At 48.4% G+C, this 43,617-nt stretch carries 42 protein-coding genes, 2 pseudogenes and 1 CRISPR repeat array; of the genes and pseudogenes, 4 read left to right on the forward strand and 40 right to left on the reverse strand.

Features of this window, described 5'->3' with window-relative positions; genetic code table 11:
• Window positions 1-108: 108 nt before the first annotated feature.
• The 35 genes and pseudogenes from cas1c to ACTHRH_RS21540 all read right to left on the reverse strand — a co-directional run bounded on the left by cas1c (window position 109) and on the right by ACTHRH_RS21540 (window position 34,152).
• Window positions 109-1,140 carry a type I-C CRISPR-associated endonuclease Cas1c gene (gene cas1c / locus ACTHRH_RS21370; protein WP_144938960.1) on the reverse strand — a complete coding sequence of 344 codons (1,032 nt, stop codon included), beginning with the start codon at window positions 1,138-1,140 and terminating at the stop codon, window positions 109-111.
• Window positions 1,137-1,382 carry a CRISPR-associated protein Cas4 gene (locus tag ACTHRH_RS21375; protein ID WP_440417621.1) on the reverse strand — a complete coding sequence of 82 codons (246 nt, stop codon included), beginning with the start codon at window positions 1,380-1,382 and terminating at the stop codon, window positions 1,137-1,139. Before ACTHRH_RS21375 ends, cas1c begins: the two co-directional genes overlap by 4 nt.
• 199 nt (window positions 1,383-1,581) lie before the next feature.
• A pseudogene (cas4, locus tag ACTHRH_RS21380) lies at window positions 1,582-1,984 on the reverse strand (CRISPR-associated protein Cas4); the annotation flags it as partial.
• Window positions 1,971-2,819, reverse strand: coding sequence for a type I-C CRISPR-associated protein Cas7/Csd2 (gene cas7c / locus ACTHRH_RS21385; protein ID WP_144938956.1), 849 nt, complete (start codon window positions 2,817-2,819; stop codon window positions 1,971-1,973). The pseudogene cas4 and the gene cas7c, both read right to left, overlap by 14 nt.
• Entirely contained in the window at window positions 2,820-4,736 is a 1,917-nt protein-coding gene (cas8c, locus tag ACTHRH_RS21390) for a type I-C CRISPR-associated protein Cas8c/Csd1 (RefSeq protein WP_440417588.1), read from the reverse strand.
• 4 nt (window positions 4,737-4,740) lie between these two features.
• A complete protein-coding gene (gene cas5c, locus ACTHRH_RS21395) occupies window positions 4,741-5,460 on the reverse strand; it encodes a type I-C CRISPR-associated protein Cas5c (RefSeq protein WP_440417590.1) in 720 nt (239 codons plus the stop codon).
• Window positions 5,461-5,538: 78 nt separating this feature from the next.
• A complete protein-coding gene (gene cas3, locus ACTHRH_RS21400) occupies window positions 5,539-7,977 on the reverse strand; it encodes a CRISPR-associated helicase Cas3' (RefSeq protein ID WP_440417592.1) in 2,439 nt (812 codons plus the stop codon).
• A 440-nt stretch (window positions 7,978-8,417) separates the two neighbouring features.
• Window positions 8,418-8,793: a CRISPR direct-repeat array (repeat unit 32 nt; unit sequence ATTTCAATCCACGCACTCGTGTAGAGTGCGAC).
• A gap of 767 nt (window positions 8,794-9,560) precedes the next feature.
• A complete protein-coding gene (locus ACTHRH_RS21405; RefSeq protein WP_260982133.1) occupies window positions 9,561-10,010 on the reverse strand; it encodes an NUDIX domain-containing protein in 450 nt (149 codons plus the stop codon).
• A gap of 140 nt (window positions 10,011-10,150) precedes the next feature.
• Window positions 10,151-10,867 carry an MgtC/SapB family protein gene (locus ACTHRH_RS21410; RefSeq protein WP_144938949.1) on the reverse strand — a complete coding sequence of 239 codons (717 nt, stop codon included), beginning with the start codon at window positions 10,865-10,867 and terminating at the stop codon, window positions 10,151-10,153.
• Between the two features lie 810 nt (window positions 10,868-11,677).
• Window positions 11,678-12,145 (reverse strand): GNAT family N-acetyltransferase, encoded by a 468-nt coding sequence (locus ACTHRH_RS21415; RefSeq protein ID WP_440417594.1) that lies wholly within the window; start codon window positions 12,143-12,145, stop codon window positions 11,678-11,680.
• Window positions 12,146-12,154: 9 nt separating this feature from the next.
• Complete coding sequence (gene gatB, locus ACTHRH_RS21420) at window positions 12,155-13,600, reverse strand: Asp-tRNA(Asn)/Glu-tRNA(Gln) amidotransferase subunit GatB (protein ID WP_144938945.1); 1,446 nt, start codon at window positions 13,598-13,600, stop codon at window positions 12,155-12,157.
• A 15-nt stretch (window positions 13,601-13,615) separates the two neighbouring features.
• Entirely contained in the window at window positions 13,616-15,064 is a 1,449-nt protein-coding gene (gene gatA / locus ACTHRH_RS21425; protein WP_379289993.1) for an Asp-tRNA(Asn)/Glu-tRNA(Gln) amidotransferase subunit GatA, read from the reverse strand.
• Window positions 15,065-15,321: 257 nt separating this feature from the next.
• A complete protein-coding gene (gene gatC / locus ACTHRH_RS21430; protein ID WP_144938941.1) occupies window positions 15,322-15,609 on the reverse strand; it encodes an Asp-tRNA(Asn)/Glu-tRNA(Gln) amidotransferase subunit GatC in 288 nt (95 codons plus the stop codon).
• 251 nt (window positions 15,610-15,860) lie between these two features.
• Entirely contained in the window at window positions 15,861-16,238 is a 378-nt protein-coding gene (locus tag ACTHRH_RS21435) for an ATPase (protein WP_440417596.1), read from the reverse strand.
• 352 nt (window positions 16,239-16,590) lie between these two features.
• On the reverse strand, window positions 16,591-16,809 hold the full coding sequence (locus ACTHRH_RS21440) for a hypothetical protein (RefSeq protein ID WP_144938937.1): 219 nt from the start codon (window positions 16,807-16,809) through the stop codon (window positions 16,591-16,593).
• A complete protein-coding gene (locus ACTHRH_RS21445; RefSeq protein WP_144938935.1) occupies window positions 16,806-17,177 on the reverse strand; it encodes a YxlC family protein in 372 nt (123 codons plus the stop codon). Before ACTHRH_RS21445 ends, ACTHRH_RS21440 begins: the two co-directional genes overlap by 4 nt.
• On the reverse strand, window positions 17,167-17,697 hold the full coding sequence (gene sigY, locus ACTHRH_RS21450; RefSeq protein ID WP_144938933.1) for an RNA polymerase sigma factor SigY: 531 nt from the start codon (window positions 17,695-17,697) through the stop codon (window positions 17,167-17,169). The genes ACTHRH_RS21445 and sigY overlap by 11 nt, the downstream gene beginning before the upstream one ends.
• A gap of 466 nt (window positions 17,698-18,163) precedes the next feature.
• A complete protein-coding gene (locus tag ACTHRH_RS21455) occupies window positions 18,164-19,357 on the reverse strand; it encodes a M24 family metallopeptidase (protein ID WP_144938931.1) in 1,194 nt (397 codons plus the stop codon).
• A gap of 304 nt (window positions 19,358-19,661) precedes the next feature.
• On the reverse strand, window positions 19,662-20,144 hold the full coding sequence (locus tag ACTHRH_RS21460) for a hypothetical protein (protein WP_144938929.1): 483 nt from the start codon (window positions 20,142-20,144) through the stop codon (window positions 19,662-19,664).
• 209 nt (window positions 20,145-20,353) lie between these two features.
• Window positions 20,354-20,779, reverse strand: a complete 426-nt coding sequence (locus ACTHRH_RS21465; protein ID WP_144938927.1) for a hypothetical protein — start codon at window positions 20,777-20,779, stop codon at window positions 20,354-20,356.
• 19 nt (window positions 20,780-20,798) lie between these two features.
• The gene (locus ACTHRH_RS21470) at window positions 20,799-20,945 is read right to left on the reverse strand and encodes a hypothetical protein (RefSeq protein ID WP_186328402.1); all 147 of its coding nucleotides are present in this window, start codon (window positions 20,943-20,945) and stop codon (window positions 20,799-20,801) included.
• A 108-nt stretch (window positions 20,946-21,053) separates the two neighbouring features.
• Entirely contained in the window at window positions 21,054-21,206 is a 153-nt protein-coding gene (locus ACTHRH_RS21475; protein WP_186328401.1) for a hypothetical protein, read from the reverse strand.
• Window positions 21,207-21,240: 34 nt separating this feature from the next.
• Window positions 21,241-22,137, reverse strand: coding sequence for a hypothetical protein (locus tag ACTHRH_RS21480; protein WP_144938925.1), 897 nt, complete (start codon window positions 22,135-22,137; stop codon window positions 21,241-21,243).
• 13 nt (window positions 22,138-22,150) lie between these two features.
• Window positions 22,151-23,086, reverse strand: a complete 936-nt coding sequence (locus ACTHRH_RS21485) for a type II secretion system F family protein (protein ID WP_144938923.1) — start codon at window positions 23,084-23,086, stop codon at window positions 22,151-22,153.
• A 4-nt stretch (window positions 23,087-23,090) separates the two neighbouring features.
• Entirely contained in the window at window positions 23,091-24,473 is a 1,383-nt protein-coding gene (locus ACTHRH_RS21490; protein ID WP_397347676.1) for an ATPase, T2SS/T4P/T4SS family, read from the reverse strand.
• A gap of 12 nt (window positions 24,474-24,485) precedes the next feature.
• Window positions 24,486-25,400 (reverse strand): AAA family ATPase, encoded by a 915-nt coding sequence (locus ACTHRH_RS21495; protein WP_144938919.1) that lies wholly within the window; start codon window positions 25,398-25,400, stop codon window positions 24,486-24,488.
• A gap of 49 nt (window positions 25,401-25,449) precedes the next feature.
• Window positions 25,450-26,151 (reverse strand): SAF domain-containing protein, encoded by a 702-nt coding sequence (locus ACTHRH_RS21500; protein ID WP_379289954.1) that lies wholly within the window; start codon window positions 26,149-26,151, stop codon window positions 25,450-25,452.
• A gap of 221 nt (window positions 26,152-26,372) precedes the next feature.
• On the reverse strand, window positions 26,373-26,981 hold the full coding sequence (locus ACTHRH_RS21505; protein ID WP_144938915.1) for a TetR family transcriptional regulator: 609 nt from the start codon (window positions 26,979-26,981) through the stop codon (window positions 26,373-26,375).
• A gap of 79 nt (window positions 26,982-27,060) precedes the next feature.
• On the reverse strand, window positions 27,061-28,218 hold the full coding sequence (locus ACTHRH_RS21510; RefSeq protein WP_144938913.1) for a YhgE/Pip domain-containing protein: 1,158 nt from the start codon (window positions 28,216-28,218) through the stop codon (window positions 27,061-27,063).
• A 217-nt stretch (window positions 28,219-28,435) separates the two neighbouring features.
• Window positions 28,436-29,056, reverse strand: a complete 621-nt coding sequence (locus ACTHRH_RS21515) for an MBL fold metallo-hydrolase (protein WP_144938911.1) — start codon at window positions 29,054-29,056, stop codon at window positions 28,436-28,438.
• A 56-nt stretch (window positions 29,057-29,112) separates the two neighbouring features.
• Window positions 29,113-29,676 carry a thioredoxin family protein gene (locus ACTHRH_RS21520; protein WP_440417602.1) on the reverse strand — a complete coding sequence of 188 codons (564 nt, stop codon included), beginning with the start codon at window positions 29,674-29,676 and terminating at the stop codon, window positions 29,113-29,115.
• Window positions 29,677-29,780: 104 nt separating this feature from the next.
• Window positions 29,781-30,257, reverse strand: coding sequence for a nuclease-related domain-containing protein (locus ACTHRH_RS21525; protein WP_440417623.1), 477 nt, complete (start codon window positions 30,255-30,257; stop codon window positions 29,781-29,783).
• Window positions 30,258-30,308: 51 nt separating this feature from the next.
• Window positions 30,309-30,914: pseudogene (locus ACTHRH_RS21530) on the reverse strand (DedA family protein); the annotation flags it as partial.
• 254 nt (window positions 30,915-31,168) lie between these two features.
• Window positions 31,169-32,119 carry an aldolase catalytic domain-containing protein gene (locus tag ACTHRH_RS21535; RefSeq protein WP_144938902.1) on the reverse strand — a complete coding sequence of 317 codons (951 nt, stop codon included), beginning with the start codon at window positions 32,117-32,119 and terminating at the stop codon, window positions 31,169-31,171.
• A gap of 1,022 nt (window positions 32,120-33,141) precedes the next feature.
• Window positions 33,142-34,152: an IS1595 family transposase gene (locus ACTHRH_RS21540; protein WP_440417604.1), complete on the reverse strand. Its 1,011-nt coding sequence runs from the start codon at window positions 34,150-34,152 to the stop codon at window positions 33,142-33,144.
• Between the two features lie 717 nt (window positions 34,153-34,869).
• Between ACTHRH_RS21540 and ACTHRH_RS21545 the strand changes: the two genes are divergently transcribed.
• On the forward strand, window positions 34,870-35,322 hold the full coding sequence (locus tag ACTHRH_RS21545; RefSeq protein WP_144938896.1) for a hypothetical protein: 453 nt from the start codon (window positions 34,870-34,872) through the stop codon (window positions 35,320-35,322).
• Between the two features lie 199 nt (window positions 35,323-35,521).
• Complete coding sequence (locus tag ACTHRH_RS21550; RefSeq protein ID WP_144938894.1) at window positions 35,522-35,833, forward strand: dehydrogenase; 312 nt, start codon at window positions 35,522-35,524, stop codon at window positions 35,831-35,833.
• 88 nt (window positions 35,834-35,921) lie between these two features.
• On the opposite strand, the gene map is transcribed toward ACTHRH_RS21550, so the two are convergent.
• The 5 genes from map to ACTHRH_RS21575 all read right to left on the reverse strand — a co-directional run bounded on the left by map (window position 35,922) and on the right by ACTHRH_RS21575 (window position 40,728).
• The gene (gene map, locus ACTHRH_RS21555; protein WP_144938891.1) at window positions 35,922-36,674 is read right to left on the reverse strand and encodes a type I methionyl aminopeptidase; all 753 of its coding nucleotides are present in this window, start codon (window positions 36,672-36,674) and stop codon (window positions 35,922-35,924) included.
• A gap of 88 nt (window positions 36,675-36,762) precedes the next feature.
• The gene (locus ACTHRH_RS21560) at window positions 36,763-37,077 is read right to left on the reverse strand and encodes a hypothetical protein (protein ID WP_144938888.1); all 315 of its coding nucleotides are present in this window, start codon (window positions 37,075-37,077) and stop codon (window positions 36,763-36,765) included.
• A gap of 379 nt (window positions 37,078-37,456) precedes the next feature.
• Window positions 37,457-38,608, reverse strand: a complete 1,152-nt coding sequence (locus ACTHRH_RS21565; RefSeq protein ID WP_379285694.1) for an ABC transporter permease — start codon at window positions 38,606-38,608, stop codon at window positions 37,457-37,459.
• A complete protein-coding gene (locus ACTHRH_RS21570) occupies window positions 38,601-39,764 on the reverse strand; it encodes an ABC transporter permease (protein ID WP_186328399.1) in 1,164 nt (387 codons plus the stop codon). The genes ACTHRH_RS21565 and ACTHRH_RS21570 overlap by 8 nt, the downstream gene beginning before the upstream one ends.
• Before the next feature lie 28 nt (window positions 39,765-39,792).
• Window positions 39,793-40,728, reverse strand: a complete 936-nt coding sequence (locus tag ACTHRH_RS21575; RefSeq protein ID WP_144938879.1) for an ABC transporter ATP-binding protein — start codon at window positions 40,726-40,728, stop codon at window positions 39,793-39,795.
• A gap of 204 nt (window positions 40,729-40,932) precedes the next feature.
• On the opposite strand from ACTHRH_RS21575, the gene ACTHRH_RS21580 reads away from it, so the two are divergent.
• Together ACTHRH_RS21580 and ACTHRH_RS21585 are read left to right on the forward strand one after the other, a co-directional pair.
• Entirely contained in the window at window positions 40,933-42,090 is a 1,158-nt protein-coding gene (locus tag ACTHRH_RS21580) for a sensor histidine kinase (RefSeq protein ID WP_144938876.1), read from the forward strand.
• A gap of 20 nt (window positions 42,091-42,110) precedes the next feature.
• Complete coding sequence (locus tag ACTHRH_RS21585) at window positions 42,111-42,788, forward strand: response regulator (protein WP_440417608.1); 678 nt, start codon at window positions 42,111-42,113, stop codon at window positions 42,786-42,788.
• The last annotated feature ends 829 nt before the right edge of the window (window positions 42,789-43,617 follow it).

Consider the following 43,617-nt stretch of genomic DNA (forward strand, 5'->3'; position numbering starts at 1 on the left):
GAAACTGGTCAGATTGACCGTCAATAGCAGGACAACTTACACCGTCAATCTCAGGGCATTATGCGTTAGCATTAACAACCTACTTCCATATGGTTTCATTCAGCGAACTTATTTCCATAAGAAAGGAGGATACTCATCCAAATCTCCTCTAATATATCTTGCTAGCAGCAAGGCTTGGACATGAGGGACAAGTCCCCATGCCAGCTTCTGATTTAAGTAAGGGTGCTGAATGTTCTCCTGCTTTCTCTCTTGCCACGCAGCCAAGACGGTTCTTCTCGTTTCATCGTCCATGATGACCGCACCGTTTTCTTTCCGATAAAATCCTTTATGGGTTATCCTTTTCTTATTTATTAATGACAGGACAAAACGATCCGCATAGACACTCCTTAACTCCTCCATGATGTCTAAAGCGAGCGAGGCTCTTCCCGGACGATCCCGGTGCAGAAACCCTACGTATGGATCCAACCCGACATTTTCTAAGGCGGATTTCAAATCATTCGCAAGCAAGGTATATGCAAAAGATAACAAAGCATTCACATTATCCAGCGGCGGTCGTTTATTTCTGCCTTGAAAGACGAAATGCTCGGTTTGCTGAAGAATAAGATCGTTAAATACGGAGTAATAATTCGCTGCCGCATTCCCTTCCAACCCTCTTAACCGTTCCAAATCCTCAACTTCCCGGACCAATAGCATAGCTTCCGATAACACACTGGAAACCGACTTCAGTTTAGGCACATTGACTCGCAAGGGATGATCTCTTGTCGCGCGCTCTAAAATCCATTTACTGTTGTATATTTTTCCAAGAATGAAGTTTCTGGCAGCAATAGCGCTTCTCTTTTCATCATCCGATATGCGGTATTGTTCCTTTCTTAAGACGACATTTCCTCTTGTTTCTCCAGTCATTCTCGCCAGGAAATTTCCATTTCTCGTCATGAAAGTAAATGCAATATTTCTTTTGGCACAGGCCCCCATCAGTGCGGGGCTTGCCCCGGTATAGCCAAAAGTGCATATCGCCTCTAAATTATGCAGCGGGACTCGCCTTAGCTTTTCTCCTTCTACGGTTACTACAACATTTTCTCCGTCTAGTGAAAGGTAGGCATCCGGCAGGGTTACGAACAAAGTGTTTAATAACTTTTTCATTCCCTTAACCTCCCTTCAATATAGCTGGCAACGGATCTCTTGTGCATGAGTTCAGGAACACAAATATGCTGAAGCGAACAATTTCGGCAGTGCGGACCCGTCTTTACTTTCGGTGTATGATTTTTGAGAAAATATTGACGCATTTTAGCAAAATGGCTTTCCACTTCTTGACGATATTCGGCTGTAAGGGGTACTTCAACCCTGTGTTTAATTTCATTGTAGAAAAGAAACCCTATCTCAATCTCATTGCTTCCTCGCTACTCTGGGTGGGGTAAATAGACAGCGATTTTATATGGAGAGGCGGGCATGATAAGCTGGTTAGCAACGCGAATTCCTTACCCTTCGCGGCTTTCGCGAGTACTCATGCCCGCAGAGGCTCCATGTCAAATCGCTCTATTATGCCTCTCAAACGTAGTTTTTCCCATGTAGTATAGCGAAGAGCCATATTTTCCAGACAAATCGCTTGGGCGGTCAATTGTAAGATATCCGAATGATCTTTCTTCGGTTTCCCTCGTTTATACTCAACGGGAAAGGGGAGGAAGAGTCCTTCCTCGCCCGCTAAAGAAATGCCCTTGGGATCCCGAACGAATTCAACAACATCGCAAACTCCGGTTACACCTAGCCTTTTGGAATGTACGGGGAGTCCCCTGACGACCAGCTTGTCTCCTCTTTTTTCACGGATCATCGGTTGATCTGCCCGCTGATGCATATGCTGACCTTCAATAGTTAGTACATTTTCTTCCCATTGTTGTTCTATATGAATAAGTGCCCACTGTCTTCGGCAAAAGATAAAATGCTGGATGCCAGAGAGCAGCAAATAATCTTCTTCGTTATAAACCTTCATAGACTTCTACTTCGAGACCTTCCAGCTTATTTGGAATTAAAGTGTCGCTATATCCTTCCTTGAGCACATCACCTAAAGTACGATGTACCTTGGCAGACGAATATTGGCCTAGCTTGGAGTTATGCTCCCACCAGTACACTTTGTTCACTTCCATACTTCCGTCAGGACGAGCAGAAGAAGTATCATTGGCGAACAAAGTAATCAGCGCTTGCTTAATTTTCTCAGCATCCTCATATGTAAATCCTGTTTTTTCCGCCAATTGCGGGTTTATGCTGCCGTAGAAAACATAGACCCCATAATCCACCCTGTGCTTCAACCCCATCGTATCGGAGGTTTTCTTATCGGGATCTTTCGTGTTCGTTGTGGAATTAACGCTCTTCGTAATTTGCATCGTGGATATATCGATCGGTTCGAGGCTTACTGCCGTATGGATCGATACCGGGCCTCTGATGCCAATAGACACCTCCGAGCCACTGAAGGCGAATACTTGTCCGAAACTGCGAACATCCATCCATGACTCACAGGCGATTTTGGAGTACAAAATATTATCCTTCGTCTTCCCCTTGGCATATTTCTGTAATTCTTCGTTACCATCCACACGATCTTTAATACTGCGATAACCGTCATCCCGTCTCTCATCTGATTGCACGAGAATCGATTCCCCCATATCTTGCAGGCGATTGCGAATTTTCCGCTTAATGCATACATCCGAAATTTCGCCATGACCATCATAATTTTGACGAGGGCGGTTCCCGTTAAGCGGGTCTCCGTTCGGGTTAGCATTACGAACCGTCAACACTACAGCAAAATCAATTTTTCGATCCAGAACACTCATTTATATCTCTCCTTTTTCTTCAGCTTGTTCTTTTTCAGCTTCTTTTTCTTTTTTACTTTTATATAGATCATGTCTCTGACTGTAAAAACCTAGCAAATATAAGCCACTCAACGGTTTATCTGTAAAATCCTCCGGCTTCAGCATGGAACCTACCTCATCCAGCAATGAATTAAAATACTTCAGCTTGGCTCCCAATTTCGCTTGATGCGGTTGAAGATTAGACTGGATGATCGTCCAAGTTCTTTGCGGACGCTGGGCGAATGCATTCATATAGCGAATGGCATTGGTTGCTCTTTTTTCATCGGGATCAAGCGAGCTTCTCTCCAGTACATCCGCTATCGCCAGCAGTCTGCCAAATAAATAGTCCCGATTGTCGTTCGTTACATCTAATCCCACTTCAAAGCCCTCCTTCTCGTATGTTTTTCTTACGAGTGCGCAAGTGATACTCAGCGTTTTTTCCCATTCCCAACCTTCCATTGCAACTGGGTTGGAAGCTCTATTGATGGCGCTCCGTACGATGTCCAGCGGAATAGCTCGTTCATCCACAATGGAAGGCAGCATTCTTTCCATTAATCCCTTGACAATCTTGTCACTGGCCTTGGATCCGTAAGCGGCAAATGCGATATCTCTTGTCGCCGGCGCCCCTTTAAATTGCAGAATTTGGTTGTTCTCGTCTTTTTTGTAACGATGCAGCCAATAGCACGATTTATGCCAGGCTTCAATACGGTCAAGAAACAATTCTTTATTCATCTCTCGATAATAAACGATCGCCATCCGTCCCGGTGTGGCTGCTTCGAGAATCATTATATTCACTTCGGGCTGATATTCCAGATCATGCTTGTACCCCGCAATCGCCAGACTTACTTGATTGGCATAAGCTTGATGGGCCCGGTCCCCAACCGTCGCTTGTTCGACTTCATCGTAAATCCCATGAAGAGATGTCGTATCCGCATACGGATCCGGAACCTCATGATTGTCGGTCCCCCATACGAGGAATACTTTGCCGTCGATCGTATACCCTTGCTTCTCTACAAGCCATTTAAGTGCATTATGGGCTTTCTGAGAAACTTCATAGCTGATCGAGGCTGCATCTTTGCTTTGTTTAAAACGGCCGCGAAACGTGAATCCGCTCGTATCATTCGCGGAAATCAATTTCGCCATATCTGCCGCATGTCTGATCCGCGATGCATGTCTTTCTGTAGACGAACGTTCTTCTCCGGAAATGTAGCATAAATCCTTTACTTGCAAGGTACTCTCGTAATATCGAATGAACGATTCATAAACGCTTTTGTCTCGCCATAGTCTTGACTCTGGTTCTCCGATGACATTTACGGCAAAACGGACAAAGGCATCGCTTTGATTCGATGTCACCAGCCTATAGATGTCGGGTCTGAACCCATACTGCTCCTCCAGCTCCTTGCTCCACTTTTCGATAAAACGCCCCTTCTCATCCACATACAAAATTTTAGCCTCTACCAGGTCTTTAACCAGTTGTCCTTTGCAAAGATAGGTATACACGCTCTTAACTTTCGGATGGGCATACTCTGAATCGCACCAGGCTTTCAGCTGTTTCAGATAGTCTTCGTGGGGATTGGTCTTCTTGGCGGTACCACCATATTGCAAATAATCCCCGGCAACATACATCAATTTATCGTGCAGCGGATGGGGTACAGGTGAACTCGTTCGACTGCCCGAAGCCTCCGTACAAGGTATAACGGTGCTTGCCTCGTTCTTGTCGACCACCTTCGCAGATACGAAATTTCCATCCTGATCCAATGAAACTTCAATCTGAGCTTGTTGGGTGGTATGGGATACGGGAATAAGGGCAAATTCTTGATCGTTATGCTTCTTCTGAAATTCCCCGATCACTTCCATGTTATTTTCATAGGTTCGATATAATTGCCGCAGCCAAGTCATTTAATCACCCCTTCTCCGCAAACATCTCTTGATACAATTCATCAACAGACTGTAGATTGGATGAATCAAATGCTTTCGGCGACATTTCGCCAATCGGACGGACTAGCGAACATTCCTCAGGACGAATAAAATTAATCACGCCCTGCTTCATCACCGGCTGCCACAATCGCGTTTCCAGCACATGGTTACCCGTTTCATCAGGATAATTTAAGCCGTGCACCATCACGCCAAAGTTAATTTCTCCCTTGTAATTATCGTAGAAACCTTCCCCCTCGCCATAAACACAAGGCTCAACATAGCCCTGACATTCCCGAGCCCCCAGGAAAATATCCCTTCTCCCGCCAGCAGCGACAGCCCTCTTGGCAATATTATGATGCTTGTGCTCGTTACGATCATATTCCAGATCTTCACGATGAAGGTTAAACTCGAAATGAGCCCTTACCTGATAGCGAACATCGCGTAAATAAGTGTAGTAGGCGAGCGTATTTCCCCCACTATATTCAATGGGACGAATTCCCTTCGATTCGGTCTGAATCGGATTCATGACCCGCACTTCATCCACAAACCAGATAATCGTGGGTTTCCAATAAATGGATTCAACAATCCCTTTCAAGCTCTGGTAGGTCGGAATTTGATACGTCATTTTCTCCCCGCCAATCTTGGTCAGGGGATCGGTAAACAGCGCATATTTTCCGTAAACTTCAAATTCAATCTGATTCCGCAAAGGAGCACCTCCTGTAAAAGAAAAACTATTACCTAAACCATCCGTAATCGTAGGACCATCTATTTAAATAGAAGGGATTCATATGATTTCAGGCGACCAAACTCCTTCTCCCTTTAAATCAAGCCCCATCTCGTCTGTATATGCCACTTCCTTCAGAGCATAAACATTACCATGCAGCAAAACATCGATATTCTGAGCTTGATCCAATTGCTTGAGTTCATGGGTATAAAGGTTAATGACATATTGTTGGGCTCTCCTTAGTAAAGAAGTAAGCTGCCCGCTATCCAATTCACCATTTAAATCGGCTATGATCTCTTTCGCCTCATCATTGTATGGGACAAGTACCGAAGTGGTAGGTTGATCAATCACCTGAAAATATTTCTCCACAGTAGCGAAAGATTGTTTACTGACGAGCCGCACATTCATCCCGGATTTACGCTGCAGCCCAGAGGAATAATCTTTATTTAAATCCAGCAAGTCAAACGCATTCTGCCTAATATTAGGGATCCAATAATCCAACTCACCTTCAATATCATGATAATAGTACTCAAAGTACTTCTTCATTGCTTCAGGAGATAACAAGTCGTTACCGAATACTTCCGGCCTGCGGGCAAACTCTTCCAAAATACGCGCTGTTTTCTCAGCACCTATTCGAATTTCCTTAAGCTTGGACAACTCTTCGTCCGAAGATTTGATCACATAAACGTTACGAATTTTATCCTTGCCATGCCGATTGCATCTTCCGGCCGCCTGTGCAATCGAATCCAAACCCGCCAACGAACGCATGACGCATTGAAAGCTAATATCGACACCCGCTTCAATCAGTTGTGTGCTTATGCAGATGACTCTTTGGCCATCCGTCTCCAGTTGTTTTTTGACATTTTCCAGCACTTTCTTCCGGTGCGCCGGGCACATGCTCGTGCTTAGATGGAATAGCTTGTAGGAATGCTGTTTCCGTTCGGCTTTATCATTTAATTCTTCGTAGAGCTTGCGCACAGCCGTTTTCGTATTTAGAATGACTAGCAAACTATCTACCTTTTCCATTTCAGTCAGAATAAATTTCTTTAATTCGCTCGCGTTATAGCCTTCTGTAGTCGTTTTGTCAACAATATTAACTCTCTTGAAGCTTTCGCTAACGCGCTTCAGGTCTTGTACCATTTCTGAATTTGTTGGAATTTTCAATTTATTCTCCACATAGTCCAGCGCTGGCTGTGTCGCCGTGCATAACACAATGCTTGATCGCCCGAAGCTGCTGAGGAAATTGAGCGCTTCATTAAATAAAGATATACATTTAACAGGAACCGATTGGACTTCGTCAAAAATCAGAACCGAGTTAGCCAGATTGTGTAACCGCCGTACATTTCTGGTCCCTCTGGAGTAAAACACATTCAAAAATTGCACCATCGTTGTGAAAATAATTTGACTTTCCCAATTATCTTTGGCCAGTTTGAGCTTCTTTTTCTTCAGGTCGTATGCTTCATCCCCGCTCCCATCCTCGTGCTCTTCAATGACGTTCGAATGATGCTCAATAATGTTTAGATCATTCTTCAAAATTTTTCTGATCTGCTCAGCGTTCTGCTCAATTATGGTTGTGTAGGGGACGATGTAAATGATTCGATCCTTCCCATATTCGATAGCATGCTTGAGAGCATAACGTAAACTGGCTAATGTCTTGCCGCCCCCGGTTGGAATAGACAGGGTATAAATTCCAGATGGTTTGGATGCGAACTGCTCACATTGATCCGACATCTCACTTCTGAGCCTATGGATGGGGTGTTCCGAATCTTTCCCTTCACGAAAAGAAACGATGGTTTCCATTAAAGCGGTATAGCACTCCCTAAAAAAAGAAGCGCTATCCAAAGAACGCTCTGCCTGCTCTTCATTTTCCTCAAATGTTCGGGTATTGGTTCGATCCGCATCGATCAGGCAGCTAAAAATGTACTTTTGGATAAAAGAGAAGGTAATAGGCTTCAGCTTGTGCTGCTGCCTGTATTTAATGATTGTTTCCGCTTCACGCACAGCCTGGTTAAAATAGCTTTCCAATTCGGCCGGTCCCATCTGTTGCTGGAAAAAAGTCGCTATAGCATGCTCAAATTCCGGAATCTCCTTCTGTTTCACGCGTTCTAAATAAGGCGATGACAAATCAGGGGATATAAAATCTCGTAAGCCGCCATGGTGCGAAAGAATGCACATGCTGATCCACTCTGCTGTCAGTTGTTCAAGAGCGGATCTTGCCCCTGCATGAAATTGTTGATATATAAGTTTCCCGCCTGCAGTAGAATGATCAACGCTCCCCCTCTGTGGCGGATGATTCGGATTCGCTACTGCTTCCTGAATGTAATCTTTAAAGGCTTCGCTATTCTTGCCCAAATCATGTAACAAACCTGCCAACCCTGCTAAATGCTTGACTCCTATCTTTCCGCCAAACCTTTCGCTGAGCTTCGACACCTCTTCTAAATGCGTCTGCACCGTTTGAATAGCCCCGTCACTTTCGCGAATATGCGCAATATAGCCCATGACTCTCCTCCTAATGCTCGCTATCATAAACGTTACAAGTCATGCTTCTATGCGGGGAGCGATTTTATAAATATGGACTTGTGTTTATTAAGAAAGTTAAAAAGGGTTAGCAAATTGCAATGAATGACAACTTAGTTGACCCCACTCCTTTCATTGCTGATCCTAATAATGCAATTATGAATATAAAGAAAGAAAAACCAACCCCTCCATTTCATAGGATTAATTTCCTATATTTATCATTCGACATAGCCAGACAAACTCCTCCATTATACCCACTTTCATTTGTTACAAAATTGTAAACTGTTTCCAATGCAACTTAAAACAAAAAAAGGAGCCCTGCTATTTGCAGTCTCCTATGATTGATTCGAATGGCGAGCAGTCGATACACTCTGTAGAGTGGGACGAGATCGAAGCATTCAAAAAGTTTGTGCCCTCAAAAAATTTCAATCCACGCACTCGTGTAGAGTGCGACGAAAATTCTTGAGGAGTAATCTTCCTATCCTTAAATTTCAATCCACGCACTCGTGTAGAGTGCGACGCAACTGCGTCCGCTTAGATTACGTACGCCAACCGTAAATTTCAATCCACGCACTCGTGTAGAGTGCGACAAACGGCGTTGATTAGATATACAACGTAATGATAGCATTTCAATCCACGCACTCGTGTAGAGTGCGACTTACTTCACGTCTTTAAACTTCGTACCCTTATACTACACATTTCAATCCACGCACTCGTACAGAGTGCGACTAAAACGGTTATAGAGCGCCTGCCACTCGTTGACGTCATTTCAATCCACGCACTCGTACAGAGTGCGACAGGGTGCTGCCAAATCCAGCATACCATAAGGGCTCAAACAGTTAAAAGTGCGAACCTCTATTTTGTAAGGATCATACTGCCGACAAAACCTGCAAAAATGCCAAAAACCCGCGTCGTTACGCCGGTGCGAGTTTCCCGGGGTTTTCATGTGAGCTATAGGTTCGCACTTTGTTCAAACTAGACCTGATTACGCATTATTCACTAATATTTTGTAAATATTTCCAAGTAAAGTAACCTATTGAAAATAAGGCCTTCAAACTTTTCTTTCCAAAACCAGATCGCACTCCTGCTTTACCTTCTAAAGTTACGACGTCAATTAAAGGAGCAAGGCCATCAAGGACCTGCAAAAGTGCAGGTCTTCAGAACGATTTTAGCCAAAAACAGCAAAAGACGTGCAATTGTGCAGGTAAATTCAGCCATTTTAATTAATTTTCAGCGTTTTGCGGAAAATCACCTGCACTTTTGCTCGTCATTCCCGAGATTTACCGGAATTACGCAAAAAGACCTGCACTTTTGCTTGTCTTTGGCGCTTCGTCGGTTGCGCATTAGAACAATTCCCGCGAAGACATCCACTTTCGCTTGTCTTTGCAGCAGCGTCGGTAGAACACGCCTGACGCTCCCATATTAACATGCACTATTGCTCGTCTTCGGGACAAATCCAGTACAGCGCATCGGTCGCTCCCTATAAGCATGCACTTTTGCTTGTTTTGAAGCAACACCGCTGCCACTACATCGTGCTCGAATTTGGAGAAGCTATTTCCGGCTTACTAATATCGCCGGACTTCTAACCAAGAGGGCGAAAAAGCCTCGAACATCGTAAAGCCCCTGAGGAACCTGTCCACTTGTTTCAGAAGCTCGCCCTCCAATGGCCGCCAACCAACCTCCTGCAGAAATGGCATATCCCAGCCCTCATACTCGGGATCGTATCCGAGGGAAAGCTCGCCTTGTGCAACCTCTGCCAGGAAAGTAATCGTGGAAGCGTAGCCCTGCCATATATGGGGGAAGACTTCGACACCAAGACACTGCAAAGGGCGGACGGATAAGCCCGTCTCTTCCTTGAGCTCACGCACTACCGCTTGTTCCGGGCTTTCCCCGGCTTCTATTCCTCCCCCGGGAAAGCACCAGTAGTACTGAGAAATATAATGGTCGTAATGGCGAGCCATCAGTATTTTGCCCCGGTCGATAATGATTGCCTGAGCCCGTTGTTTTCTTATCAATGGCCGATCCCCCAGTCTAAACCAACTTCATCCCTGCCGCACTGCGGAGTCCACGCTAACCTTTTCTATCCACGGCAGCAATTTAACTCCACAAAGCTACCAGCAAGGAAGGCTTGGAGACGCGAATCCGAATGAGCCTTCTAAGCGGATTCCACGCTGACCTTTTCTATTCCCGGCAGGAGCTTCATTTCTTCGGTAATGGTGATCAGCAAGGAAGGCTTGGAGACGCGAATAAGGATGGACAGCGTCAGCCGCTCATGTTTTTCCGCATTCTCTTCCGATTCCCAATCGTTTTCTTCCATCGAAATCTGACGGATCGTGATTCCTTTTCTCTCCAAATTGGACGAGATATGGGTCAGAGTTCCGTGCTTCTGGTTCGTCACTAGTTTCAGCCAATAGGTTCGCCGGTTCTCGAAATATTTCTTCTCTACAATATTCAGTGTCCACAGGCTAATCAGGACTACCGCCGTAGAAAGAAACGCCGCGTAGTAGAAGCCTGCCCCTACCGATAATCCGATAGCCGCGGCTACCCACAGTGAAGCTGCAGTCGTCAGCCCCGTTATGGAAAAACCGTTGCGGATAATGGTTCCCGCTCCGAGAAAACCGATCCCGGGAATAACCTGTGCGGCCAGACGCGCCGGATCCAAACGAACATTCCCTTCGTCCACAAAAGCGGAAAAACCGTACATGGAGAGGAGCATGAGCAAAGCCGATCCGACACAGACAAGAATATGAGTCCTTAAGCCCGCCGGGTGATTGTTCTTCTCGCGCTCCAGACCAATTAACCCTCCCAGGAGAAGGGCGAGAACGAGGCGGATGGTTAAATCCAGCGGTTCAATATGCCACGGGTCCACAATACCCCCCCTTTCTTCAAAATCACTTGCAATCCGCTTATATTTGTAATGATTCAGCCTTAAGTCGCTAAATTAGCATATGACCATTTAACTGCAACCATACAATCTTCTATCTTTATTGTCAAACCTATGAAGGCAATGTTGATTTAGTGTCTTGATCGGGTCGGGTAAATGATTCGCTCCCGGGCCCCCACAATGAAGACGGATAACGCTCCTTTTCAGCAAAAACAGCCGTTGCCCCTTTTGAGAAGATAGTCTTATAGTAATAAACGGCTCAAAACCATATTCTGTTCCTGAAAGATCCGTCGCCTCCATGATGACTAGATGGAATTTATGCAGTTAGTTCATGCTTTGATCACCAGATAACCGGAACTAGATGGAAAACCTGCAGTTAGAAATGGGGATTGGGAGGAAAAGATTAGATTTGGTCTGAACTAGCTGTATGTTTTCCCGTTAGATTGCAATAAATCGTCTAATTCAGCGTATCTAACTTCATAAAATCCAGTTAGCCCCCCATGCCTCTGACTGCGGCACCGGCGGATGATGAAAATAGCCGGATTTTCAAGGTAGTTTTTCCGGAGTCTACTCGCAGAGAGAGGAAATCAGTCACTGTTAGGTTGAGCTAGGCTGAGCCAATAAAAAAAGCTTCTATTGAAGCCTTCTCAGAGAAGTCGTCGAATCCATCTTTAGCAGAAGCTTTTTATGCCAATAGGAATCTTTGTTTACATTGTATTAACGTAAAGAACTTGAAGATCCCTATGTGGTAAAACAGCCGGTATTCACCGGCTGTTTGACAAAGCTTATCAAATGGATTTATCGGGGTACGGTCTTCACCAAGCGCAGCAGGACAAGACCGGGAGCAACCTCCCGGCGGCTTTCCTCCACATACCCGTGCTTGGTGTAAAGACGGATGGCCGGTTCATTCCTGGCCGCCGCCGTAACGAAGAAGCTTGTACACTCCTGCTCCTGCTGTTCAATAAATCGCAGCAAGGCAGAGCCTATCCCTTGACGGAAGCGGTCGGAACGGACCATCAGACGGCAGATCATCACCGTTTGGCCCTCTCTCTCGTAGGCTATGGCCCCGGACAATTCCCCATCCGTTCCTTCCGGGAAATAGCCATAGAACCTCTCCTTGGATTCCATTAAAGACGCTATGGTATCCTTCAACGGCGGAATATCATCGTATTCGATCCTCTTCGCTTCGACTAGATAAGAATCCATCTGAAGCCGAAGTACACGAAGAGCTTCTTCATTATTGGTCAATCGAATCCGTTCGATCATCTCTTAATGTTATTGCTGCAGACGTTCCATGATCAGCTTGTTGACCACTCCCGGGTTAGCCTTGCCCTTGGTTTCCTTCATAACTTGACCTACGAGGAAGCCGACGGCCCGGTCCTTGCCGGCCTTGAAGTCAGCCACGGACTGAGGATTGCTGTCGACCACTTTATCCACGATCGCCTTGATGGCCCCTTCGTCGCTGATCTGAACGAGCCCTTTCTCCTCGACGATCTGCCCGGGCTCCTTGCCGGTCTCGATCATTTCCTTGAAGACGGTCTTGGCAATCTTGCTGCTGATCGTTCCTTTCTCGATCAAGCCTATCATCTCGCCCAAGCCTTTGCCGGTAATCTTAACATCGGACAGTTCCAGATTGTTGGCGTTCAAATACCCGAGCAGTTCACCCATCATCCAGTTGGAAACGGCTTTGGCATCCTTCGTATACCCAAGGCTTTCTTCGAAGAAGTCAGCCAGCTCCTTGGACGAGGTCAGAACCTCGGCATCATAGCTAGGCAGTCCATATTCGCTCGTATATCTGGCCTTCCGCGCATCGGGAAGCTCCGGAATCGAATTGCGGACTCGGGTTTTCCATTCGTCATCAATATGCAGCATAACCAGGTCCGGATCCGGGAAATAGCGGTAATCATGTGCCTCTTCCTTGCTCCGCATGGAGATGGTTTTCCCCTGCGCCTCGTCCCATCTGCGCGTCTCCTGAACCACTTTCTCTCCCCGGTCGAGCACTTCCGCTTGGCGGATTTCCTCGTATTCGAGTCCTCTCTGAACCCCGCGGAAAGAGTTCATATTCTTAAGCTCGGCTTTCGTTCCGAACTTCTCCTGACCGTATGGACGGATGCTGATGTTGGCGTCGCAGCGAAGCGAGCCCTCTTCCATCTTGACATCGGACACTTCACAATATTGCATGATCGCCTTAAGCTTCTCCAGATAAGCTCTGGCTTCTTCCGGCGTACGAATATCCGGTTCGGAAACAATTTCGATCAGAGGCGTCCCTACACGGTTGAAATCAACCAGGGAGGCATAGCCTCCGTCTACGTGCTGCAGCTTGCCCGCGTCCTCCTCGAGATGCAGGCGGTTGATGCCGATCCGCTTCGTCTCCCCGTTCACCTCAATCTCGATCCAGCCATGCTCCCCAATCGGTTTATCATACTGGGAGATTTGGTAAGCCTTCGGCGAATCGGGATAGAAATAGTTTTTACGGTCGAATTTCGTATCGGTCGCCACCTGGCAGTTCAAGGCCATGGCCGCTTTCATCGCGTATTCCACCGCTTGCTTATTCAATACCGGCAGCACACCGGGATGCCCGAGACAAATCGGACATGTCTGGGAATTGGGCGGAGCTCCGAACGATGTCGAGCAGCCGCAAAATATTTTCGATTTCGTATGAAGCTCAACGTGAACTTCCAGCCCGATCACGGTTTCGTATTTTTTTGCTGTGGTAGTCATCAGTTTCGCTCCTTCCTACAATTGCGGACGCAGCTTATGGAATTCGGTGTTCTGCTCGAACGCGTGAGCGACACGCAGCACCGTAGACTCGTCCAATGCTTTGCCGATAATTTGCAGTCCTACCGGCATACCGTCCACCAGACCGCAAGGAACGCTTATCGCGGGAATTCCTGCCAGGTTGACCGGCACTGTTAAAATATCGTTCAAATACATCGTCAGCGGATCATCGACCTGGCTGCCTATTTTGAAAGCAGGCGTAGGAACGGTAGGTCCGACAATGACGTCATATTTGGCAAACACGTTGTCAAAATCCTGCTTGATCAGCGTCCGCACCTTCTGCGCTTTGACATAGTAAGCATCATAATAACCGGAGCTTAATGCATAGGTTCCGATCACGATTCTCCGTTTGACCTCCGGTCCGAAGCCCTCGCTGCGCGAGAGATGGTAGAGATCCAGCAGATTCTCCGCATTTTCCGATCTCTTGCCGTAACGTACTCCGTCAAACCGGGCCAGGTTCGAAGATGCCTCCGAAGAAGAAATCAAATAATAAGCCGCCACCGCATATTCGGTATGAGGCAGGGAAACCTCTTCCCATACGGCCCCTTGGGCTTCCAGCACTTTAAGAGCGGCCAATACGGCTTCTCTTACCTCCGGAGCCACTCCTTCTCCGATATATTCTTTAGGCACACCGATTTTAAGCCCTTTGACATCCCCGGTAAGTGCGCTGGAATAATCCGGAATAGAGACGTTCGCAGAGGTGGAATCCATCGGGTCATGCCCGGCAATCGCCTGCAGAACATAAGCTGCGTCTTCCACGTTCTTCGTCATCGGACCAATCTGGTCAAGCGAAGAAGCGAATGCGACGAGACCAAACCGGGACACCAGCCCATAGGTCGGCTTCAGCCCTACAATTCCGCAGAAAGAAGCCGGTTGGCGAATCGAACCTCCCGTATCCGATCCCAGGGAGAAATAAACCTCTCTGGCCGCTACGGCCGCAGCCGATCCACCGCTGGAACCGCCAGGAACATATTCCGTATTCCAGGGGTTATAAGTCGGATGGAAAGCGGAGTTCTCGTTGGAGCCTCCCATAGCGAATTCATCGAGATTCAATTTACCCATCAGAACAGCCTGCGCTTGCTTCAGCTTCTGCACTGCCGTCGCATCATAAATCGCCTTATAATTGGAGAGGAACTTGCTCGCACATGTAGTGAGGGACCCTTCCGTAAGCATATTATCCTTGATTCCCGCAGGAAGTCCGAACAGCAGCCCCTGCTCCCCTCCCGAAGCTAACTGCTCGTCCAGCTCGCGGGCAACCCGCTTCGCATTATCCTCATCCACCTGCAAAAAGGCTTGAATCTTCCCGTCTACTTCTCCAATACGGCGAAGCGACTGTTCAACCAGCTCGGTCACGCTAAATTCCTTGCCGGCCAGTCCTTTATGTATTTCTTTTAAAGAGCGATCCATCAAAGACAACTCCGTGTCCTCCTTTCAAAATTGGGCAATGACTGGAGGTGCGGTGATATACCCGAGCACTTCGCGCCGAATTAGGACAATCGACACGCTCTTATCCTCCGATTTCACCAATCATTCTCAGGTTGAAATCCGGGATAACAGCCTATGCTTCCGAAAGCCGGATTTCTCACGAAAGCTTGTAGACCACTGCCGCTTTCCAGTTTGTATATTTGTACTTGCGTTCATTAATTTCGCCTGACTTCAAGCGGCTATTCCAGAATGGCAGGAACTTTAAACTGTCCTTCTTCTTCATCCGGCGCATTAAGGAACACTTTATCGAGCGGAAGGGACGGGCGAACCTCATCTTCCCGCATAACGTTGGACATCGGAACGACATGGCTGGTCGGCTCGACTCCATCGGTATCAATCGAGTTCAATTGCTCCGCATATTTCAAAATGGCGTTAAGCTGACCGGTAAAGGTCTGCTTCTCCTCCTCCGTCAGATCGAGGCGGGCCAGTTTGGCAACATGCTCAACATCCTGCATGGATATACTCATCTGTACGACATCCTTTCTAGGTACAATCATTCTTTTTATTATATCTCAGTTGTTTTTCTAACTCAATCATCAGCTTGTCCGTCGTTCCAAGGGAAGGGGAGAGCGGCACGGCAAAAAAAGGCATCCTTCCAAAGAGCGGTTAACGTCTTCTTCAGAAACATGCCTTTCTACAAGAAAGATCGGGCATTCCCGTTAATATACGCAGCTCTTGCCGTCCCGGAAAAATGTCGTGTCCGATGCGGCCGACGAGATTAAATCCAGGCCCTCAGGTTGATTTGCTTGATAAAATCCTCCCGGGACAATACTTCCTTATCGCTCTCCGTCTCCAGATCCAGATCCTCTCCGTTCAGGACCCGGCGGAACAGTTCCTCGTTCTTCGTAGCCAAAGCGAAGTCGATCAGAGCTTCTCTCTCTATCCGATCCGCCTCCTGCTGAATCAGAACTTCCTCCAGTTCAATATCCGCAGCCGGAACGAAATAATGTTTGTTCACTTTCGGAACCCGTATGACATAATCGAAGATATTATCCGCATTACGGTCATAAGCGATTATATATCCATATTCTCCTATCGGCAAATTCTGCTCGAGTTGATCGTCCACTATACATATTCTTTGACCCAATCGAAGCATTTGTTCTCCCCCCTTGCCCCTAGCGGCCGTGTCTGAAAGCGTGGCCTGTTTCCATAAATAATAGATTATGGACTCTATCCTACTAAAAAAAGATTACGGTGTCCAATGGAAATTCGCGTATCCTGTTCCCCACCTCATCCTTTTCTTCTTATTATAATCTATTATTCGGCAAATTAGACCGTGTTCGTATAGAGAAACCCGAACATCGACATATTTTCTGCAGGGGCAGCCGATTTCCTTCGCAAAAAACAGCATATGCACCATATATCATGACGGAGCCGAATAAGCCTATAACACCATTGGCCACATGGGATCAGAACTCCCGACATGAAGCGACGGCGCGCCGATCTTTTTACCGCTTATCTTCCTTTCTTCTGCGGAAAATTTTAACCACAAGAAACAGATATAGTATACCGGGTAAAGGAATGGTCGTCAGCCCCCATATCCCCCAGAACCATGGGTAGCATTCCCTCTTCCTTGCATCCAGAAAGAGCCATGTGCTCTGTACCAGCAGAAGCGGGATAAGGAGAAGAAAGATATAGGGGGACACTTCCGTAAATTGCGGCTTCATGCGCCCACCTTCCTTCTTCGTTGGATCCACCATAGTGCAGCCGGGACTAACACACAGGCGAATATTTGAAAGACCATGTAAACGGAAGGGATGTTCAGCATAGATGCGACGGTCAGGCTCAGAACAATAGCGGCGATGGTAAAGAACAACAGCAGATCACGAACCAGCTTCTTTCTCAACTGCTTGCGATGCTGCAGGATCTGTTCCTCAAACCAATGAAGGTTGGGGGAAAATACCGGGACCGACTGTTCAAGCTTATCCAGACCCTCCCGCAATTCCTTGACCATCTCGCTATCTATTTCATTAACCTCATTCTCAAGAGCCTTCTCGGAGCCGGACAAGCGGCTGTCTGTCGGTTTACTCTTCATCTGCGTTCAACTCCTTCCTCAGCGTTTTTAAACCATGGAACACCCGGGATTTCACGGTTCCCGCAGGAATGGACATCATTCGGGCAATTTCATCGTAGGCATAGCCGTAATAATGCTTAAGAATAATCGGAATCCGATATTCATAAGGCAAACTATGGACGGCATCCAGCACTTCCGGCCAATCCTCCCCTTGCCGGGCCATATGCCACTTGATTTTGCGCAGGGCCGCTTCCTGATCCAGCCACAGCTTCTCCCGCTTCTTCCGGCGCAGCATGTCAATATATAGCCGGGTAGCTATAGTCATAAGCCAGGAAGAGAAGCTGGATTGCCCATTGTACAGCTTAATTTTCTCCATTGCTTTCATCATCGTATCCTGCGCTATATCCTCAGCTATATGAGGCTCCATGGTCACTTTGATTAAATAGCGTACCACCATGGAATAATGGCTCTGGAGGAGAATAGCGAGCGCATGGCTGTCTCCCGCCTGAGCTTTCCGTATCTGCTCCCGCTCCTCAGACAATCCTTACCCTCCATTCGGCTTCTTCTGCGATCAATCTGGTTTTCTTACTGTTATTGTGGTTATTTTTACACATTTTCATCTTGCGAAGCTTCGAGTGCCCGTCGAGAAACCTGTGACAAAGCTTCGCTTCTTTTTTGCCGCATTCAGCTATGATGGAAAGTTCGGCCCATACGGCAGGTATAGCTGTCCATTCCCTTCATTCTCCAAAACCGCTGATTTTCGACCCATGGGCCAAATCATCCGGTTCATCCAATAGTACGAACAGCTAGAAGCCAAAGTTCATTCCGAACGAAAAAAAATCTGCCGGAGCGTTTCGCACTGCACGAGACTCCCAGTGCGCGGTGTTTGACGACCCATGACGGTGGTCAACTATATGTTGCTGAGAAGCGGTCGCATTCGGAAACCCTATTGATCAAAAAAGAAAAACCAACCAGGCGGTTCCTGATCGGTTAGTAAATGGAGCGCATCATCTTCCGCCCAAGCGGATAAGCCCTTCGCGCGAAACAGACAGCTTCTCGAATCCGTCATCGGTAATCAGATAAGTATTCTCTATCCCGACGACTCCGCGCTCGGGGAACGTGAACTTGGGCTCGATCGCTATCACCATTCCGGGCTCCAGCGGGAGACGGAATCCTCGCGCCAGCACCGGCAGTTCATCTACCTCCAAGCCGATCCCGTGCCCGAGAAATTTCACCTGATCCTGTCTGAAGCCCATATAGTGCTCGCTCAAGCCGGCCTGCTCGGCGAGCTCCAGGGATTGAATATACAATTGCTCGCAGGAGGTGCCGGGGACCAGCTTCTCCTCCGTGCGTCGTAAAATATGCTCCGCCACCCGGTAAGCTCTGTCCAGCTCTTCTTCCAATTCGCCGATGACCATCGTTCTCGTCTGGTCAAAGACGTAACCGTCTATGCAGCAGCCAATGTCCACGAGGATAGGCTCATTCGGTCCTATCGTTTTGTTCCCCGAGCTCTGCGGGCTTGCAGGGCCCAGACCTTCTCCTCCCGCCGGTCCGTCAAAATATGTCGGAATGGCCATGGCTCTGCCCGAGCCCACCATTCCCGTAATAATCTCCTGATTATAGCCTCGCATTCTCATAAGCCCCATATGACCGTGCTCACGCATCGTCGCCTCGATCACCGTCATTAGCTCGACATCCCTCATTCCGATCCTAGCAGACGCGGCCGCCTTCTCGAAGGCAAGATCGGTCACGACAGCCGCTCTCCGGATCGCCTCGATTTCCTCCGGCCCCTTGATCATGCGGATTTCCCGCACCAGCATCGTTCCGTCCTTCCATTCCACCATAGGGATAGCCGCTTGAAGCCTATGAAATAATTGGACGGGAAGCACATCGAATTCGGTCGCGATTACAGCTTTTCCTTCATTCGAGAACAATGAGGGATAGCGGGCCTTTAACCGCTCTCCCAAGCTGCGCAGAGACCCGAGCTCCTCGACCTCGACACCGGATTCCGACTGCGCACGGGTCAAGCTCCTGCGGACATAAAACACGGGATTTCCTTCTGACGGTATAAACAAGAACCCGGTCTGCATCGTTCCGGTAAAGTAGTAGATATCCACATTCTGCGTCACCAAAAAACCGTCGATCTGCTGAGCTCTCATCCTACTCATAAGCTTCTCGCGACGGGTCATAAACACATCCATTCACAGTCCCCCTGTTCGGTTTCATGCATAATCTTCGTCCATTTCTTTCAATGGTTTCATTATACACAGAACCAGGAGGTCAAGCATCCTCTGAGGATAACCGGAAACAGCGCACTTATGACTGTTTTTCTTGAAGAAACGCCCCATCGTTCCCCCTGATCAACCCGCGATTACAAATATATGATGTCAGAACAACAGGGTGCGACGTTGAAAACTACTTCAGCTTGTCCGGTCCGATCAATTTCACAATCCTCGCACTCGTATAACGATAGAATGTCCTGTCCCGGATTTTGGCCAGTATTTTTTAGAACGTCAGTTCGGAGGAGCTTTTGATTTCCCACGTAATCGGCCCTAACACTTGGAACGTACGGGGAAACTCCAGCCGGATAATCATTACGACTCCGGGACGGTGGAACAAGACCGAGTAATCGTATAACGGATTGGAATATAGATAAGGAAATGTCTTATCCTCATTAATGACTTCAAAGGCCAGAAGCTCCACCGGCTGGCGCAGGAACGTTCCCGGAAGCGGGCGGTTGGCGGAATCCAAACGCAGGTTGGCCTGCAAATAACGGTCGGCGGTTTCCCTGGCCCGAACAGGATCGATGGAGATAATCCCCTGCGCCAGCTTGGCGTTATTGACTTGCTGGGCTGCAGCATGAGTTGCATAGTTCAGGGCATGCTTGGCGTTAAACAGAGTATGCATAGCCAACTCCTCATCGGTCTGAAGAGCTTGCATCGTCATATAGAAACCTATTAACAAAAAGAACAACAGGAGCTTATTCATCCATCACCCCGCCCCTTCCAGCTTCTTCGTTCTATCGCGCGGCACCGGGCCGGGAATAACAAGTGATAACGGTTCTCGGTTCTTCATGGATAGGAGTCCGGCGTTCTAAGAGAGATCAATCCGCCGGTAAGAAGGCTCGTTGGAGCCTTTAAACAGCTTTTCCGGTTGACAAGACATTCGGATCCGCTTCTAGCCCCTTGCTGCAAGGGTCAGGGAACATACTCGCTCATCTTCATTCCTACCGCCGCCATTAATGATCCGTCGTCAGGGGGGATCACACCGACCAGCCGGTCAATCGCAAATAACCCTCCATAGGGATATGTAATCATCAATCGAATTCCTTCGCCGCGGGGCACGGGCTCGGCCGCACGGGTTCCTCCCCTTCCATGGGTCGTCGTCACGATATAGTTCAGATCCGCGCCGACGAAGCCTCTCTCCTCCAGCCTGAGCCTGGATTGTCCAATCATTCGCGCATCAATGTAGCCATAGGCTCCGCTTGCTCCCACCTCCAGCAAGTAATCGACTTCCTTCTGCAGAACGGCTTGTCTCGTAATAATCACATGCTTATATACCGGAGCGAACATAAACCAGCACAGCATCGATACGAACAGGATAAAAACCAGGATTTGCTTCATCTATTACCACCTTGGTTCCTTACGGATTTATGCTCTCAATAACGGAATTGATCCGCGAGCCGCCGGAGCGGACCATCTCCTCTGTTCCGTCCTTTCCTCCTACCGTTGAATTGAAAATAAGAATGACTGCCAGCAGCAGCAGCAAAGTAATCAGTAACGATCTCATGATCGAATGGCGACGAACCTCCATGCCGTAAGGTCAGGGAGAAGCCGCCTCTCCTTTCCGCGGAATGAATTTGCCCCTCCTCAGGCATAGGCAGAGTTTATCTCCCGTTTAGGGGTGAATCAATGATTTGATTTCGGTGTTGATCGAAGTTCCTTTATCTTCAATCATCTTCTTCGTTCCTGTAGTATCATTGGTTATCACGTTAGTAAAAATGACAACGACGACAATCAGCAGCATAACGGTCATTAATATATTTCTCATTCAAATCATCCTTTCCATTCGATATCGGAATTGTTCATTGCAAGGTTTGAAACAGCTTCTGTCCTTCCTGCACCCATGGATAAATAAACAGGCGGAACGTGTTCAGGATCGGAATGCCGGCCAGGACGAACAGCACGTAAGAAGTCGTTTCCTTCTTGCTTTCCTTGTACAAATCGATTCGTTCCTTGTAATCCGCGATTCTTTGCCGAAGAAGCTCATAATAGGCATCGTTCTCATTAAGCCGCAAGGAACGGATGGTCTCGGAGAAGCTGTGCGCCTCCTCGGTTCCAAGCCTATTCTTGAATTGAATCACGGCCTGTTCCGCATCGTGGTACCATTCGTTGATCAGCAGTTGAAATTCTTTGCGGATCGTGCGGGTATACGGCAGGCATCGCGTCAGCTTGCCGTGCAGATTCATTCTGGACCCGGTATAGTAAAGCAACTGATTGCTGACCGCATAGATTTCTTTAACGATCCGATGCGCTCTCTGCTTCTGAATGGCTTCCAGCAGCACACGGTCGAAGTATATAAGGAACAGCAGAACGATAGAGCCGGCCATAACATAGGTCCCGGGAATATACAAGGTGAGGTAAGGCCTGCGAAGAGAGAACCATCCTGCCAGGCCGGTGACAACAAGTAAGGCCTGCAATATTTTTTTCCATAGCTCATACCAGAACACCGAAACCGGAATCCCACAGCCCAGCAGCAGTTGTTTCCGCTCTTCAGCCATCGATCCTTCCAATGCAACGCGAAACCATTTCAGCAATAACGGCGGCGGATGCTCCCCGCGGAAGAACGGCTTCGCCCGCAGCCTTCTCCTCCTTCCCGCAATGAAAGAAACCAGCAGGAAATAAAACGCCATGAAACTAAGGGCAAACAACAGCCCGTTCAATAACCAGTTCATCCACTGCAACTCCGGGACAGCCTTCATCCCTCTCCTCCTTTCACATTCGTTTCATAGAAAGGTATACTCCCATCAGAAATCCTGCGAAGATAAGCAGTAAGGCATCTAACAGCATATTGCGGCCGGCGGCGTCTACGAAATAATAGTAATAGGCATTCTCATAGTTGATCCGGAAATTCACCAACAGAAAGACGGCCAGGAAGAACAGGGGCGAGAAGCTGGCAATCCGGATTTCGAGCAGCCGGTTGCGGGCGATCTGATCGGCCAATTTGGCCTTCCGCATATCGTCGATCAATTCTTTCAGATTTAGAGTTACGTCATTCCCCTCGACAATAGCAATTCTAAGAATGCTTGCCATATAATCCGCCCACAGATGTCCCAGAGACATCTTGAATATACGCAGCGCGTCGTCAACCTCCCGGCTCATCGACAAATTGCGGTGCAGTTGTTCAAACACAGGCTTCAACGGATAACGAATCCGATTTTCTCTCAAGGCCCGATGAAGAACATTGCGGATATTAGGATGCGGGTCCAACAAATAGGTTTGATAGACAATTTCCACAGCCGGCAGAAAATCCATCCGCGATCTCAACTGATTCGTAATCAAGCGCATCCGCAGCAATAAGTAAGGGAAGGAAGACGCGATAAGACAAAGCGCAAGGATTCCCTTAACCGAAGGGAAGAAAAGCACCGCCGTAATAAACCCGGACAAGAACAGCACTAAAGAAGTCGTAAGCAGCATGGGCAAAGTAAACCGGGAGCCCGTAGATTCCAGCAAATCAGACAGGTGCCGGTAAAGAAAGCCGCTTCGCTGCAGAAGATCAGTCAATCGGCTGCCGAAGGCGGCATTGCGAACATGATGAAGCCGGATTCTCGCCATTTTGCGGTTTGCGGCAACGAGCATAACTCCCCGAATCCCTGTGTAGATTAAGATAAACAATAGCAGCAGGAAAGCTGCTTTGGCGGCAATCAGCATCCGTTCACCCCCCTATGGCCCGCAGCCCTTCATGGCCTGCCGGATCGTATTTCCCTATTCTGCGCCAGGCTCTTTCGGAGAAGCGGAGGGGATATCGCCAGCCCTTCCGCCCATAATCATAGACGGCCAGATCGCGAACCTTCACCTCCCCTTCGACGAATTCAAATTCACCTATCCTGACAATTTTTCGCTTACCGTCCACCATCGCCATCTCAATGCCAATTTGAGTAACATAGTTTGTGATCCTTTTGGCCAGGCGCAGCGGGTCCATTCCCCGGGAATCCAGCATACACATGTCGGTAATCGCCTCCGGCACATCCTCCAGTTCATTAACGTGCACGGAAGTCATACTTCCCTGGTGCCCCCTCGTACACGCCCGAACGTATATATTGGCGTCCTCATCCCGGATTTCGGCATGTATAATTCTCTGGGGCGATTGGCGGAGCGCCAGCTTGAAGGCTTGCTGTCCGTTATGCTTACGGTCATCCTCATCGATTTCGTATTCCACAATGTTTTTGTTAGGGAAGTCGCGCTTCAGCATCAGCTCGTATCTGGATTCGATCGTAATGATTCTCTCATCCTCGGGCAGTTCCGCAATCAGGGCTTTCATCAAGTGAGTCTTACCGGAATTGGTCGGGCCGATAATGACAAGATTAAAATAAGAACGGATAACACACCGCAGCAATTCCATAATTTCCCCACTCATCGTCCCGTAACGGCCCTGACAAAGCTCCTCAAGCCGAAAGCGCTGAACGGTATAAAATCGGATCGTCAAAGTAGGAACCGATGTATAGCCAAACCCCGTCATCGTTACTCGCGAACCGTCCCTGAGCATCACTTCCGCCCATCTTTTGCGCGGATTTAATGAGTCATTATTAAATAACACCAGATTCTGCTGGATTCTCTCCAGTTCTTTAACAGAGTTCAACCGGTACGGCGACGGCCTCACCTTGCCGTTACGGATTTCAAAAATGTTCCTGCCCACGACCTGAATTTCCTCGAGCCCTTCCTTCTCCTTCAGGATAAGCTCCAGTTCCCCCAAGCCGATGACTTCGGCAAATATCGCCTCGGCTATTGTACTGTGCTTCCGGTTAGGAGGCGGCATGTCATGGATTCTTCGCTTGGCCAGCTGGTCCCGGATAATGGCGAAAATTTTCAAGCGGTCCTCCTCATAGCCCAAAACCGCACGATTGAGCATTTCACCATACTGCAGCTGTTCCTCTTCGGTTCTTCCCTTGGCCGCTACCAATTCGCTGCGGATTTCCTCCGTCCAGCGGTAGAACTCCTGAAGCTGCCTGTCCCCCCTCGCACCAAGCCCTTCATTGGAAGACGGGTGATCTTCCCGGAGCTTATTCGCATAGGCAAGGACGGAAAATTTCTTCTCCACAGCCATTCCTCCTTAAGAGATGGCCCGCGGAATCCAGCGGCCAAGCCAGCGCTTCTTGCGGGACAGATCCGTAGCTTCCATATTCCACTGCTCCAAAAATTTGCGGGGAATCCGCGCTATCGCTTGATAAAATGGATGATCGCCCGCCAGCAATTCCATCAGCTTGCCCTGATTCAATCTTTCAACCGTTTCTTCGCGCCTCGGCACCTGTGAGATAATCTCGAGGCCGGTTTCCCTCTGAATATCTTTCATTCGGATGCCGCCGGCTGCGGAGGCTTTCTCCACCTGATTGACTACCAGATGGAAGGTTTCCGGATGAAGTCCGAACATCGGTGCCATCGTCAGCATCCAGCGCTGCAAGTCCTCCTGAAAGTGAGTGAGATCCGGTGTGGTTACGATGATTCTTGCATCCGCTTCTAGCAATGCCACGACCGTTGCAGCGTTATCCCAATAAGCATTTACCTCAACAATGCACAGGTCGAATGCCGACCGGGCCGCAATCAACAGATGCTCGATATCTTCCGGCTGATAGAATTCCGCCTGCTCCCGCAAGGAGCTTCCGAAGAGCACCGACAGTCCCGGCACTCCGGGAGCCTGCACGCAGTGGCGGAGCAGCCTCTGGCGGGTCAGGCTCTGCGATTTCAGATCGGCCCGCAGATGATCCAGCGACGATGATACCTCATTCATTCCTATATAACGGTGCAGCTTGGAGCTCTTTAAATTCAGGCATAGGTAGCCCACCGACAAATGTGCGCATCGCGCGGCGCAGACAGCAGAACCATAAGAAAGAAGGGTGGTTCCGATGTTCGGCGTCGTTCCCAAATAAACTATCAATTTATTATCTCCGGAAGCCGTTCCCGTTCGGACGGAATGGGCTTGACTTGCGCAGATTTCCGGTTCCTTGTCTACCGTCATATGGGTATCCATTTTTCTGTTATCCTCCTTCTGTCTCACGCCCGGCTTCAGGCCGGCCTCCTTATCGTTCTTCAATGTCCGACATATTACTGAAAGCGATAACCAGCTTTCCGTCTTGATTACGGCAAGCGTCATCCATTCTCAGCCACTGCTCCTCGGTCAAATTCAAATTGATCTGTTCGATGTTGCCGTTGGCCTCGCGACGCGAAGCGTACATCTTCTCCTCATCGCCATTCAGCTTCGATAGGAAATGGGTATTGTTCGGATCATCGACCTCTATGTTGGCCGCCGACTTGACGGAAGCAACTACAATCTCCTCCTCAAACATGATGCGTGGGCCAGCTTTGCCGGACAGATAAATCCGTACCCGGTCCCCGGCACGAATCCCGTTGGAGATCGACAATATGTATTCCTTAGGCACCTGGAAAGTGTACTGGCCTTCTCTTGGAAGCAGCTGAAACCGATCGAGCTTCCAATGAAGGATCGGTTCGTTCGTTCCCAGAGGTACGACCGCCTCCCTGCCTATCACCTCTTCCGCCCTGGACGCCATCTGTTCGTCATAAGAACCGATGAATATGGGCTTCATCTCGATCATATCGGACGTTATCAATGTTCCTGCCTTAATGAAGCTCTTGGGAACGACAACGTTTGTCGTCTGCTGCAGCTCCACCTGACGAACCTGAAGCAAGTAAACACCATAAACCAGCAGACAGGACAATATCCCTGCAACCAGGCTAATGAGCAAATTCCGCCTTCTGCTCAATCCATCCATCACCTCCTTCGCAGATGGGCGCCCCGCTTCGCCGAAAGACAACTGTCTAGCAACCAACGCGGAACAATAAAACAAAAAAACGCAAACTCGCGGATCTTATCCGTAAGCTTGCGTTCTTCGCAAAGTCATATATTCATTTGTAACATAATATACCAGAGCCTATTGGAATTTTCAACCGATTGTTGACATATTTTTTCTTTATTTTACAAAAATCAACCCTGCTTCTCCAATAGATCGGCTGCTCCCAACCCTCTGAAAATATATTCGGTCGTATCTCTGACCAGTTCCTCGAAGCTTGGCGGACCTTCCTGGAGAAGCGGAGAAAAATAGTCTATTTGCTTGTGAAGCAGAAGCACCCCCAGAGTGAACATAAAGGTTTGATCCAGCGAGCGAAAATGGAAGATTCCCTGCTCCCTCCCTTTTTCAAGGAGATCTCGGAATGCAGACCACAAAGGTAAAAAGTGCTTGCGAATCATATCTATTCTCGGAGAGGCCGTCAAAATTTCCTGCTGCAAAATCGTAATCAGATCGCGGTCGCTCATTCTAAAACGGATGATTTCCTGTATAAGCAATCGAAGGGCTTCCGCAGGAAGATCTTTGAAGGCTTCAATCTCAGCTATACGATGCTGCGGAAGAAATTCGTTGAACATGGCATTGAGCATATTTTCTTTTCCTCCGAAGTGATAGGAAACCAACGCAACGTTAGCGCCCGCCTCATCGCATATTTGTCTTACACTCGTCCCGTCGTATCCTTGGCGGGCAAACAGCTTTTTGGCGGCCAGCAATATTCTTTGCTTAGCATCAGGCTCAGGAGTTGTCATTTGCTTCTCCTTTAACAGTTTTCTTCTATTATGAACTGTACCCGGGACTTGTTGCAAGAGGGTGCACAAGGCCCTCAGGCTAAACAACGGCTCGGCTTATGCCCGGAAGCTCCTCCTTCTCCCGGCGGATTGCGACAGACAACACTCCAACCGCTGCGCTTATAACCATAATAACGCACAGCATGCGAATGGCCGATCCGGTTCCTTCTCCTCCGAACAACAAATTCATAACTCCTTCTACGGCATAAGTGGCCGGAAGCAGTTGGCCTATGCCGCGATACGTATCGGACAATAGAACGGCAGGAACGAGCGCCCCCGATGTGACCAATTGAACGGACAGGCCTATAATATTGAACAGCATGCCGCCCATACCAAAAAGCAAAACAAAAGCCATTGTAAACAAGATAAATGTGAACAGGAAGAGAGACTGGAAGGCCCAGACGGTCCAGAAGCTGCTGTTAAAGGTCTCTCCCAACAGCATCACCATGGAGGTGCCCACAAGAGATACCGTAAGAGCCGTACAAATACTGATTAGAAGCAGGGCGGAATACTTCGCCCACTTGCTAAATCCTGCCCCTAACGCCTGCATCGATTGAAACAAATTCATGGAAAACAGCATCGAACCGACGAAGGAGGCCAGCACCATCATTAACGGCACCATCGAATCGGACATCCTCTCAACCGGATGTAAGCTTTGGATTTCCTTGGCCACCCGCGCGCTCACCCCGGCACTGACCGCCTGTGCCTGCCCCTCCGGCATGCCGGCTTGAACGAGAACCGCTTCCACTCCCGCAGTAGTCACTTGCTGATTAATCGTTGAAGTTATTTCCGAGGCTATGTTCTGCATAATGCTTTTGACCATAGTGGGATTGGATTCGTTGATAATGAATTTAAGTGAAACAGGTTCTCCTCCGGGCAGTCTCAGCCGTTCATGGAAACCGGCCGGAATCGCGACCACCATCTGTGCTTCCCGCTCCTTCAGCATAGTTTCGGCATCCGTAGTTGTATCGGCAGCTTTGGTTTGGAAAGGCAGCGTCCGAACGAGAGTCTCGGCGAGGGCGGCGCCCGCCTCCTGATCTTCGTTAACGATGACAACGTTCAACTGATCGAAATGATCGTTCACTTCCCTGTATCCCGTCATCCATACGACACTGAAAACAAGCTGGAACAGGATCGCTACTGCAATGCCGGTGATCGATGTTTTCTGTTTCAGAAATGCTTTGATGATCTTATACATAATCCTTCACCTCTGACTTAATTAAATGTTTATTTAAAATAAATGTTTGTTTAAATATACTTATAAATAACATAATTTGTCAACCCCCAATCCCCTTAATTCAAAATGGAATAAAAAAGAGGATGTGACGAAAGCGGGTGGCTTCCGAAACATCCTCGTTGCTTGCAAATGGCGTCTTCCGACTTTTGTTGCCTCAATCCCTTACTGCACCATGAGGCTACAGGTAAGGGTTATTTTCTCTTTCATAGCCAATGGTCGTCTTCGGCCCGTGCCCCGGATAAACCTGAATCGAATCATCCAGTTCAAACAGCTTGCCGTGAATGGAATCCATCAAATCATTCCAATTGCCTCCCGGCAAATCCGTTCTTCCCACGGACAAACGGAATAGAACATCTCCGCCGAACAGATGGCTGCCCACGAGAAAACTTACGCTGCCCGGAGAATGCCCCGGAGTATGCAGCACCTGAAAGGTAGAGCCCAGAAGCTCCAGAGTCTGTCCTTCATCCAGCGCATATTCTGCCGGGTCGGTCTGAATCGGTCCGCCGATTTCCGGCCAGCGAGCCGAGCCGTTCTTGTTCGGATTGGTCAGCCAGTCCGCCTCCGCATCGTGCAAATAAACGGGACACTGCTTCAGCTTGCGGATTTCATCCACCCCGCCGATATGGTCGAAATGGGCATGAGTCAACAGGATGGCTTCCACTTCCAAATCACCCAGCTTGCGAATCAGCGCCTGGGGGTTCATCCCCGGATCGATTACGACCGCTTTGGTCCGTTCAGGATTGGTCAGCAGATAGGCATTCGTCTGCAACGGTCCCAGCGTTACCACTTCTATGTTCATCCAGTCTCGCTCCTGTTCTAGTTCTTGCTGCAGAATAATTCCTTTATTTCTCCTCTTCAAAATGACGCAAGCAGCTCGCGCAGTTCCTTCACAATGACGTCATGATAACCGGTTCCTTCCCCGTACTGCTTAAGCATTTCCTGCCGGGCTACCTGGATTTTGTCATTGTAATCCGGGGCTTCGCGGTCCGGGTTGTTTTGCTTAAATTCAATCATAATCGCCTGCACGTGTTTAGGACGCGGTCCCCATTGTCCGAGCACATTCCCGCTGCCATCCGCAAAGATAACGATCGGCACTGCACGGCCGCCCATCGTCAGAAATTCATCCATCGTATCCAAATGCTGTTCCATTATGAGTACATCCACAGGAACACCGCTGTTCTCCAAAGCCCGGAATACGACTGGAATGTTGCGAACAACATCGCCGCACCAATCGGCCATAAGGATCAGACAGCGAAGGTCACGGTCGCGAAGCGATTCGAAAAACTTCCGGTCGTCCTCGCTCTTCCAGCTAAATTGGTTGTACCACTCCATAAATTTGTCCTTGTTTTTCTCCATGCCGTCCATAAACTGCTGAGGTGTAATCCCCTTGCCGATTTTAGCTGCAACACTTTTAGCCATATGCCTACCCCTCCACTTGAATAGTTTACCTGTTGTACCCATTGTATCAGAATGTACAGCAGGGTGCATAGACCGAGGGCACGGCTTCCGGAAGTCTGCCCCTTTTAACCTGTATTCCTTCTGCTCCCGGCTTCCATTAGACTCGCTATCTCCTTTACTTCAGCCACGGATAGCAGCTTTTTTGGTTTATAGCTTTGAATAAATTCCGTCAGCTGATCCGCTCTTACGGCGGTAAAAGCAGGCATTCTCCCCTCTAAACGGCAATCCGGATGAACGAAGCACAACAGGCCGACAACATCGGCTTCCAACCGTTTAGAGCGAAGCTTCTGCTTCACCACATATTCGTTGCGGTACAGAAGACCTGTGGCATCCTCATAGCCTTTCTCCTCCCCACGCTGGATTCCCTCGGTCGTGAGCCGGATTATCCCCGCGGAACCTTCTGTCCGGATATGAAATACTCCGTTCGGCCCGATGGCCAAATGCTCGATCACCTGCGAACTGCCACCGGCTGTCACCCGTTGGGAATGTAACACGATATAGCTGCTGCCGAGCTCTAGAAGTCGTTTCTCGTTCTTGTCCATTTCCTGCTCTCCGGACACGGATGTTTCTGCCGTATTCCCTTGTTCATTAACGGAGAGCTGCTTCCTCCTACGGACTATTTTAATGACAATATAAAGCAGTGTCAGAGCGACGGACACCCAGATGAACGGTTGTACGTAGGGGCCGGCAATATCGCCGATTTGCTCGAAGCTCTTGCCCAATTGCCCCAGCTTGAACCCAAGAAAAACGAAGAGAATGCTCCAAGGAATAACCGCCATTGCAGTATAAAGCGTAAAACGGCCTAACGGCATCTTCGCCATGCCCGCCGGAATAGAAATCGCATGCCGTACTACCGGAATGAAGCGGGCTGTAAAGATAACTCCGGTTCCGTAGCGGTTAAACCAGGCCTCGGCCATATCTATATGTTTGTCATGAATTAGCAAATACTTGCCGTATTTCTCCAGAAAAGGCCTGCCGCCGTACCGCCCGATCCAATATACAAAAATCTGGGCGATGGTTCCCCCGATCGTGCCGAAAATGACGGCTTCCGTAAAGCTAACGTTCCCCCGATATACGAGCAGACCACCATAAGCCAACACAATCTCGCTTGGGATAACCTCGATCATCAGCCCGAGCATAATCCCCCAATAGCCCATAGAAGTCATTATTTTTAACAGCTCATTAATCAATTCAGTCATGGTCATCCCACTTTCCCGCTGAGATTTGTTTATCGCTTGAAGTGTTGTCCACTTTTATTGTATACATACTTTTCTATTCAACGAAAAAGAACGAAACGGCCGCTGCATCCTCAAAATCACGCAGAAAAATCCCCGTCAAAAGCGAATGAATAGTGTTACGGAGAAGAAGTGCATCGGAAAATATTTCGACTCCAACAGCAAAAAGCCCCCTCGTCCTTTAAACAAGGGGGCTGCATTAGTCTCTTCGAATATACTTATTTGACACCTGCCGGTTCGGGAGAAGTCAACGTATCATAAAATTCCACAAAGCAGTCTTTCCGTTCGCTGTCTCGAAGGGCCATGGCTACTCGAGGATGCTCATTGAGCGTCCCGGAAATCATGTACGGAATGATGTATCCCCATTCCCATTTCTGTCTCATGGCAAGCATATGTTTTTCAATAATATCCAAAACCGGGCGCAAACGATAGTTCGGGTTCTTCAAATGGCTTACCAACAGCTCGGTAGGGCAATTTCCTGCCGCTCTGCCCATGCCGTATACGGAGGAATCGAGATAGACCACTCCTTTATTTTTGGCTGCCAGTGTATTCGAGAAAGCAAGCTGCATGTTGTTGTGCGTATGGACGCCTAGCTGCTTGCCGGGAAGCATCTGCCCGAATTTATCGGCGAGATGCTCTATATCCTTGTAATCCATACTTCCGTACGAGTCTACAATATACACGATATCTACCGGGCTCTGTGCAATTTCCGCAAAGGCTTCAACCAAATCATGCTCGAGCACATGGGACAAAGCCATAATATTCAAGCTGGTTTCGTAGCCTTTCTCATGGAATTGGCGCACCAGTTCCAGAGCTTTATCTACATCCTTGATATAGCAAGCCACCCGGATTAGATCGAGCATACTTTGTTCACGCGGTAAAATGTCATTCTCGTCCACACGTCCGATATCGACCAGAGCGGACAGCTTTGTGCGTTTCTTCTCAGGAATGACTTCTTTCAGAAAGTTTTCATCCAGAAAACGCCAAGGTCCGGAGTCCGCCCCTTTAAGCAGCTTGGGCGAGTTTTTATAGCCGATCTCCATATATTCAACCCCGGCTTCATTAAGCCCATTATATAAATCGCGGACAAACTCCACGCTGAAATCCCAATTATTGACCAGACCGCCATCCCGAATAGTACAATCCAAAATTTTGCATTGATCTCTCATTTCTGTTCCATCCCCCATTATCGCTATTCTCTATAACCAGGAAGCGGTTAGACTACCCGCAACCCGACCCTCCGTGAACAATTCTTCCTCGAAACTTCTCGATACAGAAGATATCTAGCCATTGCTTAAATGATTCAACATAACTTAAGATGATTCAACTTTGCTTAGATGCCATAACCGTTGCCTCGATATTCAGTTATTGCTTCTCCACTTTCAAGCTTTTTGGCTTTTATGCTTTTATCCGTTAAAAATAGATGAATCTGTTATAACATGACGATGATTGTTTTGTCAACGGAAATTGCACGATCGATTATGAATAAACGTGGTTACATACCCTTTTGCTTATAACCTGTTTGAATTGCATATTGTGTATTGACCTCTCCTCTTGCTGTTTAAATACTATCTCGCATTGGTCGTGAATTTGATATAAATTCCCTTTCTACGGGCTTTTGACTATTATCCCATTGGCTCAGAATAACTAGAGGACGTGTACAAAAATACAATCTGTAAGCTGTATAGCCCCACTTGAAAGCAAACGCAGGGACATTCGAAATAATCGATACCAATTATCCCTTTTTCAAACATAGTGAAAAAAGTGCTGCACCATACGACATAACGAAAAACAGCACACTATATGCCATGTAACCACAAAACTTGCATACATGTGTACCATAGAAAGCAGCGAAACTAACAATGATGTTCCAGTAGAGATAACGAAGTCTCCCGCTCCGAACATGCACATAAAGAAGCCAGCCCATTATGCTCGCAATGAATAACAAAGTAATATACGTCATCATAATAGATAGAGTAATTGCCTACTATGTTCCAAAAGAAATAACGAGGTCTCCATCCTGGACCATGCGGCATACCGAACTGCACATCATGCTCGCAAGTACGTGCACCAAAATAGATAGAGTAATTGCCTATGTTTCGCAAGAATGACGAGGTCTCCCATCCTGGACCATGCGGCATACCGAACCAGATTATATCACGCTCGCAATCCCCTTCTCCCTTTTCAATTCTCATGGCCGAGATAAGCTCATTTCCATCGATAGCCTTATACAAGCACGGGCGAGATGTTCAAAAATAGGTACGTTCTGCAATTGTAAATTCAGACGAAAACAGAATTCATCCAGGTAATGCTGTAAATACTTCGGTCCGATCCCGTTAAATACTCGATTGGTCCACGCTCTCGCTTTGCGCAAATAATTCCGCAGGGAAGGAACGCGTTGATAATGGTAGCGCCTCGTCTCGATATCCACATCGAGCGCATCCGGGCTGACATGCTCCTTGATGAAGTGCTCGCCCGCAGACCGATAGATTCTGCCGTCCTCCATATCTTCCGGACGAACGGTTTTGATTTTGACCTGCTGAGGTACAGCTCCTTTGTCCAAGGAAGCAACGACGAATACAGGCCTCTGTTCGGGATAGAGCCCTAAGACCGACGCAGCACTGCGGAAAGGGCGATGAAAAGCTGTGCCTCCCTTCACCACACCGGTAAGCGGCTGCTTATGATCTGCTTGAGACAAAGCTTGGCGAATCTTGTGAAGGATCGCCCAGGCGGTTTTATAAGTGACCTGCAGGAACGAACTGAGCTGAACGGCATTCGTGCCTTGCTCGGTATTGGCAACGAGATGAAAAGCGAGAAACCATTTGCACAGTGAAGTCCGGCTTCCTTCCATCACTGTACCAGCGATCAGGGAAGTCTGGTGTCGGCAGCTTCGGCACTCATAGAGCGGCAGCCGGCGGGAACGGATGACATACGCCTGCCTATGCCCACAACGAGGACAAGAAAAGCCATCCGGCCATTTCGCTTGATAGATGAATTGTACACAATCCTCCTGGGTTTTAAAGCGATTCCGAAAAGCTTTTTCCTCTTGCCGGAAAGCACCTTCGTCCCATTTGGAGTACCGATCCATAGACAGATTTAACAAAACATCTTGAATAATCTTCGAATCTACACTTCGACCCGCGTTCGCTTCTGGCTTTCGGTCCGAATCAGAACGGCAATCTTTATCCGCGTTTCGAGGCAAAAATGCCCCCAAGCCAAAACTCTTGTCCGACTCTTCATCCCGCTTCGAACCGAAACTTCCAGTCCATTTTCGATATAAACTCGAATGAAAGCCACTACGCCGCTCTAACTCAATAACCTCCGAAGCAAAAGAGGACATAATAATCACCCCAAAACGAACATTTGTTTGTATTTATTATACCGAATATATGTTCCCTTTTCAATGATTTTTTAAATGAAAAGCGATGTTTAAATCGAAGTAGAATGCACTTTTATAAAGAGTTTTATGGCAAAAACTCAAACCAATCAGTCATTGAATTTTGATCAGAAGTTTCTATGTTTTTAAAGAGTCAAAGAGACGAGTGGGATACGTCTGAGCGAATGGGATAATAGTCAGAGGGACTGGAGAGGAGGTTATGAGGGCCATTCGAGAAACTGAGTAAACGGGATAGCAGCCAAAAGGGCTAGCGAAAGAAGATAATGACAGCCAAACGGAAACTGAGTGAATGGGATAACAGTCAAAAGGTATGAGAGAGAGGGAGAATTGACATGGTTAGGCGGGGAGTAAACGGGATAACCAATCAAAGGTGTGAGGAAGAAATACTAATGCGGTTCAATAGGAACTGAGCAAATGGGATAGAATGCAAAAAAGACCGAGAAAGAGATTAGAAGGGATTGGCATGTCCGGGGCGACTCTCGCATATCTATTAAACAAAATCTATTAAAGGATGTGGCCCCCGTGTTTAAAGCATTTGTTCTAAGCAAACAGAAAATTGTCATCGTAACGGCATTTCTGGCTTGTGCTGCTGTAGCCGGACTGATTTACAATTACAGCAGGTCCTCGCAAGCCGCAGTGTCCGGCAGCTCCGAACCAGTACGGACCATCCATATGGTTACCGGTGAATTCAAGTCAACTACCGAGGACGGTAAGGAAATAGAAGCTTACCTCTGGCACCCGGGAACCGTCTATATTAATAAAGGAGAAACGGTCAACCTGAGTCTCTATGGTGTTAATGGAGCCAGCCATCCGTTCATGATTGAAGGAACAAATATCAAGGGCGAAGTGCAAAAGGGCAAGGAGACGATCGTTCCCTTCAAGGCGGACAAAGAAGGCACTTATCGTCTTATTTGCCTGACTCATCCCGACAGTTCTCAGCACGGGCCTATGATTGCATACCTCGTCGTCGATTAATGCTTTCTGCGGAAAAGATTAAAGTCCGCTATAGCCTTTCTTTACAAAGACTAAAGTTCCGCTGCAGCCTTTCCTGCACAATTATTATAGTTCCACTGCAGCATTTCCTGCATAAAGACTAAGGTTCCGCTGTAGCCTCCTCCACTGTAAATGCATATTCTGCATGTATAAGTGTTGAGAAAGGCAGGTAGCCCGGCCGATGAAAGAGAATAAAGAACCACATGCAAGATCACTGCCGACGGCCAGAACGATCCGCAGAACTTGCAACCGGGAATTATATCGGACCATCAAAAAACTGAAAGTCTGGATCCCTCCCGAGCAAGTTGCCCAAGCTGAAAAAATCTATTACAGCAAGGTCATTTCCAATTTGCTCTGGATCCATGAGAATGGCAGCAAAAGAAAAGTATTGGCCGACTGGTGGGAAGAACATGTCTGTCCGGAAATCGCATCTCTGTGGAAGGTGGAACCGGCAGCTCTATCCAAAGCCTTTCGCGAATCCTTCGGAGGATAAAGAATGGTCAGGCCGTCCAAGCTCCGATTGCATGGTAAAAGCCCTTCAACCCATAAAGGTGGAAGGGCTTTTGCCAATCAGGAGCAGCTTAAATGGTCTGATCTGTCAGAATGAGCGGGCCGTCTTTCGTAATGGCGATGGTGTGTTCATACTGTGCGGACAAGCTTCCATCGACTGTTCTTGCGGTCCAGCCATCCTCCTCAATTCTCGCGGCATAGCTGCCGATATTCAGCATCGGTTCGATCGTGAAGACCATGCCTTCTTTCAAACGGGGGCCTTTGCCAGCCGGCCCGTAATGCGGGACCTGCAGGTCTTCATGCATAGTCCGGCCGATGCCATGGCCGATAAATTGGCGCACGACAGAATACCCTCGGGATTCCGCGAAAGTTTGAATGGCATTGGAAATATCGCCAATTCGATTGCCTATAACCGCTTTTTCGATCCCGATATATAGCGATTCCTTCGTCGTATCCAGCAGTGCCTTGGCCTCCTCGCTCACCTGTCCGACCGGGTAGGACCAGGCAGAGTCGGCCATCCAGCCATCTACGCTGAATACCATATCGATGGTGACGATGTCTCCTTCCACTAAAGGCTCCTTCTTGGGAAAACCGTGGCAGATAACATCGTTTACTGAAGCGCATGTAGCATATGGATATCCGTGATACCCTTTTTGTTCGGGGATCGCCCCGTTCTCCTTCGTAAACTGCCTTACAAATTCTTCAATTTCCCATGTTGTCGTACCGGGACGAATCCGCTTGGCAATTTCACGATGACAGGCAGCCACCAATTCTCCTGCTTTTTTCATCTTGGAGATCTCTTCGGGTGTTTTCAATATTATCATGTAAGCTCCTCCAGACATGTAATCTATACAATGCCCGCTGCTGAAAAAACATGCGGCCAGGCATTGAAATCCATTGAGAACCTCTTCGTCACAAACCTATCTCGGTTACCATCGGGATAACGATTAACAGAATCCCGGACAGAACTAGTATAGATAAAGTTGCGGCATAAGGCAATTTGGCGGCCCGTTCGCTTTTGTACCAGCCGTTAAATTGAAGCACATTCCGATACAGAACAAAAACCAGCAGCAAATTGGCTATAGCGGCAACCCCCGCATAGGACGGACCATCCAGCCCGACCTGATTATATACCGTCAGTTCCACCATCCATAAAAGAGTGCCTCCCAGCACTAAAATCCCGAGAATCCTCGCTAGCTCAACAAGAAACAGCAGGGGTTTAAGCATCTCCAATCCCTCCCTTTATAAAGATCCTCCGCCAATATAGTCCTCCACCAGCCTTCCACTTCTTTATTCTTACCTATAAGACATGGAGGCCCTGGCGGCGAATTCGGCAATGGAAAGTGCGATACCGCAGGATTAAAAGGGTGTCCTGCGATCAGAAGATGAGTTTATTGCTTTCAAAGCATACTCCAGACTTTATTTTAACACAAGGTTACAATATTTGGAATTGCATGGCCCTCCGGGGCTGTCCCCTGTCTTGCCAATATCTCCGAAATTATGCCATAACAAAAGCACCCTACCCGAAACGGTCAGCACCTGCGTGAGTGCCACCCTATAGGGTAAAGTGCTTTATATCTTTACGGCCAGGGGGATCTTAGCGGAATCAGGCGGTCTCCGTTTCACTCGGTCTGAGTACCGCCGCGCCGAATCCAAGCAAAATGACGGCAAACAAACCCAGTATCCCCAAATGGAGAACGACTTGCGATAATCCGTCTCCCGCGGCCAGCCGGTTAATCGCTTCAATGGCCCATTTCTGCGGAACAATGTTCGCTGCTTTCTGCATGTATTCCGGCATAATGTCCACCGGCCAGTAGCACCCGCCAAGCATGCAGGTAGGGGTAACGATCAACGTTTGCACCGTAGCCACATTGTTACGGTTGCGAACCAGTCCGGCCACAGCCAAGGAAATGCCCAGTGCAGCCAACAAGAAACATTCCATCACCAGCCATTGCTGCAGGAGCGGCATGCCGAATGAAAACCGCAGAACATACCTGGCAAAAAGAAGGATCAACAATATCTGAACCGTTCCAAGAAATAGGCTGCCCAAGAAATTGCCGGCCATGATCTGGTAGGAACGGACGGGAGCTGCATACATTCTCTGCATCGTCCGATTTGTGCGGTCATCCAGAATTGTAGAGATCGAATTGTTCACCAGCATCATGACGAACATGATCAGCATTCCCATAGAAGTAGATATCGCCTCATTGACGGCCAGTCCGGAGTTTTCGACGACGGCCCTAACCTTATTCTTCTGCTGCTCGGACAGAACTTGCAGCAATGCGGCCTCCGCTTCTGCAGAATTAGGAATCTGTGACGAAAGCAACCGGTAAGTTCCCGTCATCCCCCTTATTTGTTCGTTCAGCTTTTGCTTCAGCACTATTCCGGACTCGGACACGCCTAGTTCAAACCACTCAACTCGCGGAGTCTCGCCGCTTGTCAGCTTGGAGGAATACCCTTCCGGGATGAACAGTCCCGCCACACTCTTCTTGTCAATGACTTGAAGTCGGAGAGCTTCCGTATCCTCTGCTTCGACAAAGCTGTAGCCGGTTGATGCCTGCAGCGCATTGATCAACCGTTCTCCGAGCGGCCCCTGATCCAGATTGGCATAGGCTACCTGGACTTGCTGCCCGCTGTTTCCCAACAGAACAACTACTAGCGACACAACCAATGCGGGCAGCGCCAGGAAAACAAGAAGGCTCTTTCCCTTGCCGATCGTACGCTTAACGATATTCGCCGCAATATACAAGCTATTCATAAGAACCCGCCTTCCGGTACGTGATTACTGAAGCCGCAAGTAGACCTGCACAGATGACCGCCAATACGGTCACATAGTAAGCAATGGCTGATGGACTTTCATTCAGCATGACGCGGAGGTAGCCCTGGAAAGCCCAATGACTGATCGTGAATTTGCCGAAAATATCCGCCAAATCTCCTACCGCCACAAATCCGCCGCTCAAGAAGGTCATCACAACAATAATCAGATTGAACAAGGAATTAGTCTGCTTGGAATCTTTAGCCAGACTGGCGATGATCAGCGCCAGACACATCGAGGCTATAACCATCAGTATAGAAATAAGAATGACGATAACGGGACGGGAACCCCAGTTCACTCCGTAGAGCCACCAGGTGAGCACGATAATCAATACAGACTGTATGATAGCGACCAGACCATTAGCGGAAATTTTACCGAAGACAACCGCCCTTGTAGTGACAGGCATCGCAGACAGCCGCTGCAAAGTATGGTTCTCTCGTTCGCTTACGAGACTATTGGCCGCCCCCATCCCGGCAAAAAGCACGAACATAATCAGCATCGCGGCGGCATAATACTGCGAGGCCGTGTAGCCTGTCGAACCATCGGCCAAAGAATGAGCGGAGACATAATCCCCCTCGTCCGGCAGCATGACTGCAGCCGAGACGGCCTCGCCGCTGCCTATTCCGGTTACAAGCGATAACGCCTGCATCCGATTCGTTTCCTCCAGAAAGCCTTGCATCATCATCTGTGCGGTCAGACTCCTGGTGGAATTCTTGCCGGTCAGCATCCTCCATTCCGCCTCTTCCCCGGCCAATACCGATGAGCTGAAACCTGCCGGAATGATGACGGCCAGATCGGCCTCCCCCTCTTTCAGCATTGCCAGCGCTTCTTCCTCCGCTGCCGGGAATTCCGCCTTTAACCGATCGCGAATCCCCTCTGAGGCCAGGAATTGCTCCAGTCCCTGCTGCAGAGCCCCCTGATCCTGACTGACAACGGCCACCTTCACTTCCTCTAGCGGCTGATCCGTATTCATGAAAGAAGACAACGCCGAGCCCAATATGAAAATCAGCAGCAGTGGCAGCAGCAGCTGCAGAAGATAAGTAGATTTATTCCTTAATATCCGCACCAGTTCGTACCTGGCCGTTACTAATAATTGCATCGCCATCCCCTCCGGTTTTCATTCAAAATTAGTCTCTCAGCTTCCGGCCGGTGAGCAGCAGGAACAACGATTCCAGGTCGGGCTCAATCCGGTTAAGCGATTGAATCTTGACCTGATGCTTGGACAAAACAAATATTAGATCCCGCAGGCACGTTTGCGTGGATTTGGAGTACACTTCCAACAAAGTTTCGTCCCGGACGATTCTTTCGATCAAAGGATGACGTTCCAATTCCAGTAAGGCCTCGTCATTTACACAGTCCGTCTGAATGACGATCTTCTCTTCCTGAGCCGCCTGTTCGATCAGCTCACTTCTCGTTCCGCACGCAATAAGACGGCCATGATCCATTATGCCGACCCTAGTGCTGATAGCCTCCACTTCTTCCATATAGTGGCTTGTATAGATGATAGTGCTCCCCATCCGATTCAGCTCTCTGACCGACTCCAGAATATGGTTACGAGACTGGGGGTCAATTCCGACTGTCGGCTCATCCATGATGATAAGCTTCGGACGGTGCATAATGGCACAGGCGATATTGAGACGGCGTTTCATTCCCCCGGAGAAGGTGATCGGCTTATCGTTCTCTTTGTCAGTCAAGCCGACGAATGCAATCGCCTCCTCCACCCTTTGCTTCAATTCCCTGCCCCTTAAGCCGTACAGCTTGGCGAAGAAGGTTACATTTTCTCTGGCGGTCAAGGTTTCGTATATGGCCAGCTCCTGAGGGACCAGTCCGAGCCTACCTTTCACCTTGAAAGGGTCTTTAGCGACGGATATTCCATCAACGATCATCTCGCCGTGATCGATTCGACCAAGACCGCAAAGCATCTTGATGGTAGTGCTTTTACCGGCTCCGTTCGGTCCAAGGAGACCGAAGACTTCCCCTTCCTCGATGTTCAAATTCAGATGGTCCACTGAGAGCTTGCCGCCGTAGCGTTTGACCACATTTTTGATCTGGATAAAACTCATCCTCGACTCCCCCTTGCCTGATCTCGCAATTTTTCTGATCTGTCACCATTGTAACGCGGACTCTAATGGAGGAAAGGTCAAAGAAGTCACCACTTTAAGGTGACTTAAGTCATTTTGTTCGGCATCAAGGCAAAAAAAACTTCGGCTTCCGCCGACCTGTGCTATAATTTGGCGTATAAATTCTGACTGGTAGGAGTGGCGGAATTGACCTATTCGTTAGCCTGGCTGCGATATATACTCCTTGTGTCGGCCGCACTCGGCACGCTATTCATCGGCGACCTCCGGCCAAGCAGCTATCCCCTGTTTACGATAACAGCCTTGCTGTTAATAGGGGTTGCCCAGCTTGCCGACAAACGGGAACGCTTAATGCAGCTGCTGATTGTCGTTGAATTGACTTTGGCGGTTTGGTTAAACGTGACATTCGGAGGTCTATACTTCATATCTTTCTTTAGCACGCTTATTCTGCTTTTTAGGCCGCCCCTCGGCTTCCACTGGCCGCGCCTGACCTTATTCGGATTGTGCTGGGCGGGACTGGCCTTCTCGATAGCGGAACAATCCCTTATTTTCATTACGGGGATTCATTTCCTGTTCGCAGCCTTCTCGGTGCTAATGTACAAGTGGGCAACCGCCTCGGGTCGCAGCCGGGAAGTGGAACAATTATATGACGAGCTTCGCCGCAAGCATTATGAGTTGGAGGAAGCCCGTTCCCGCCTGGTCGACTATGCCCGTAAAGTCCAATTAATTTCCCAGATGGAGGAAAGAAACCGGATTGCCCACGATCTGCATGACGACCTGGGTCATTCCATCACCCGATTAAAGATGATGATGGAAGCGGCAATCCGCCTTGCGGATTCGCAGCCGGAGAAAACCTATGAGCTCATGAATCAGGTCAGAGATCAACTGGGTTCCAGCATGGAATCGCTGCGCCGGACCGTCCGCAGGCTGCAGCCGGATGAACAGCTTCGCGGCCAATATTCCCTTCATAAATTGATCGAGGAAGCATCGGGGCAGTTTGGCATACCGGTAAGCCTCCAGACCTCGGGCGTACCCTATCCGCTCTATCCGAGCATTGAATTCGCCTTATACCGCAACGTTCAGGAAGCGATCACGAATGCGATCCGGCACGGCGGAGCCCGGTCCATAGACATCCGAATGCGTTACGAACCGCAGCGGGTTGTGCTTAGCATAAGCAATGACGGAGACCCCCCGGAGGAAGATCCGTTGGCGCGTCCAGGGTTGGGAATAAACGGAATGCAGGAAAGGGTCAAGCTGCTGGGTGGCAGCTTGTCGGTAGAAACGGGGCCTCCCTTCACGGTGACCACCATTGTGCCTCATCCCGCAGGCAGCTCATACTTTTCGTAGGATACTAAAGGAGGATTGAAATGATTCGTGTATTGCTCGTCGATGACGATTCTTTTATTCGCGAAAGCTTAAAATATATTTTGGATATGGATGAAAAAATAAATGTGCTGCACACCTGTTCCGATGGCAAGCAGGCTTATGATTACGTTTGTTCGGTAGAGGGGCAAGTAGATGTCATACTAATGGATATTCGGATGCCGGAATGTGATGGAGTGGAAGGAACGAAGCTGATCAAGGAACGGTTTCCAAATATCCGCGTTCTTATTCTTACGACCTTCGACGATGATGATTACATTATCGAAGCCATTAAAAACGGCGCCAACGGCTATATGCTCAAGAACGTATCCCCGGATCGCATTCTCGAAGGGATTCAATCCGTATCCCAAGGCAATATGCTCATCCATCCCGAGATTGCCAATAAACTAAGCAGCTTCTTGCGAGCATCGAACAGCCATCCCCGCATCCGTAAATCGGGTCCGGACAACTGGGGGTTAACGCCTGCCGAGCTGAAAATCGTCCAGGGCATTGCCGATGGCTTGTCGAACAAGGAAATAGCCAACACCCTGTTTCTGAGCGAGGGGACCGTCAAAAACTATGTAACCGAAATTTTGCATAAGCTGGAGCTGAGAGACCGAACTCAGATTGCCATCTTTTATTTAAAAAATTCAACTCCATCTGACGGAAATCATTGCTTTTAGGCTTCTCTTCAGAGGCGGTTTCCGGATGCTCCCTTATGGAAAAATACCTCCTAAAGTGGAACATTAGATGGGAGAAAGTTTACCGATGTCCACCTCTCTCCTCCGACTGTCGGATTAGTCTACGCGTACCTGCATTTATCCCTTTTGGAGAGGCTTTGGACTGTTATCCCCTTGTCTCAGAAAAAGGATCAATGACCGCGTTCCATCGTAAAGGCTTCGTCCATTTAGACCCCCATGCCGCTGACCGCGACACCATCAGATGATGAAAATGGATGGGTTTTCAAGGTAGAATAGAGTTGAATTGCTTCAATAGTGTGAAATTTGAAAACTAAATGGATTTCATACAGTTAGATTTCTATATTCGGAAGAAATATGGAAACTAACTGGAAAACCTACAGCTAGTTTGCGCCAAAACAGCCGTTTCGCCCAAAGTTGCCCATTTTAACTGTAGTTTATCCAGTTAGTTTGATCATTTTCGCCCATTCGCTTGAATCTACCTGTACAAAATACAGTTAGACGTGCCGCTCCGCTTGTAACGATGCCTGCAGACGGTAAATAGACGGATTTTCAAGGTAGTCAGTTTCAAATTTCTATAGGCCCGAATCTATTTCCCCTTCGGTGCTAACACGAATCGTCGCTTGCTTAGAGGGGAGAAAGCCAAGGACAGGGTAACCTGAGCGAATGAATCGTTCTTTGCTTGCAGGGCAGGAAGCTAAAGCAAAGGACAGGTAACCCTGAGCGAACGAATCGCCCTTTGCTTGCAGGGCAGGAAGCTAAAGCAAAGGACAGGTAACCCTGAGCGAACGAATCGCCCTTTGCTTGCAGGGCA

Origin of the sequence: Paenibacillus sp. SAFN-117, assembly GCF_051966115.1 — a bacterium.
Taxonomy (GTDB): Bacteria; Bacillota; Bacilli; order Paenibacillales; family NBRC-103111; genus Paenibacillus_L; species Paenibacillus_L residui.

What these genes read in the sequence shown, in the direction of transcription:
- ACTHRH_RS21560 (WP_144938888.1), bottom strand. Translation starts at nt 37,077, where the DNA reads ATGCTTAAACCCCTGCTGTTTCTTGTTGAGCTAGCGAGGATTCTCGGG.
- ACTHRH_RS21465 (WP_144938927.1), bottom strand. Translation starts at nt 20,779, where the DNA reads ATGAAGCAAATCCTGGTTTTTATCCTGTTCGTATCGATGCTGTGCTGG.
- ACTHRH_RS21515 (WP_144938911.1), bottom strand. Translation starts at nt 29,056, where the DNA reads ATGAACATAGAAGTGGTAACGCTGGGACCGTTGCAGACGAATGCCTAT.
- cas7c (WP_144938956.1), bottom strand. Translation starts at nt 2,819, where the DNA reads ATGAGTGTTCTGGATCGAAAAATTGATTTTGCTGTAGTGTTGACGGTT.
- ACTHRH_RS21485 (WP_144938923.1), bottom strand. Translation starts at nt 23,086, where the DNA reads ATGCTGATTGCCGCCAAAGCAGCTTTCCTGCTGCTATTGTTTATCTTA.
- cas1c (WP_144938960.1), bottom strand. Translation starts at nt 1,140, where the DNA reads ATGAAAAAGTTATTAAACACTTTGTTCGTAACCCTGCCGGATGCCTAC.
- cas8c (WP_440417588.1), bottom strand. Translation starts at nt 4,736, where the DNA reads ATGACTTGGCTGCGGCAATTATATCGAACCTATGAAAATAACATGGAA.
- ACTHRH_RS21480 (WP_144938925.1), bottom strand. Translation starts at nt 22,137, where the DNA reads ATGAAGGCTGTCCCGGAGTTGCAGTGGATGAACTGGTTATTGAACGGG.
- ACTHRH_RS21460 (WP_144938929.1), bottom strand. Translation starts at nt 20,144, where the DNA reads ATGAATAAGCTCCTGTTGTTCTTTTTGTTAATAGGTTTCTATATGACG.
- ACTHRH_RS21585 (WP_440417608.1), top strand. Translation starts at nt 42,111, where the DNA reads ATGATTCGTGTATTGCTCGTCGATGACGATTCTTTTATTCGCGAAAGC.
- ACTHRH_RS21440 (WP_144938937.1), bottom strand. Translation starts at nt 16,809, where the DNA reads ATGAAGCCGCAATTTACGGAAGTGTCCCCCTATATCTTTCTTCTCCTT.
- ACTHRH_RS21435 (WP_440417596.1), bottom strand. Translation starts at nt 16,238, where the DNA reads ATGCTTCGATTGGGTCAAAGAATATGTATAGTGGACGATCAACTCGAG.
- ACTHRH_RS21505 (WP_144938915.1), bottom strand. Translation starts at nt 26,981, where the DNA reads ATGACAACTCCTGAGCCTGATGCTAAGCAAAGAATATTGCTGGCCGCC.
- cas3 (WP_440417592.1), bottom strand. Translation starts at nt 7,977, where the DNA reads ATGGGCTATATTGCGCATATTCGCGAAAGTGACGGGGCTATTCAAACG.
- ACTHRH_RS21575 (WP_144938879.1), bottom strand. Translation starts at nt 40,728, where the DNA reads ATGAGTTTTATCCAGATCAAAAATGTGGTCAAACGCTACGGCGGCAAG.
- ACTHRH_RS21495 (WP_144938919.1), bottom strand. Translation starts at nt 25,400, where the DNA reads ATGGATACCCATATGACGGTAGACAAGGAACCGGAAATCTGCGCAAGT.
- ACTHRH_RS21550 (WP_144938894.1), top strand. Translation starts at nt 35,522, where the DNA reads ATGAAAGAGAATAAAGAACCACATGCAAGATCACTGCCGACGGCCAGA.
- ACTHRH_RS21570 (WP_186328399.1), bottom strand. Translation starts at nt 39,764, where the DNA reads ATGCAATTATTAGTAACGGCCAGGTACGAACTGGTGCGGATATTAAGG.
- ACTHRH_RS21565 (WP_379285694.1), bottom strand. Translation starts at nt 38,608, where the DNA reads ATGAATAGCTTGTATATTGCGGCGAATATCGTTAAGCGTACGATCGGC.
- map (WP_144938891.1), bottom strand. Translation starts at nt 36,674, where the DNA reads ATGATAATATTGAAAACACCCGAAGAGATCTCCAAGATGAAAAAAGCA.
- gatA (WP_379289993.1), bottom strand. Translation starts at nt 15,064, where the DNA reads ATGGATCGCTCTTTAAAAGAAATACATAAAGGACTGGCCGGCAAGGAA.
- ACTHRH_RS21415 (WP_440417594.1), bottom strand. Translation starts at nt 12,145, where the DNA reads ATGATCGAACGGATTCGATTGACCAATAATGAAGAAGCTCTTCGTGTA.
- ACTHRH_RS21470 (WP_186328402.1), bottom strand. Translation starts at nt 20,945, where the DNA reads ATGAGATCGTTACTGATTACTTTGCTGCTGCTGCTGGCAGTCATTCTT.
- gatC (WP_144938941.1), bottom strand. Translation starts at nt 15,609, where the DNA reads ATGAGTATATCCATGCAGGATGTTGAGCATGTTGCCAAACTGGCCCGC.
- ACTHRH_RS21525 (WP_440417623.1), bottom strand. Translation starts at nt 30,257, where the DNA reads ATGGACAAGAACGAGAAACGACTTCTAGAGCTCGGCAGCAGCTATATC.
- ACTHRH_RS21535 (WP_144938902.1), bottom strand. Translation starts at nt 32,119, where the DNA reads ATGAGAGATCAATGCAAAATTTTGGATTGTACTATTCGGGATGGCGGT.
- ACTHRH_RS21520 (WP_440417602.1), bottom strand. Translation starts at nt 29,676, where the DNA reads ATGGCTAAAAGTGTTGCAGCTAAAATCGGCAAGGGGATTACACCTCAG.
- gatB (WP_144938945.1), bottom strand. Translation starts at nt 13,600, where the DNA reads ATGACTACCACAGCAAAAAAATACGAAACCGTGATCGGGCTGGAAGTT.
- ACTHRH_RS21475 (WP_186328401.1), bottom strand. Translation starts at nt 21,206, where the DNA reads ATGAGAAATATATTAATGACCGTTATGCTGCTGATTGTCGTCGTTGTC.
- ACTHRH_RS21455 (WP_144938931.1), bottom strand. Translation starts at nt 19,357, where the DNA reads ATGGATGTGTTTATGACCCGTCGCGAGAAGCTTATGAGTAGGATGAGA.
- ACTHRH_RS21510 (WP_144938913.1), bottom strand. Translation starts at nt 28,218, where the DNA reads ATGTATAAGATCATCAAAGCATTTCTGAAACAGAAAACATCGATCACC.
- ACTHRH_RS21445 (WP_144938935.1), bottom strand. Translation starts at nt 17,177, where the DNA reads ATGAAGAGTAAACCGACAGACAGCCGCTTGTCCGGCTCCGAGAAGGCT.